Origin of the sequence: Salinimicrobium maris (assembly GCF_049680855.1) — a bacterium.
In the GTDB taxonomy this organism is placed as follows: domain Bacteria; phylum Bacteroidota; class Bacteroidia; order Flavobacteriales; family Flavobacteriaceae; genus Salinimicrobium.
This window is the reverse complement of the sequence record NZ_JBMPGS010000006.1, coordinates 57672-115342: the sequence shown is the minus strand read 5'-3', so window position 1 is coordinate 115342 and position 57671 is coordinate 57672. Positions and strand designations below refer to the sequence as shown.

The window sequence follows — 57671 nt, the reverse complement described above, 5'->3', positions numbered from 1 at the left end:
CACAAATTTCAGAAGAAAAAAGGAGTGCTTTTGCCGAAATTCAGGTGGAAAATTATCCTTTTACTGCTTTTCAGCTTATTTATAATGACAATTTTGCTCATATCCACGGAATTTTAGAGAAGAATGAGCGCAAAATGAGTGCTGCCGGGATACAGCAAAGTGCGAGCATTGCTTTAGATTCAGAAATAGCAATTCCTGCTTCGTTTATTACAAATCACCGCAGCAAAGGGATGGATATCGCTGTACAGGATGAAGACAACCAGCTTTACTTCATTTCAGAAACCGGAAATATCTATTGGAAAAAGCCTTTAGAAGCAAGGATTCTTGGAAAGGTGCAGCAGGTGGATATTTTAAAAAACGGGAGAATTCAGTTAGCTTTTGCCACTCCAAATAAGCTTAATGTAATTGATCGTGAAGGAAATGACGTAGCGCCTTTTCCGCTGGAATTTGATGATGAGATCACACAGCCACTGGCCATTTTCGATTATGAGAACAATCGAAAATACCGATTTGTAGTAGTGCAGGAGAACGAGGTTTTCATGTACGACAATAAAGGAAACCGCGTAAAAGGCTTCGGATTTGACGCCGCAAAAAACAGGATCAACCTCCCGCCAAAGCACATTAGGATTGGAAAGAAGGATTATATTGTCATTTCTGAAGCCTCAGGAAACCTCAACATCCTAGACAGAAGAGGAAATACGCGGGTGACAGTAAAGGAAGAACTTGAGCCTTCAGGAAATGACTGGTTTGAATACAATAATGACTTCATCTCCACAAACCGGGAAGGAAATTTGATCAGGATTAGCCAGAATGGAAGTGTGACTAGAGAAAAATTAAATCTCACTGAAAACCATTCCCTGGACGCAACAGCCAAAAGCCTCGTAACGCTTTCAGACAATCTATTAAACATTAAAGGCAAGGAGGTAGAGCTGGATTTTGGGCTATATACTCGTCCGCAGATCTTTTACATCAACAATAAGTTATTTTTCAGTGTAACCGATACTCAATCGCACCGCATCTTTTTGTTTGACAGCAATGCTGAACTCCTTCCCGGTTTTCCGGTTTATGGAAATTCAGGTATTGATCTAAATGACATTGATGAAGATAACAACCTGGAGTTTGTAGTAGAAGGTGAGGAAAACAACTTGCTGCTTTACGAAATAAAACAGTGAAATTTACTGAAGCTGAGCTTCAAAAAGGGCAGAAAAATGCTTCTTTATTTTTTCCCTGACCTCTTCCATAGAAACTTCAGTAACTCCGAGTTCCACGTTTAATGAAGTCACCGCTTTGCCTTTGATTCCGCAGGGAATTATGTTATCGAAATAGCCAAGATCTGCATTCACATTAAGCGCAAACCCGTGCATGGTTACCCAGCGACTGGCGCGAACGCCCATCGCACAAATCTTGCGGGCAAAAGGAGTACCCACATCCAGCCATACTCCGGTTTCCCCGGGACTTCTTTCGGCTTTAACGCGATACTCAGCCAGGGTAAGGATCATCACCTCTTCCAGCAATCGCAGGTATTTATGGATATCTGTAAAGAAATTTTCAAGGTCCAGGATGGGATAGCCCACAATTTGCCCGGGCCCGTGATAGGTAATATCTCCACCCCTGTTGATCTTATAAAACGACGCCTGCTTTTCTTTCAGTTGTTCCTCGTTGATCAATAAATTTTCTCTGTCACCGCTCTTTCCAAGCGTATACACATGAGGATGCTCCACAAACAACAAATGATTACTGGTGGATTCTGAAAGATTTTGGCGACGGTTCTTTATTTTTTGATCCAGGATCTCTTTAAAAAGCCCTTCCTGGTAATCCCAGGTTTCTTTATAATCTTTTCGACCGAGTTCCTCTAATTTTACAACTTTGTTCAAGTGGAAATATCTTTAATGATTCAGCTTCATTTAATTCTTGCAGCAGTTTCTTGCCAAATAGATCATTTTTCAGACTTATTCAGAATGATCAATGCGGCCAGCACACCGGGAATCCAGCCCAAAAGGGTTAATATCAACACGATCACAATAGAACCGCAACCTTTATCCAACACTGCTAAAGGCGGAAATAAAATCGATAAAATTACTCTCCAGATGCTCATACTGAATACAAAGATAGAATTTATTGGCCACAAAAAAGCAACCCCGTTCCCCCGAAAAAACAATTGATTGGTTGCTGTATTGTCTGTATCTTTGCAAGTTCAATTATCAAAATAATATCATGTCGTTATCTGAACAGGAAGTTATTCGCAGAGAAAAACTCAAATCCTTAAGAAATCTCAATATTGATCCCTATCCGGCGGCACTTTTTCCGGTAGATCACACTACTTCAGAAATAAAGTCCAAATTTGAAGAAGATAAAAAGGTAGTAATTGCCGGAAGGCTTATGTCCAGAAGGATTCAGGGAAAAGCATCTTTTGCAGAGATCCAGGATTCAAGCGGGAAAATTCAGGTATATTTTAACCGGGATGAGATCTGCCCCGGCGAAGACAAAAGCAAATACAACGACGTTTATAAAAAATTACTCGACATAGGTGATTTTATTGGTATTGAAGGAGAATTATTCAAAACCAAAGTGGGTGAAATGACCGTAATGGTAAAAGATTACACGCTCCTGAGTAAATCTTTAAAACCACTACCGCTTCCAAAAACCGATAAAGAAGGAAGAACTTATGATGAGTTCAATGATCCTGAACACAGATACAGACAGCGTTATGCCGATCTTGTAGTGAACCCTAAAGTGAAGGAAATATTTGTAAAGCGCACCAAGCTTTTCAATGCGATGCGAAATTTCTTCAATGACAAAGGATATTTTGAGGTGGAAACTCCCATTTTACAATCTATTCCCGGTGGTGCAGCTGCGAGACCGTTTATCACGCACCACAACGCGCTTGATATACCATTGTACCTGAGAATTGCGAACGAGCTGTATTTAAAAAGGCTCATCGTTGGCGGATTTGATGGCGTGTATGAGTTCTCCAAAAACTTCAGAAATGAAGGAATGGATCGGACGCATAATCCAGAATTTACAGCAATGGAAATCTATGTTTCCTATAAGGATTACAACTGGATGATGGAATTTACCGAAAACCTTCTGGAGCATTGCGCAATCGCCGTAAATGGCACTACAGAAGCAACTTTTGGAAAGCACAACGTGAATTTTAAAGCTCCTTATGCTCGCGTGACCATGACCGATGCTATCAAGAAATTCACAGGATTTGACATTACAGGAAAATCTGAAAAGGAATTGTATGAAGCAGCCAAGGGAATGGGAATTGAGGTAGACGACACTATGGGGAAAGGAAAACTCATTGATGAGATTTTTGGGGAGAAATGCGAAGGCAATTTTATTCAGCCGACGTTTATTACAGATTATCCGAAAGAAATGAGTCCGCTTTGTAAAGAACACCGCGACAATCCTGAGCTTACCGAGCGTTTTGAGCTGATGGTCTGCGGAAAAGAGATCGCAAACGCATATTCCGAATTAAATGACCCTATCGACCAGCGGGAGCGTTTTGAAGAGCAGCTTAAACTTTCTGAAAAAGGGGATGATGAGGCAATGTTTATCGACAATGACTTTTTAAGAGCGCTGGAATATGGAATGCCTCCAACATCTGGACTTGGAATTGGAATGGACCGTTTGATCATGTTCCTTACCAACAAACAATCCATACAGGAAGTGCTTTTCTTTCCTCAAATGAAACCTGAAAAGAAAGCAGCAACTCCAAAACCTGAAGATTTTCTTAAAATTGGGGTTCCGCAGGAATGGGTAGATACCGTAATGCATGAATTCCCTACTGTTTCTAAGCTTCGGGAAAACAAAGCAACCCAGGTTCACCAAAAACTGAACGGTCTGCGCAAGAAGAACAAATTACCCATTGCTGCCTTGCAGCTGGAGGAAGTGGAAAAGTGGTTCTAAAATACCATTTTTGAGACTATAGATTAGAGGTTGTTTTAAAAGCAGTAAAATCGTCGTTCTGAATTTATTTCAGGTTGACGTAAAAAAGACTTTTAAAACAACCTCTTCTTAATTTATCCCAGAACAAAACTGTGATAAGTGGTATTCTTACATTTACCAATGATCTTGTTGCTGCAAAAACTTGTTTTGAAGTAAAACTCGAATTGCTATTAAAGCATTTACAGACCTCCTATTTTTCGGCAGGTAAGAACCAATTTCGTTTAATACACATTTGGCTGGTGAAAGTTTATTCGCCATTCCCAGCAAACTTTCTTCTTTTATTCAGATTTTCTTCCGATAAAAATTACAGCAGAAATAACTTCCCCAGTATTCAAAAATCATATAAAATTAGTGCTTCCCAAGGCTCCAATATGCAGAGGAATAAATCAATTTTACTAATGCCGCCCCATTTTTAGCTTTAAAAATTTTTATCTTAGATAAATGTCGGGAGCATTACCTCATCACCCATCCACATTTATCTCCTACCTACGGGTGGGAAAACTGCTATATTTATCGCTTGGCATATTCCTGTTCCAATCCTGGTTTTACTGGGACATGTTTTCAACTGCAATCAATGGCAACTCTCTGGTCAAAGTGATATTCTGGTTTTACTGCTTTTTGTTCTCCTTTGTACATATCTTTCTGGTCATAATGGACAGTTGGTCTCGATACCAAAATTACAAACGGATTAAAGATCAATTTTTCCTGCACGGTTTCTCTCCACATCTTGCCCAGCACTTCATTGGTTCAAAATGTCAACGTAGAGCAGTGTGCATCGCTGGAAGGGAATTAGGAATTGAAGCGGAGGTTAAGAATTTTTATCGTTCTAAAGGAGTAAAATCTTACCATTTTATACCCTACCCGCTCTTGAGGAATCCGCTGTTCCTCTTTCATCCGCGATTTTGGTCTCGTACTTTTCTAGAAAAGTATTACGAATCAAAGTTTGATCTTAAAAGTTTAACAGCAGAAGACACCATCCTTTGTAAGGAATCTCATTATAAGGGTTTTGTACTGGAGAAAATGAATAAAATTTAACCCTTTTTTAAACCTTTTGCATTCTCTGTAGTCAAACAAGCGCAAATGCAACTCCCTTTTATTTAACAGCTTCACATTAGGCACGTGAAATTTGTTTTTTTAAATTGGGCTTTTTTTAACTCAAACTATTACTTAATGAACAACCGTTTATTGCATCGGCTGGGTGTTGTTTTCCTGGCATTTTCAATATCGAGCTGTGCTGTTTTTCAGTCAGACAAATCAAAAACAACGGCCGACTCCGGTCAAAAACCTTCTAAAGACAAGAATGGTATTAAAGATTACAACAAAGTAATCACCAAAGAGGCCAAGACAGACAAAGGTTTATTTACTGTCCACCAGGTAGATGAAGACTACTACTACGAAATTCCCGACAGCCTTTTCAACCGTGAAATGCTTATGGTTACCAGGATAGCACAAACTGCCTCAGGAATAGGTTTTGGCGGCGGAAAACAAAATGAACAGGTACTAAGATGGGAAAAAAAGAACAATGATGTTCTTCTTCGCGTCGTTTCACATGATGTGTACGCTGCAGATTCTCTACCTATTCATGAAGCAGTGGTAAATTCAAATTTTGAACCCATTCTGTTCTCTTTTGACATTGAAGCTTTTCACAAAGATTCTTTGAACAACTCCACTGTAATTAAGGTAACTGATTTATTTCAAAAAGATGTTCAGGCCTTAGGTTTCCCAGAGAGGAGTAGAAAAAACTATAAGATAAGTCGGCTTGATGACAGCAGGTCTTATATCGATACCATTAGAAGTTACCCAAGAAACATAGAGGTGCGTCACGTAAAAACTTACAACGCCGGAGAGCCGCCATCAAATTCAAGTACAGCTTCAGTATCTGTAAAGATGAGCAACTCTATGATTCTTCTTCCAAAGGTACCTATGGAAAGAAGGTATTTTGACGAGCGTGTAGGTTGGTTTACAACAGGGCAAACAGATTATGGTCTTGATGCCCAAAAAAGCGAAACTGTAAGATACCTTGACCGCTGGAGACTTGAAGTGAAGGAAGAGGACATTGAAAAGTTCAAGCAGGGCGTACTGGTAGAGCCAAAAGAGCCTATTGTATATTATATAGACCGTGCTACTCCTAAGAAATGGATTCCATATATCAAAGAAGGAATTGAAGACTGGCAGGTTGCTTTTGAGGCGGCAGGTTTTAAAAATGCCATTATTGCCAAAGATGCTCCTACAGTTGAAGAAGATCCAGACTGGAGCCCCGAAGATGTACGTTATTCTGTGGTACGTTACCTGGCTTCCCCAATTCCAAACGCCAATGGCCCACACGTGAGCGATCCGCGATCTGGAGAAATTTTGGAATCAGATATTAACTGGTACCATAATGTTATGACTTTATTGAGAAACTGGTTCTTTGTACAAACTGCGGCTATTAATGAAGATGCTCGCGGCGTAGAATTTAAAGACGAGATCATGGGGCGCCTAATCAGGTTCGTTTCTTCTCACGAAGTGGGGCACACCCTGGGACTCCCTCACAACATGGGAAGCAGTGTAGCCTACTCTGTAGAATCTTTGAGAGATCCTGACTTTACAGCGAAAAATGGTACTGCGCCATCTATCATGGACTACGCAAGATTTAACTACATCGCACAACCTGAAGATGGAGATGTGGCATTAATGCCAAACATTGGGCCATATGATAAATATGCAATTCAATGGGGTTATAAACCTATCCTGGACAAAACAGGTAAGGAAGAAAAGGAAATCCTTGACGAGTGGATTCTTGAAAAAGCAGGAGATCCTGTTTACAGATTTGGTGCACAACAAAGCGGGGTAATTGACCCTACTTCTCAAACCGAAGACCTTGGAGATGATGCTGTACTTGCTAGCCAGTATGGAATAAAGAATCTTAAAAGAATAGTTCCAAACCTCATCGAATGGACAGCCGAAAAAGGGAAAGATTATGACGATCTTGAAACCATGTATGAGCAGGTGCTTGGCCAATACAACCGTTACCTGGGCCACGTCACTGCTAATATTGGCGGTGTGATTAAAGAGACTAAAACATACGACCAGGAAGGCGCTGTATATTCACACGTCACTGCAGATAAACAGAAGAAAGCAATGAACTTCCTTCAGGATGAGTTGTTCTCAACGCCCGAGTGGCTTATTGACCAGGAGATCTTCAACAAGATCGAATTTGATGGAAATGTGGAACGAATCAGAAATACTCAGGAAAGAACCTTGAACAATATTCTTGACTTCGGAAGAATGGGAAGATTGATCGAAAACCGTCAGATCAACGGAAGAGAAGCCTATTCACTTCTTGATATGATGACCGATCTTAGAACCGGAATCTGGAGTGAATTAAGAAGAGGAAACGAGATCGATACGTATCGCCGAAACCTGCAAAGGGCATATATTAACCGTATGGAGTATCTTATGACCGAAGAACAATCTCAACTCCCTGCAAGATACCGTTCATGGAGTACCAGAACAAACGTAGATGTGGAGCAAAGTGATATTCGTCCAGTTGTAAGAGGAGAACTGCAGAAATTACAAAGAGATCTTCGAAATTCCATTGGAAGAAGCCGTGATACAATGACCAGATATCATCTTCAGGATGCACTGGCACGTGTTAACCTCATCCTTGACCCCAATAGCTAGAAAGTAGCTTAAAAAGTTGATTTTTAAACTGCCCAAAAATGACATTTTCGGGCAGTTTTTTTATGTGCATTGCTCAAATACAGAATTTTACAACATTTCATTTTCAGATTTTTTAGGAAAATCTACAGGTTTTCATGAATTTTTCTGATACGATTAACATTGGCGTTAAACTAGCGGTAAAGTTGAGTGCTCTTCCTATTAAAAAATTGACCGGTGCAATTTTTTTCAGCACATTCGCTACGATTAAGAACTAAAAAATTGCATTATGAAAGAAGTATTTAAAAACATTAGGAACTATCCCTTATTTCTGGGAATGCTATTTCTTGCTTTCAGCTTAAACAGCTGTGGTGATGATGATGACGGCTTAATTGATGAGGATGATGAGACAGGATTTATCACTGCTGAAGATCAAACGATCTCCGGAAACACAATTGTAGTACAAAGTGTTACTGTAGGCCAGGACAGCTGGCTTGTAGCGGTACACGCCAACGAAGGAAACAGTGATAACTTTATCACAGACCCTGTTATGATCGAAGAAGGAACCGAAACAAACATTAGCCTTATGCTCAACGAAGATGCAAATCTTGAGGGCGATGATGACGGAGATGAAATCACTTTAAAACTTTATGCCGAAGATGATGACGGTGTCTCTGGAGAATGGGATATCGAAGACGAGCCCGTGATGAACGAAAACGGAGGTCTGGCAACAATAACCATTACTGTAATGATGGAGCCGGGTAACGCCGGAAGCTTCAGCGACTTTGATACCAATGCAGACGGTTCGTTAGACGCAGATGAATTTGCCAATACCTATGCAAATGACTTTGTAGGATGGGACACCGATGCAGACGGCTCTCTAAACGATGAGGAATTCTTTAACACCACATTTGGTAATACAGACGTAGATGATGATGATGCCATAAGTGAGGAAGAATGGAATGCAGGTTATACCGGAATGTACAGTAGTTATGTAAATGAAGATGATTTTGGCACCTGGGACGCAGATACTGATGGTGTATTAAACAGTGATGAATGGTATCAGGGTTTTGGTGCAACAGATGTATACACCACCTATGACGCCGATGCCAATAGCGCAGTGACCGAAGATGAATAGAACACCGGATTGTATGTAGACTGGGACACCAATGACGACAACATGATAGACGAAAATGAATACAACGTCTATAGTCCTTATACCGCAGGCTGGTAGAAACCAAATATTAAATCAAGATCAAGATCAAAATCCGGAGTGAAACACTCCGGATTTTTTTTATTCAATTTTTGCAGATCTTAGTCTGAGGGCATTCACGATCACAGATACCGAGCTAAAGCTCATGGCAAGAGCCGCGATCATTGGAGACAGCAGGATTCCGAAGAAAGGATAAAGCACTCCGGCGGCAATGGGAACTCCCAGCGTATTGTAAACCAATGCAAAAAACAGGTTCTGTTTTATATTTGTCATTACCTTTTTGCTCAGGTTCCTTGCTTTTACAACGCCCCATAAATCTCCTTTTACAAGCGTGATTTCTGCACTTTCTATAGCCACGTCTGTTCCCGTTCCCATGGCGATACCAACATTAGATTTTGCAAGCGCAGGTGCATCGTTGATCCCGTCACCGGCCATGGCAACCTTCTTACCTTGCTCCTGAAGTCTCTCTACCTCTTCCATTTTGTCCTGCGGAAGCATTCCCGCCTTAAATCCTGAAAGCCCCAGGTCTGCAGCTACTGCCTTGGCAGTTGTTTCATTGTCACCGGTAAGCATTACTACCTCCATCCCATCATCTACTAATTTCTTGATAGCCTGTCGACTCGTTTTCTTTACTGGATCTGTAATTGTAATATATCCGGCTACTTTTTTATCAATCGCCACATAAGACACCGTTTTTCCCTGCTCCTGCTCTTGCTTTACCCTCCTTTGAAGTTCCGAAGCGATTTGGGCGTCTATTTCTTCCATAAGCTTTTCATTGCCTATAGACACTTCTCTTTCTGCAGAAATTCCCGTCACTCCTTTTCCTGTAACAGAATTAAAACCGGAAGCCTCCTCAAAAATGACATTTTTGGAACGCGCATAATTCACTGTAGCTTCTGCCAGCGGATGCTCGCTCTGCGCATTAACCGAAGCCACATTTTTTAGAATTTCCTCTTCTGAAAATTCACCTGTAGCCACTACTTTGTCCACAGAAGGCTTTCCTTCCGTAATGGTTCCTGTTTTATCGACAATAAGCGTATCGATCTTGTTCATTTGTTCTAGCGCCTGCGCATTCTTAATTAAAACGCCATTTTGAGCACCTTTTCCCACGCCTACCATGACAGACATAGGAGTAGCGAGTCCAAGAGCACAGGGACAGGCGATGATCAAAACTGCAATGGCATTGATGAGCGCATAACTCCAGCTGGATGCGTCTTCAGGAAATGCGCCTTCAGGCACAAGAAAAGCCCACACGATAAAAGTGATAATCGAAATAATTACCACCACCGGCACAAAATACCCCGAAATTTTATCAGCTAACTTCTGAATGGGCGCCTGCGAACGGCTGGCATCATTTACCATTTTAATTATTTGCGCCAGCAAAGTCTCGTCGCCTACTTTTTCGGCCTTCATGGTAAAGCTGCGGTTGCCATTGATAGTTCCTGAGGTGACCACATCTCCTTCAGTTTTCTCTACCGGCACCGGCTCGCCCGTAATCATGGATTCATCAATGTTGGTCTGCCCCTGTTCAATACTTCCATCTACCGGAATCTTATCCCCGGGCTTCACCCGCAAAATATCACCCACCTGGATCATATCTGCATCAATCTCCTCCTCTTTTCCATTTACTACTCGAATGGCTTTGTTGGGGGCGAGTTTCAGCAACTCTTTAATTGCAGAATTTGTGCGGCTGTGGGCTCTTGCTTCCAGCAACTGCCCAAGCAATACCAGCGTAAGTATCACTGTGGCGGCTTCGAAATAAACATATACTGTCCCTGCAGGGCTTTTAAACTGCTCTGGAAAAAGATCTGGGAAAAGCATTCCGAAGACACTGAAAAGCCAGGCCACTCCGGCTCCTATCCCAATTAAAGTAAACATGTTCAGATTCCAGGAAACTATAGATTTCCAGGCTCTTTCAAAGAACATCCAGGTGGCATAAAACACTACCGGAAGAGAAAGCCCCAGCTGCACCCAATTCCAGGCTCTTAACTCCATGATCTCAAAAAGGGGATTTTTGGAGATCATTTCAGACATGGCAATGATAAATATGGGCAGCGTAAATGCGACGGCTATTTTGAACTTTTTGAGCAGCTGCTTATATGTTTTCTGTTCCGAGGAAAGATCGGGTTCTATTCGCACCAGATCCATTCCGCAAATTGGGCAGCTTCCCGGCTCGTCTTCAACCACCTCAGAGTGCATTGGGCAGGTGTATTGAGGTTTTTCGGCCTTTAAATTTACTTCCTCCACGAGGTCCATTCCGCAAACCGGGCAATCACCTGCTTTATCATAGGCTTTATCACCTTCGCAGTGCATTGGGCAGTAAAAAGTTCCTGTTCCCCTGCCTTTTGACTGTTTTGACTTGCTGGGGGCTTCTTTTGCCTGTCCCGGCAGATAAATTCCATACGTTCCCCCGTCTATCTCCAACACCTTCTGGAAAGTCTCTAAAGGAATATGCCGGTGCATTTCAATGACCGCTTCGGCCTTTTCCAGATCCACCCGCACGTCTTTCACTCCGTTCACTTTTTGAAGGCTTTCCTCCACATGTGCCCGGCAGCCATTGCAGGTCATGCCGGTGACCTCGTATTTATGGCTCATCAATTCATCGGTTCCATGAGCTGCCCGGGGCATGGAAATATGATAGTTGCCGCCGTCCTGTTGTAAGGCCGTTTCAAAAACATCTACCGGTATGTGCCGCTCCATCTCAATTTTGGCCTCACCACTTTCAAGAGCTACCGAAACATTTTTCACCCCGTCCACCTGCTGCAGTGTATTTTCCACATGGCTGCGGCAGCCGTTACAAGTCATTCCGGTGATCTTATATTTGTGCATCATGAATTCAGCTTCTTCTGAATTAATTTCAGAAGTTGCTTCAGAAATGTCATTTTTGGAACCTTTTTCAGCTGACTTTTCTTCGGAAGTACCCGGAGCAAGAATGTGATAATTGCCGCCTCCCTTCTGCAGCGCAGTTTCCAGAACATCCCAGGGGATATGCCGCTGCATTTCAATTTCGGCCTCGGCTTTATCAAGATTTACATTCACATTTGAAACGCCTTCAACTTCCTGCAGCGTCTTTTCAACATGGCTGCGGCAGCCGCTACATGTCATTCCTGAAATTTTATAGCTATGTTTCATTACTTCAACTTTTATCGACAAATTTCAAAAAAAGAACAGCAGCACTGTTGCATAATTATGGAAGCTTTTGGCAGGATTCAGACTTCATCCAGGGGTTTTCTCTTCTTTTCCTTTAACTGCTTAAAATGTGTAGGCGAAAGCCCGGTCACTTTTTTAAACTGCCTGCTAAGGTGGGAAACACTGCTGTAATTGAGTTGATGAGCGATTTCACTTAACGAATACTCGTCGTACACCAGCAATTCCTTGACGCGCTCAATCTTTTGCGCTATGAAATATTGCTCTATTGTAATACCCTGCACTTCTGAAAACAACTTGCTGAGATAGGAATAATCATGATTTAATTTCCCCGAAATGTACTCGGAAAAGGTCATTTTTGGATATACTTCGTCGTAGTAGATCAGTTCAACAATAATGGTTTTTATCTTTTGAATCCACCGGCTTTTTTTATCATTAATAAGTTCAAATCCCAGTGCTTCAAAAATGGCATTTAACTCCTGCCTTTGTTCGTCATTGATTTCTTCGGCGATCTCCACTTCTCCCAGTTCCACAGAAGTTTGATGCAGGCCTTGTTCTTCAATCGCAGTTCTTACCGCAGTAATACAGCGATTACAAACCATGTTCTTCACATACAGTTTCACCTCATCTCAGGTTTATTCATCCTATTTATCTTCTGTATCTTCTTCCTGCCGCTCTTCCTTCGTATTCTTCAGAAATAATTTTTCACCAAAGAAGGTGACAATGATAAGCCCTGCGGAAACGAGAATAATAGTGAGGTTCATTTGAATTTTCACCCATACAAAACCTGCCAGTACCACAGCATCCAAAACAATAGCCGAAATGACAATTACAGGATTCGCATCTACTTTTTCCTTCATATGCCGTAAAACGCCCACATGAATGATCATATCCATAATAAGATAAAATATAGCACCCATCGCTGCGATCCCGGAAAGGTCAAAAAGAACGGTAAGCAGGATGGAAAGTACCACGATATAAACCAGCATGTGCTGCTGCACATTTCCCGGCATCTTAAAATGCGAATGCGGAATTAATTTCATATTGGTAAGCATGGCCGTCATCCTGGATACTGCAAAAATACTGAAGATCACCCCGGAAATAGTGGCAATAATTGCGATACCTACCGTAAACCAAAGTCCGAAGTTTCCAAAAAGCGGGCTGGCAGCTTCGGCTAAGGAATAATCTTTAGCTTCAATAATTTCGGGAATGGAAAGGTTGGCACCAACTCCCACGGCAGTCAAAAAATACACAACCCCACAAATGAGCAGAGAAAAAATAATTGCCCGACCCACATTTTTATGCGGTTTTTCAATTTCACCCCCGCTGTTGGTGATAGTTGTAAAGCCTTTGTACGCAAGAATGGACAAGGCCAGTGAAGCCAGGTATTTTGTAAAGTCATTCTCGGGAGCAGCAGAAGGTAAAGCCGAACCCATCTGGAAATCGGCAGCATAAATTGCACCCCCGGCAAAGATGAGAATTCCTATGATTTTAATTGCTGCCGTGGCCATTGCGGTTCTTCCTATCACTTCGTTCCCGAGAATATTTACAACAAAAGCAGCTACGAGCAGTCCTACTCCCAATACGGGTACCCAAAAAGAATTTTCCCCCACGTCAAAAAGCTGAAGCGTGTAAGTACCGAAAGTGCGCGCCACAAGACTTTCATTCAGGACCATCGAGAAAGCCATGAGTAAGGCAGCAAAAGCAGTAATTGTTCCTTTCCCATAGGCTTTTTGAAGGAACATGGCGATTCCCCCGGCCGAAGGATAGGCATGTGCCATTTTAATGTAAGAGTAAGCGCTAAAACCGGAAATCACTCCTCCCAGGATGAAGGAGAGCACGAAATACTCTCCTGCCAGTTCGGCTACCTGCCCCATTAATGCGAACACTGCCGCTCCTATCATCACCCCCGTTCCCATTGCTATGGCACTCGTAAGGGATAAGCTGTTCTTTTTATAGTCAGTCATTGTTCAGGATTAGAATGAAAAAAAAGAAAACCCAGACCAGCCGGGTTTTCAATTGTTTCCATTTGAATATCTATTATGCCAAAAATTTATCACATGCTTCCACACACTCTTTACAAGCTTTCGCGCAGTCCTGACAGTGCTGGTTATCATGCTGGCTACACTCATCCCCACACTTGCGGCAAATTTCCTTACAAAATTCTACAAGTCCTCTAATATCGTCTTTAGCAATGTCTACAGCCAAAGCTTGCGCAGTTGCAATACATGTGGAAGCACAAACCTTGTCGAGCCTAATACACGGCACCATCTTTTTTACATCATCTTCGTCAAGGCAGGCATCTGCACAATGAGAACATGCTGCTGCACAATCGTAAAACTTCCTTATTAATTCCTGATTTTTCATAATAAATTCTTTTTTTAGTTAATTCAGTATGAAATTACCACATAATTAGAAGAACGAATTTCTTTATTACAGATAAAAATATTGAAATTTTGTTTAAAGCGTATTTATTCCCACCCGGCTTTTCACCTGCTTCTTTTGATAAGCTAATGGTGTGAAGCCTGTTTCCTTTTTAAATTTAGAACAAAAATAACTTACACTTTTGTAGCCAATTTTTGTTGCTATCTCATTTATGTTCAATTCCCCATACTCCAGCAACTCCTTGGCGCGCTCAATTTTTAAATCACTGCGGAATTTTTCTACACTTATTCCTTCAGCTTTTTTGAACAAGCTGCTTAAAAAGCTATAATCGTGAAGCAATTTTTCCGCCAGGACTTCAGAAATATTTTTTTCCTGATCGAGATCCGACTCATACACCTCTTCTATAATGAGAGACTTTATTTTGTTGACCAACTGAAGGTTCCTGTCATCAATGACTACAAAACCGACTTTGCTGAATTCATTCTTTAGATCCTGAAGCTCTTCTTCGTCCAGCTGCCTTCCCAGAACCGCTTCTCCAAGTGCGATCCTCTCCCACGGAATTTCCAGGCGACCCATAATTTCTGTAACTGTTATCTTACATCTATCACAGACCATGTTTTTGATTTGAAGAACATTCTTTTCCATAATTCAGCTTCGTCAAACAAAATTTCCCGGAGCCCAGCCCCGGGAAATCTAATTTATAATTATTGAATAGTTTCTCTTACACTTCCGCATTTCAACATTTTGTCTCCATAATAAGGATTACGAATCTCCTCGGAAGAAGAAAGCCAGTAACCGCCCTGTCCTTCAAACGCCATAGGGCAATACTGCTTATAGATCTCACCAGATTCCAGTTGGCCAGCGATCATTTCCTCAACTCCCGCTGAGAGATCTGAAAATGCGGTTCTTTGTGCATTTAACTCGTCGGCCTGTGCTATTTGCTGAGCAGCATTCAGCACCTCATCATTTGCTTCGGAATTCTGTAAAGTCTCCACCAGCATTTCGGCACCATTGGCCGCTTCAGAAGAATTACTGTTCACCAGGGCAGACTTGACGTGCATATAATGTTCATACACGTTTGCTATCGTTTCGTCCGGAAATTGAGGATTGCCACTCTGTGCACCGTCGTCCAGGTTTTCACCTTCCGCAGCATGCATTTCATGGTCATCTCCCATCTTACGGCTGTCGTTTTGCATTGGAATTACAGTTTCCTCTCCTTTCTTGTTTTCTCCGCAGGAATTTAGACTTAAAATACCTGCTACTCCTAAAATAAGCAATTTTGAATGTCTCATGTTGATCTTGATTAACTTTAATTAATTATTAATAATTATTTTATTTCTCTAATAATCTCGCCACAGGTGACCATGGCCTCTCCAAAATAGGGATTTCTTATCTCCCGTGACAGGCTCAGCCAATCTGCTCCTTTGTTTGTGTTTGCCATAGGGCAGTTCATTACAAAGATATTGGTTTCCAGCACATCCATACTGGAAACTAAGGTGATCATATTTTCTGAAAGCACTCTAAAATGTTCCCGCTGATTCTCTAAAATGTCATTTTGAACGATCGCCTCCAGCATTTTAGTAATTCGGTTTACGTGTTGGCCTTCCAATTCTCCAAGTCCGCTAAGAGAAATATTGCTTATTTTCTCAAGCATTTCTGAAGCCTTTTCTCGTGCAGCACCTGCTTCAGAACGAACAAAGGCATCCTTCAGCTCAAAATAAGAAGAAAGAATCGCTTCGAATTCCTCCTGAAAACCTGCCGGAATTTCCATTTTCATTGGTACTGGATTTTTAGCTTGCGTAGATTCCTGGTTCATCATAGATCGCTTCCCCTGCAGCTGAGCAGCCGCATCTACCGTAAAAGTACCGTTTACCACAATTTCTTCTCCTGCAGAAAGTCCGTTTACCACTTCAAAACTATTGCCCATAGGTTTTCCAAGTCTCACTTCTCTCATTTCAAAAGTGGGAGTTTCGGCATTGGTCTTGACGTAGACGAGCGAACGCTCCCCCGTCCACATAACCGCACTTTTGGGAACAACTACTACCTCTTCAGAATTTTCAGCCACGCTTGTACCTTCTAATATCCCGCGGACAAACATTCCCGGCTTCAAAATGGCATTTTCATTCTCCAGTTCGGTTCTTACCTCAACCGTACGCCGAGAAGTATTGAGAACAGGATCTACGAAAGAAACTCTGGCCTCAAACTCCATGTTAGGAAAAGCATTCGTGGTGATCAAAATTTCCTGCCCTTCCTCTACTCCGCTAACCTGGTTTTCATAAGCATTAAAGACCGCCCAAACACTCCCCAGATTTGCTATTCTGAAAAGTGGTTGTCCCTGAGAAACGTAATCTCCTTCCTGAACAAGTTTTTCGGTTACCGTTCCGCTGACATTAGCATAAACAGGAAAATTCTCTATCACTTCTCCCGAACTTTCAATGGTTTTGATTTGATTATCAGACAGCTTCCATAATTTCAGTTTATTTCTTACCGCATTGTACAATCCCGGCTGATTCTCCTTTAATCTTGCGGCCGTTAGTAATTCCTGCTGTGCGGCAACAAGTTCGGGAGAATAAACGGTAGCCAGTAACTGCCCTCGTCTGACTTCTTCCCCTGCAAAATTCACATTTAGATCTTCTATTCGACCTGCAAAGTGCGCCACCTGCACGGCCACATCTTCTTCATTAATTTCTATCTGGCCAGAAAGATTAAGCTTATCCCCGGCCTGATTGCCGCCACCCACCGTAGTGGTTTGGATATTTGCCAGCGCAATGGCATTTTCGGTCATGGTGAATTCCCCGGCACTCAAACCATCCACGGCTGCCGCTGCGGGAATGAGTTCCATTCCGCAAATTGGGCAATCTCCCGGCCGCGGCTGCATGATTTGCGGGTGCATGGAACAGGTCCACATGGTTTTTTCTTCGTGATCATGTTCCGAAGTCATTTCAGCAGCCCTAGAAACGGCTCCTTCCGAATCATTGAAAATCCAGTAGCCAAGTAACAGTCCTCCTGCCAGCAGCCCTATGTATATTAATACTTTTTTCATCTTCTTCTTTTTTATTCATTTGCCGAAAAACCATCAGCTTTTTACTAACTAATTTGTCAGGTAATTTATCACCGCCGATTCCTGGTAAAAGTTCTTCACGGCTTCTATTAATCCCGTCTGAAATTGCAGCTGAAGCTCCTGCACATCAAGCACGTCATCAAAATCTACCGTTCCTGTTTCGTAGCTGCGCAGCAGGATTTCTTCGGCATCTTTTGCCTGCTCCAAATTTTGAAGAAATGTCTCGGCAGTGATCCTGACAGCGCTGCGGCTACTTACTGCTTCGGCCAGGAGCGTGCTCAATTTGTCCTGCCGGTTAGTGCGTTGTGCATTTATTTCCTTTTGCCTCAATTCGTTCTGCCTTGTTACCGATTTGTACTTCGTATTAAAAATTGGAATGGAAACCGATAGCATGGGCATCAGGATATCTTTTCCGTTATCAAGCATCGTCATATCACTGCGCTCGGCAACAGGAATATAATCAATTCCAAAACCCAGTTTAGGAAGTGCTTCCTTTTGATTCAGAAGTTCTGCTTCGGTGACCGATTGGTACAGTTCCTCAAATTTAAGAAGCTCAGGATGCACCTGATTCACATTGAACTCTTCTGAAAGTTCTTGCGACGGAATAGCAAGCGAATCCACAAGCACGATTTCCATGTTTGCAGGACGGTTTAAAAGGTTATTGAACTTTACTTTTTCAGCCTTAAATTCCTGCTCCAAAGTCAGCAGCTGCTGCATGAGATCATTTTGTCTCATTTGCAGCCGAAGCACATCTACTGCCGAAGCGCTACCCACTTCTACAGAATTGAGCGCCAATTCGTGATAGGTTTCCAACAGATCCACATTTTCCCTAACCACCTCCTGCCTGGCTTGCAAAGCGTAAAGCCGGTAATAGGTTTGCGCAACCGATAATTTCAGCTTTCTTTTCGCCATGGCGATCTCCACATATTCGGCATCTGCCAGCGATTTAGAATAATTTTCTCTCGCAGTGATTGTATTAAACCAGGGAATCATTTGCCGTACCGAAAAACGTGCTTTTTGAGGCCCGGTGCGGGTTTCAGGTTCACTTACAAAATAACCGGCACTAAATTCGGTATCGGGCAGGGAAGCGGCTTCATTTATCTTTTCTGTAGCAATGTCATAGCGCAATCCCAGCGCCTGGATTTCGGGATTGTTTTCTTCTGCTTCCAACAGGTAATAATCCAGCTGCTGACTCATTCCTGTAAATCCGGAAAAGCACAAGATTGCAGCAAAGATGATGCATTTCTGCATTCCCAAAAAGCCGTCTTTTTTTGTCATTTTTGGAGCTTCTGTCATTTTTTTATTCTTCAATTTGTTCCTGTTTTCCCAATTGCGCTTCTTTTCTCCAGCTAAACAAGACGGGAACCACAAACAGCGTAATGAGCGCGATCAGCATTCCGCCGAAACTGGGGATGGCCATTGGGATTATAATGTCACTTCCACGTCCTGTAGAAGTTAATATTGGCAAAAGTGCCAGGATGGTCGTTGCCGTGGTCATAAGACAGGGGCGAATCCTTTTTTCCCCGGCTTCGACTACCGCTGCCCTCACCTGCTCTTTGGTTTTTGTCACATTATTGTTGTAGGTCTGCGTAAGATAAGTAGCCATTACCACACCATCATCGGTTGCAATTCCGAAGAGGGCAATGAATCCTACCCATACGGCAACGCTTAGGTTTATGGGGTGCATCTGGAAAAGATCCCGCAGGTTTTCACCAAAGACACTGAAGTTTAAAAACCAGCTTTCCCCATACAGCCAAATAAGCATAAAACCTCCTGCAAAGGCTACGGCAATCCCGGTAAACACCATTAAAGAAGTTGAAACCGATTTGAACTGAAAATAAAGGATCAAGAATATAATGATCAAGGAAAGCGGCACTACTACAGACAAGGTTTTTTCTGCCCGTAATTGATTTTCATAAGTTCCGGTGAATTTATAGCTAAGCCCTGCAGGTACCGTTAGTTCGCCCGCAGCAATTTTTTCTTTAATAAGTTCCTGTGCATTCTCAACAACATTCACTTCAGCGTATCCATCCATTTTATCAAAGAGCACATAACCTACAAGAAAAGTATCTTCACTCTTGATCACCTGCGGCCCCTGCTCATACCTAATTTCTACCAGCTCGGTCAGCGGCACCGGGTTACCACCTTCCACAGGCACATAAATATCTTTAATATCTTCAGGGCTTCCGCGAAGATCTCTTGGATATCGCACTCTCATTGCATAACGCTCCCTTCCTTCCACGGTTTGCGAGATCGCCATTCCTCCAACAGCCACTTCGAGCACTCCCTGTACATCATCAATGGAAATTCCGTATCTCGCAAGGCGCTCCCTTTTAATGTCGATCAACAGATATGGTTTCCCGACAATCCTGTCAGCAAAAACCGCCTCATCTTTTACGCCTTCCACTTCCTTGAGGATTTCTTCCAGTTTTAGTCCGAAAGCTTCTATTTGCTTAAGGTCACCACCTCTCACTTTTATTCCCATAGGTGCGCGCATCCCGGTTTGCAGCATCACGAGGCGAGTTTCGATAGGCTGAAGTTTTGGTGCCGAAGTCACTCCCGGTAATCTTGTCGCTTCCACAATTTCATTCCAGATATCATCTGGAGACTGTATATTGGGGCGCCAGTTCCTGAAATATTCCCCGTCTTCATCGGGAGTTAATTGCGCTCTATCTATCTTCAGCGGATTCTGAACCAGGTTTTCTGCTGAGATGTTGGTTTCATCTATTTCAGAATTTGGATTTAACAGGAGCTTCCCATTGGCAAGAATAAAATACCCGTCTTCGTTCATCCTGAAGCGCTGTGGCTCGCCAGCTTCATTCTTCATGTATTCAGATTTATACTGAATGATATTTTCATACATGGAAAGGGGTGCGGGATCCAGCGCAGATTCTGCACGACCGGCTTTTCCTACCACTGTTTGCACTTCTGGGATTGCAGCAACTGCCATATCAAGCTGCTGTAAAACCCGTTTGTTTTCCTCCACTCCGGCGTGCGGCATTGAGGTAGGCATCAGGAGAAAAGAACCTTCGTTAAGGGAAGGCATAAATTCCTCTCCGGTATTTCGCATAATTAAGAAACCTGCGATAACAATGGCTGTTGGCAGCGACAGGAATGCTATTTTATTCCGCAGCGCCCATTTGAGAATTGATGTATAATACTTTTGAAAAATGGCAAAACCTCCCAGTAATCCAAAGGCAATAATTCCTACAAACAGGAAGTTCATTAAAACGCTTCGGTCAAATCCTAATGGTCGCCAGTACTCCGCTAAAAGCAGCACGATCGCAAAAGCAGAAACAATAATATTGATCAAATTTGCCCTTTTTGGAGCTATACGTTTTTGAAGAAGCAGCATACCCGTCACCCCAAAAGCCAGAAGAATAACACCCGTAAAGTACCCAAACACTACTGCTGTTAGTCCGAGGAGAATAAGAATTGCATTAACGGTATAACCCACACTTGCACTCGCAGTTTTTTTCTTGAAAAAAGTGGCGGCAAAGGGCGGGATAAGAAACAAAGCGACCACCAGAGAAGCCACCAGCGCCATTGTTTTTGTAAAAGCCAGCGGCCGGAATAGCTTTCCTTCAGCACCAATCATTGTAAAAACGGGAATAAAGCTGATAATAGTTGTAAGTACAGCTGTTAAGATAGCTCCCGAAACTTCAGAAGTAGCATTATAAACTACCGTATTTATGGGCAACTTCTTTCCATTCGCATCCAGTCTTAGCTCATCCAGGTGTCTAAGAATATTTTCAGATAAAATAACGCCTACATCTACCATGGTACCAATGGCAATTGCAATACCCGAAAGCGCCACTATGTTCGCGGGCACATCAAACATTTTCATTGAAATAAAGACCATAAGCACCGCCACCGGCAATAAACCGGAAATAAGTACAGATGCTCTAAGGTTAAACACCATCACAATGATCACCAGGACAGTAATAAGGATTTCCATGCTGAGGGCTTCGTTGAGCGTCCCCAGTGTTTCCTCTATAAGTTCGGTGCGGTCGTAAAATGGCACAATTGTTACCTGAGACGTACGTCCATCTGACAGCTGTTTGGAAGGTAAACTTTCACTGATTTCTTCTATTTGATCTTTTACGTTGTTGATGACCTCCAAGGGATTCGCCCCGTATCTTGCAACTACGACTCCGCCCACGACCTCAGCACCTTCTTTGTCCAGGATGCCACGTCTCTGGGCCGGTCCCAGAGAAACATTTGCAATATCTTTAACTCGCAAGGAGGTAAAATCTTCGGAAGTAACCACTGCGTTTTCTATATCTTCCACAGACTTCACATAACCCAGGCCTCGCACTAAATATTCGGCGCGATTGATCTCGAGCGTTTGTGCACCTATGTCGCGGTTGCTTTCCTTCACGGCCGTCACCACCTCCTGCAGGCTTACGTCATACTGCCGCATGAGTTCTGGATTTACATCTATTTGATATTCCTGAACATAACCGCCTATAGAACTCACTTCTGAAACTCCGCTGGCGCCCGAAAGGGCATATTTCACATAATAATCCTGAATGCTGCGCAGTTCATGAAGATCCCAGCCACCTGTGACATTTCCTTCACTGTCACGACCTTCCAGCGTATACCAGAAGATTTGCCCCAAGCCAGTGGCATCTGGACCCAGCGCCGGATTCACACCTTCGGGTAATAAGTTTGGTGGAAGAGAATTCAGTTTTTCCAGAATTCGGCTGCGGCTCCAGTAGAATTCCACATCCTCCTCAAAAATGATATATATACTGGAAAATCCAAACATGCTCGAACTTCGGATGGTTTTCACCCCGGGAATTCCAAGCAAAGAAGTAGTGAGAGGGTAGGTGATCTGGTCTTCGATGTCCTGGGGAGAACGTCCCGGCCAGTTAGTGAAAACGATCTGCTGGTTTTCACCAATATCAGGAATCGCGTCTACCGCAACAGGACTGGAAGGTAAAAATCCGGTGTCCCAGTTAAAGGGTGCCGTAACAATTCCCCAGCCCACGAAAAGGACGAGGAAAATTACTGCTACCAGCTTGTTTTCTATAAGAAATTTAATGCCTTTATTCAGCATTTCAATAAGTATTAAGTGAATAGAAAAAAGATTGGCCTAAGCCAATAGCCACATAATGCTCCAAAAAGGGCATTTCGGCTTTAGTTTCTAAAACTTAAATATCAAATAAGGAAAGTCTGGTCAAGCAATTGTATATCGCTCACCAGCAAAGGCGGAGTATAATGTTTAAAAGGAATAACCTGTTCGGGTAACCCCTGGAAAAGATCGACAAAGCTATAAGCAAAACTTGTAATGAACAGTTGCTGGTCTACATCCAGCTGATCAAAGCTTCGTTTAAGCTCGTTCTGCCCTTCTACAGAAATTTTTTGCTCGTTACAGCAGTTATCCTCGGTGATGCCATCTTCAGTAGAAGTATGCATTTCCATTCCGCAGGTTTCAGCTTCAGAAAAAATAGCGGTATCTACCAGGAAACTACCGCAGAAATGTTTTTCCACAGTAAAGGACATGGTAGAGAACAGCACCAAAAATGCCATTACAAGAGACCCTGATTTCTGAAAAACTTTTTTCATCAAGTGCAAAAATACAGAAAAAATCTAATATGAGATTTATTTACTTCCGCGACGGTCTTTTAAGCGCTGATAATAAAATGCCGGAAGCAACAAAAGCAGTAAAATGGGCTGCACCAGAAATCTTCGTACATAAAAAACCGCCAGATAATCATTTTCTTCTACCCGTTCCATAAGGAAAATAAACAACGGGAAAAGCACGATAAAAAGGAGCGTGTATAGTAAAGCCGCAAATTTTACAGATGATTTCTTTTCAAAGACAACATAAATCACCGCCAAAGAAATAAGCGTATTAGCAACAAACCTCAGCGCCACATTTGCATACCAGTGTCCCCGAAAAAGCTCCGGGTTTTCGCTTATACAGCCCTGAAAGAAATACATGAAAGGATCATAAAATAGTACTTCTTCAAACAATCTTACCAGCACCAGCAAAAGTACCAGCACTGCTACAATCCCAAATTTTGCCACTACTCTCATTGCCTCATTTGTTTAGAATAGATCCTTATCCAAAGCAACCAAAGAATGAAAACGGTACCGTAAATGATCAAGGGGAAGATCACCTCGTGAAAAAAATGCCCATATCGCGGAATTTCGTAAATCCCTACAGAAAGAACGGCAATACGAACCAGGTTAATCGCATAAATGAGTACAGCTCCTGAAAAAAGGTAAATTAGCGTGCTTTTTACTTTTCCGAAGAAGGCCAGCATAAAAGAAATGAAGAGGATAATGATACTAATGGAATTGCACCCTTCTATGATCCTGGCAACGAAGCGGCCGTTAATTCTAAGATCCATTGAAGGGAAACCCATTGCTGGATTGATAACCACATCATACCCCATACTGGAAATCAATGCCTGGCTTTGACGTGCCACCAGGTGTGTGACATAATCCGGGTAATAAATTTCGGAACTGAATGAACTAAGATACCAGCTATAAACTGAAGACAAAATCACATAGGTTCCTAAAAAAATTAAGATGAACTTGAGTACTGTACGATATTTCCTGAGGAGCTGAAGCAAACGAAAATAATGATTTGAAGCAAAAGTATTGAAAATAAGAAGCCAACCATCGCGATATTTTTAAATACTTTTGTACTAAAATTAGAAAATATGTCATTTGAGAATTTAAAACCGCTTGTGGAAGAAATCCTTAAGCAGGAAAATGCTTCTGTAGACGATCGTCTAACGCAGGTTTGCGAAAATCTAAGAACTGAAATTCCCTATTATAACTGGGTTGGATTTTATTTTAAGAATGGTGACAAAAATGAGCTGAAACTTCGCTCTTTTGCAGGAGAACCTACAGATCATACCATTATTCCCTTCGGAAGAGGTATTTGCGGACAGGTAGCGGTATCAAACAAAAATTTCGTGGTGCCAGATGTAAAAGCGCAGGACAATTATATTGCGTGCAGCATTGATGTTAAAGCCGAAATAGTAGTACCGCTCTTTAAATACGGCGAAAATATTGGTCAAATTGATATTGATTCCCACACACCAGATCCCTTTACTTTGGAAGATGAGCTGTTCCTGGAATTTGTAAACCAAAAAGTAGCTGAAATTCTTTAGAAAATACCATTTGGAAAGCTGAACAAACCAAAATAAATCCTCTGGAAAATGTCATTTTTCAAAGGATTTATTTTTAATTTTTAATTCGCCATCTTATTCTTTCTTAAGCACATGGGTCCCGCCTCCCTGGAGTATTGTTAACTGCTCTTCTTCAGGGGAAAAATGCAATTTAAGTCCGGCGGGAATAAACTGGAATTTATCCTGTTCATACGCCTCCATAGGAAAAGATTGTTGCCCGGTTCCCCGGCCCATTAACACTCCATCTTCCACAAAAACCTCCAACTTAAGCGGAAAACCTTCAGCGCTATAGGTTCCTGTGTATTTTTGCAATTCTTCCTCAGGAATTTCCATTTTAGGTTCAAAAGCGGGAACAGCATATTCTTTTCCGTAGTAAATGCTCAATACGCCCAGAACGATATCGTTAGTAGGGAATTCTCCCGCATTTGAGATATAAGTCACGGCAAGATCGCTATCTCGCTCATAAACGGCCATGGAGGAAAAGCCATCGATGCCGCCGGTATGGCCATAAAGAGTTTTTTCATCGTAAGGATAGGAGAACAAGCCCATCCCGTAGCCGTTGTTGAGCGTCTTCATTTGCTCGAGCGTTTCAGGCTCTATTACTTTCCCGTTGAAAAGGGCGGTAAAGAAGATGTTTAGATCATACGGAGTTGAGACAATTCCTCCTGCACCCTTCGGAATGCTAAGATCTGTCTCAGTTGCCGGGATCCATTCTCCTTTTTTGGTATAGGAAAACGCCTCTTGGTTTTCAGAATTTATTTTTCCGCCATAATAGGTATTTTTTAATCCCAGCGGTTGTACGATGCGGTTCTGTAAAATGTTGTCAAAAATGTCATTTTCGACATCTTCCGCAATAAAACTCAGCAGCACATAATTGGTGTTTGAATATTCATTTTTCTCCCGCGGACTAAAGGCGGTTCCATTTTCCGTAAAGATCTCCAGCAGCTGTTCCTTTGTTTTGGGTTCCTCCAAATACTCCAGATATTCAGGCGAACTGGTGAAATTATACAAACCGCTTTGATGCCTCAAAAGATCCTCGATAGTGATTTCTGCTGCATTTGGAACATTTGGGTAGAATTCTGAAAGTTTCGTGTTAAGCCGTAGTTTTTCTTCCTCCACGAGTTGCATAATGATGGTAGCTGTAAAGGTTTTAGAAATAGAACCTATCCTGAATTTCGTGCTGCTCTCATTCCTTAGATTATTCTCGAGATCACTAAAACCAATGGAATTCTGATAAACTTCTTCTCCTTTACTAAAAATGGAAACACTTCCCATTCCTTTTTGATTCTCCCCAATGGCAGAAAAAAGGCTGTCGAGCTTTGCTTTATCAAATTCCTGAGCTGTTAAGCTGAAGGCGACGAAAAGAAAGCCGCAAAAAATGATCTTTTCCATAACGTGATCCTTATTTCTTGATGAATAACTTAAATTTCTAAAATGCTTGTTTCTCCAAAAAAAATTTCTTCGGAAGATTTACATTCCCGTTCTAATGGCTTCTACAGGATCTAATTTTGAGGCGGAAATGGCAGGAATAATCCCAGAGATTAAACCTATCACTGCCGAAACCGCTGTCCCAATGAACATATTCCAGGGCGACAATACAAACTGGAAATCTCCCGTAAACTGGGAAACCACCGTCGCAATTATCCACACCATAAACAATCCAATGAGTCCGCCGATGATCGCCAGGATAATGGCTTCAAACAGGAATTGGAACAGGATGAATTTGTTTTTGGCTCCTAATGATTTCTGGATCCCGATGAGGTTTGTTCGCTCTTTTACACTTACAAACATAATATTTGCAATCCCGAAGCCTCCAACCAACAGGGAAAAACCACTAATGATCAAGCCAATAAAATTCAGCTGTCCAGTGATATTATCAATAAAGTCTGCAAATCCCTGGAGCTGGTTGACGAAGAAATTATTTATATCACCGGGCTTCAATCCTCTAAAATTCCGAAGTTGCTGTGTTAACATCGCCATAAATTCTGCGTTGTCTACATCTTCCTCAGGTTTTACAATAATTTGAGGAAAGGAAGAACGATTATTACTGCCGTAAATGCGTCGTACCACATTTACCGGCAGGAAAATATTTGTATCATGACTACCTCCAAACATGCTGCCGCCCTGTTTTTCAAGCACACCAATGACATTAAATTTGCGCCCGTACAATCTTACTTTCTTTCCCAAAGGATCCCTTCCTTCAAAAAGATTATCGGCAACGTCATAACCCAGAACGATCACCGGCGCACCGCTTACCGCTTCAGCTTCGTTATAAAACCTGCCTTCTTCCAGTTGCAAGGCTTCGATGTTGTAGTATTCATGGCTCACCGCTGCAATTCCAACATTACTTGCAGTACGCCCCTCATAGGTAATAGATTCTGAAGGAACATTGAGAGAAAAAGATGCCGCTTCCATATCTGGCATATTCCTGCTTAAATATTCATATTCTTCATAGGAAACATCGGGAAACTGTTCTCTTTTCCACTGCGGAATTTCTGAGGGACCAAAAGAAAAACGCATAATGATCATCGTGCTATTGTCTAAAGCACTTAAACTGCCTTTAATTTCCTTTTCCAGAGAATCTACCGCTGCAAGAACAGCGATAATAGAAAAGATACCAATAGTCACCCCAAGAAGTGACAAAATGGTTCTTAATTTATTGTTTTTAAGAGCATTTATCGCAAAATAAAAGCTCTCTTTTAGGACCCTTAAATATATCAACATAATGAAGCAATGCTATATTTCTCAATCATTTATCTGTAAGACGTATTCTCACTCTATTCGTTACAAAATTAAATTACAAATAAAAGCAATAGCCTTTATTATTTATGGCTGAAATAATTACTTTTGCAACCTTAACAAAACCAACACAATGAGCACCTCAAAATCAGCTAAATCTGCCTTAATTTCTGTTTTTAACAAGGAAGGTTTGGCCCCCATCGTTAAGAAACTGGATGAGCTGGGAATCACCATTTATTCTACCGGCGGAACTGAAAAATTCATCAAAGAACTGGGAATTGATGTAATTCCAGTTGAAGATGTTACATCCTACCCCTCCATCCTTGGCGGAAGAGTAAAAACCCTTCACCCAAAAGTGTTTGGAGGAATCCTGAACAGACAAAATAATGAAGGAGACGCTGCCGAACTGAATGAATATGAAATTCCACAGATTGACATTGTCATCGTTGATTTATACCCGTTTGAAAAAACAGTAGCATCAGGTGCTTCAGAAGAAGATATTATTGAAAAAATAGATATTGGAGGTATTTCTTTAATAAGAGCTGCCGCCAAGAATTTTCAGGATGTAATTTGTGTTTCTTCGGTAGAAGATTATTCAGAATTTCTAGAAGTAATTTCCGAAGGAAAAGGCGAAACCACTCTTTCTGAAAGAAAAAGGTTTGCAGCAAAGGCATTTAGTGTCTCCTCCCATTACGACACTGCCATTTTCAACTACTTCAATCAAAATGAAGAAGAGCTGGCATATAAACAAAGCATCACGCAAGGTAAGGAATTGCGATATGGTGAGAATCCCCATCAAAAAGGGCATTTCTTCGGTGATTTTGAGGGAATGTTTGATAAAATCCACGGCAAGGAATTATCTTACAACAACCTCCTGGATGTAGATGCGGCTGTGAATTTAATGAATGAATTCAAGGGAGAAGCACCCACTTTTGCCATTTTGAAGCACAATAACGCCTGCGGACTTGCACAAAGAGAGACGCTTGCCCAGGCCTATGCAGATGCTTTGGCGGGAGATCCTGTTTCGGCTTTTGGAGGGATCCTTATAAGCAACACCGAAATAGATAAAGCTACTGCAGAACAGATTCACGAACTTTTTTGCGAGGTGGTGATTGCTCCTTCCTATGCTGAAGATGCATTGGAAATTCTAAAAGGGAAAAAAAACAGGATTATTTTAATCCAGAAGGATACCGAACTTCCTAAGAAACAGGTAAGAACCTGCCTCAACGGGGTACTGATTCAGGATAAAGATTTAAAAACAGATACTGAACAAGATTTAACGCAGGCAACTGACAATAAACCAAGCTCACAAGAGTTATTGGACCTGTTGTTTGCTTCCAAAATTTGCAAGCATACCAAATCAAACACGATCGTTCTCGTAAAAGACAAGCAGCTTTGTGCCAGCGGAACAGGACAAACCTCGCGAGTAGACGCTTTAAATCAAAGTATAGTGAAAGCAAAAGCTTTTAATTTTGATCTTAAGGGAGCGGTAATGGCCAGCGATGCATTTTTCCCTTTCCCCGATTGTGTGGAAATTGCCGGAAATGCAGGAATTACTGCTGTTATTCAGCCGGGGGGCTCGATAAAAGACCAGTTAAGCATTGACTATTGCAATGCTAACAATATTGCAATGGTGATGACTGGAACAAGACATTTTAAACATTAATTTTACTACATTTACCAACTTCACACCAATTAACTTACTATGGGATTTTTTGACTTTCTCACTGAAGAAATAGCTATAGATTTGGGTACTGCAAACACCCTTATCATCCACAATGACAAAGTCGTGGTTGACAGTCCTTCTATTGTAGCCAGGCATCGCACCACAGGCAAAATCATTGCCGTTGGAAAGGAAGCAGCAATGATGCAGGGAAAAACGCACGAGAACATCAAAACAATACGCCCGTTAAAAGATGGAGTTATAGCAGATTTTGATGCCAGTGAGAAAATGCTCACCATGTTCATCAAGGAAATCCCGGCATTGAAAAAGAAAATGTTCACTCCTGCCCTTCGCATGGTGATTTGCATTCCTTCGGGCATTACAGAAGTGGAGATGCGTGCGGTAAAAGAAAGTGCAGAACGCGTTAACGGTAAAGAAGTTTATCTTATCCACGAACCTATGGCCGCGGCAATAGGAATTGGAGTCGATATCATGCAACCCAAAGGAAACATGATCGTGGATATAGGTGGTGGAACAACCGAAATTGCAGTAATTGCACTTGGTGGGATTGTGTGTGACAAATCCATCAAAATAGCGGGAGATGTTTTTACCAATGATATAGTATATTATATGCGTACCCAGCACAACCTTTATGTAGGGGAGCGAACTGCGGAAAAAATTAAAATTCAAATTGGTGCAGCTACCGAAGATCTTGAAGTACCGCCAGATGAAATGAGCGTTCAGGGGAGAGACCTTTTAACGGGAAAACCAAAACAGGTAAATATCTCCTACCGGGAAATAGCAAAAGCGCTTGATAAATCTATTCTAAGAATTGAGGACGCGGTAATGGAAACCCTCTCTCAAACTCCGCCGGAACTAGCCGCAGATATTTACAATACCGGTATTTATCTCGCCGGTGGTGGATCTATGCTTCGCGGACTAGACAAAAGGCTTTCCCAAAAGACTGACCTCCCGGTTTACATTGCAGAAGATCCTTTACGTGCTGTAGTGCGTGGAACAGGAATTACCCTTAAGACCCTCAACAGGTACAAAGGGGTATTGATAAAGTAGGTAAAAGTATATGCAGCAAATATTTAATTTTCTTATTCGCAATAAGAATACGATACTTTTCTTATTGCTGCTACTTTTTTCGTTGTTTCTAACCATACAGTCACATTCTTACCAAAAGAGCAAGTTTATTAGTTCTGCAAACTTCCTTACCGGCGGAATTTACAGCTGGACAAGTAATATTAATTCCTATTTTAACCTGGAGGAATATAACCAACGATTGCTTGAAGAGAACCAGCAATTGAGAGAGCATATGGCAAATATGGTAGACACGGTAGAACTTCAAAAACCTCAGGATTCCCTCTTCAAGAACAATTACACCTTTAGAACTGCCAGGGTTATCAATAACAATTTTGCAAAAATTGATAATTATCTTACCATAAACAAAGGTAAAAAAGCAGGTATTGCAAAAGATATGGGAGTGGTCACTAGCAGGGGGATTGTAGGTATAGTAGAGAATGTATCGGCTAATTACGCCACGGTGATCTCTATCTTGAATTCAAATTCAAAAATTAATGCACAACTCCAGGATACAAATCACTTTGGTTCGCTGGTTTGGGATGGAGAAGATCCCAATGTAGTTCAGCTTATCGATGTTCCGGAAATAGCTCCTGTAACCGAAGGTGATACCATCATAACCGGGGGACGTTCTCTCATATTCCCGCAAGGTGTTCCTATAGGTACCATTGAAAATTTTTCAATGGCCCCAAACCAAAGTTATTACGACATTAATGTTCGTCTTTTTAATGACATGACTAACATTGGTTATGTGTACATCATTAACAATAACGACAAAGAAGAGATACAGGAACTGGAAAATTTAACGAACAATGAATAATGTCGTCATTTCAAACACGCTGCGGTTCATTTTTCTAATCCTCCTACAGGTATTACTGCTAAACAACATCAACTTTTTAGGATATGTTAATCCTTATCTGTATATTCTGTTTATAATCCTTTTTCCTTTTAACGGAAGCCAGACTTTATTACTTCTTCTCAGCTTTCTACTGGGCCTGGGAGTTGATCTTTTTGAAGATAGCGGCGGTATAAACGCGGCTGCCTGTCTTGTGGTAGCTTACATTCGGCCGGCCGTATTGAGGTTTTCTTTTGGAGTTAGTTATGATTACCAGACAATAAAGTTTTCAAGTACTCCGTTGGGCTCAAGGATATCTTATGTTGCTTTCATAGTTTTCATACATCATCTGGTATTGTTTTTACTGGAAATCTTCAGTTTTGCACATTTGTTGTTGCTATTTAAGAAAACATTGTATTCAGGCATTTTTACGATGTTACTCGTATTTTTAAGCCTGGCATTATTCAGCAGGAAACCGAAATGAGGAAAATTTTACTTTTTATTGTTATCATTACCACCGGCCTGGTCTTCATTGGTCGCGTGTTTTATCTCCAGATCCTTGACACCTCTTTTGCAGGACGTTCAGAAAATAATGCTGTAAAAGTAGTTTACGACTATCCCCAGCGGGGATTTATTTTTGATAGAAATGGAGAACTTCTTGTTTCAAATCAACCCTCTTACGATGTGATGGTGATTCCGCGGAATGTGAAGCCGTTTGACACTACCGAATTCTGCAATATTCTAAATATCACTCCTGAAAATCTTATCAAAAGGCTAGACAAAGCCAAGATCTATTCACCTAGATTGCCATCTGTAGTAGTACCGCAGTTAACCAAAGGAGAATACGCATATTTACAGGAGAAAATGAGAAAATATGAAGGCTTTTATATTCAGAAGCGTTCTCTTCGGGATTATCACACCACCAGCGGATCTAATGTCCTTGGCTACATTGCTGAAGTGAATCAACGCAAGGTCAACCAGGATCCATATTACATTTCCGGAGATTTAATTGGAAACCAAGGAATCGAAGGATATTACGAAGAATTGCTGCGTGGGGTAAAAGGAGTGAAATATATCCAAAAAGACCGTTTTAACAAGGATATTGGGCCATATAAAGGAGGAATGTACGATACGCTTCCAAAAAAAGGCCAAGACCTGACCATCACCATTGATGCAAAACTTCAGGAATACGGTGAGCTCCTCATGGAAAACAAACGCGGCGGAATTGTAGCTATTGAACCAGCCACAGGAGAGATCCTGGCCCTGGTCACTGCTCCCAATTACGACCCTGCGAAGCTTGTAGGCCGGCAGCGTTCAAAGAATTATACAGAACTATACTATGATTCCATAGCAAAACCATTGTATGACCGCGGACTTTTGGCCCAATATCCGCCGGGATCTCCCTTTAAGACCATTAATGCGCTAATTGCACTTCAGGAAGGAGTGGTAGATACAGATGACCGCTTTCACTGCAACCACGGATACTTTTATGGCCGCGGAAGAAGGCTTGGCTGTCATGCACACAGAAGCCCGCTGGATATGATCCCCGGAATCGCACAGTCCTGTAATGCCTATTTTGCAAACGTTTATAGAAGGATCATTGAAAAATATCCTACTCCACAGGAAGGAATGGATGTTTGGGCCAACCACCTAAAAAGCTTCGGTCTTGGGGATTACCTGGGTTCTGACCTTCCCATTGGCCAACCCGGAAAGATCCCTTCATCAGAATACTACAACAAAATATACAACTATCCTACGTATAACTGGTATTCCACCGCAACTATTTCAAATGCGATTGGCCAGGGTGAGATATTAACGACACCTATCCAGCTGGCAAATATGACGGCGGCCATAGCCAATAAAGGATGGTTTTATACTCCGCATATTCTTAAGGAAGTTGATGGAACACCCATTAAACAGCAAGAATACACCCAAAAAAATATTACTACGATAGATCCCAAACATTTTGAACCCGTCATAGAAGGAATGCATGAGGTGTACAAAAGCGGAACGGCTGCAGCCCTGCGAATTCCCGGGATCGAAATAGGCGGAAAAACAGGTACGGCCGAAAACTATGTGAGAATCGACGGAAAACGCATGCAGCTTACAGACCACTCTATTTTTGTGGCTTTTGCACCCGTTGAAAATCCGAAGATCGCTCTTGCTGTTTTTGTTGAAAATGGCTATTGGGGTGGTCGCTATGCCGGAAGGATCGCCGGATTAATGATTGAAAAGTATCTAAAAGGGGAAATTACCCGTACAGATATGGAAGACTGGATCCTTTCCCACAGCCTTGAAGAAGAATATGCCAAACCTTACAGCGGCGAACCCTTTAAAATCAACCAGTAAAGAATGTCGAAATCTATTTCCAATTTTGACTGGATCTCTATTGTTTTATATCTTTTACTCGTAGCCATTGGATGGATCAACATTTATTCCGCTTCCCTTTCAGACGTTTCCGCGGCTTATTTTGATCTAAACCAAATCTATGGAAAACAGTTGCTCTGGATTATCCTGAGTGTTTTTCTTATCATCCTGCTGCTCTCTATAGAAGCCAAGTTCTATGAACGGTTTGCAAGTGTATTTTATATCATTTCCCTCATTTCCATCATCGGACTTTTTTTCTTCGGAAAAACCATCAACGGGGCAACTTCCTGGTATGCTATTGGAGGCTTCACCCTGCAGCCTGCAGAGTTTGCCAAAGTCGCGACGGCCCTCGCCCTGGCCAAATACATAAGCGATATTCAAACAGATATCCGGAATTTGAGCGGACAATTTAAAGCCTTTATCATCATCATCCTGCCCGCGCTTATCATCCTGCCGCAACCAGATGCCGGTAGTGCACTGGTATACTCGGCTTTTTTTTTCCCGCTTTACAGGGAAGGGCTTTCCGGAGTTTACCTGGTGGTGGGTATCACAGCCATCATTGTTTTCGTGATGACGCTGCTTTTCGGTCCTATCTGGATTTCGGTAGGAATCGTACTAGTGGCAGCTTTGTCATTTATTCTTCGGAAAAAGAAAAAGCCCGGAGTAGTCGCCTATCTAGCAATTATTATTACGGCGATCACCTTGTCCTTCTCGGTAGATTACATTTTTCAGAACATTTTTGAGCAAAGACATCGCGACAGGTTCAATATTGTTCTTGGAAAGGAAGTTGACAGCCGCGGAATTGGCTATAACACCAATCAAAGTGAAATTGCCATTGGCAGCGGCAGCTGGTTTGGAAAAGGCTGGACGCAGGGAACCCAAACGAAAGGAAATTTTGTGCCCGAGCAGCATACAGATTATATTTTTAGTACCGTGGGTGAAGAATGGGGGTTTATTGGGAGCAGCGTGGTCGTGCTCTTATTTGTATTCTTAATGATACGCCTTATTTATCTCGCCGAGCGTCAAAAATCGCAATTTAACCGCGTTTATGGCTACAGTGTGGTGGGCATTCTCTTCATACATTTCTTCGTGAACATAGGAATGGTGATAGGAATATTGCCCACGGTGGGAATCCCACTGCCATTTTTTAGCTATGGAGGATCTGGCTTATGGGGATTCACTATTCTGCTCTTTATTTTCATTAAACTTGACGGGGAGCGAATGTCCTTCTGGTAAGGAGAAAATCAGCTTTGAAACATTCTCTTAACTTTGATTTGCTTCGGAAGAAATCATCTAAAAATGTCATTTTTGGAACTCCTCCATTTATTACTGAGCTTTTTCCCACCAGTTCGAAATCTTTGCATAACCACCAACAAAGACTTTTCTTCAAAGAAGATCGCTTAAATAGCTCATTTTTGACACTTATGACGATGGAAAATCCAAATTTTCCAAACCATTTAGGCGAAATAAGTATTTGGCAAAATGAAAAAGCATTCTACCAGCAAAAATTTTCAGAATTATCTTTTAAAAAGCTACTTCAGCTGAAAACATACGGCCAAAATGCCCTTTTTGACACTCCAGAATATACCTCTTCTATCGGATACAAAAAAATCCCCCTATGTTGCCATAAGGGGATTTTCTATTGATTTTCCTTCACAAATTAGTCCCTGATTTCGGCTAATTTGGAATTCTGAATGTTGTTCATTTTCATATCTTCCAGCACGTGGATGGCCTCTTCCATGTACACATCGCCAGCAAGGGTTTCGTGCCATCTTTCCCTTTTCTCCGCAAGAACAGTATCTGTAGAGAACATTTTCATTTCATAAGGCAGGGATTTATAGGTAAGATTTGACTTGTAATCTGAAATCCTATCAAACTGTTTTGCCTGTTCTTCATCCTGCTCTAACTCCGTTTTATATTTCTCAAAATTAAGTGGAAAAGATTTTTCATCTCTTTGATCACGAATCCATTTTGCATTTTCATCTATGAGCTTTAATTGCTCATTTTTCGCCATTCTCGCTTTACTGCTCTTAATGGTTTCCTCGAATCCTACATAATCGTTCCATACTTCATAATCTGCAGGAGCGATCTGGTCCCATGGAAGTGGGTTTTCCTGATCTTTTTCTCCAATATCTATATAGCTGTACCTGTCTGGAACAACCACATCACTTTTAACCCCTTCCAACTGTGTAGAACCACCGTTCACTCTGTAAAACTTCTGGGTGGTCAATTTTAAAGCTCCAAGGTCACCAAAATCACTGTTTCTAATCCATCGGTTAAGATCGATAACATTCTGCACCGTCCCTTTTCCGTAAGTTTGCTTACTTCCAATTACAATCGCTCTCTTGTAATCCTGCATAGCTGCAGCTAAAATTTCCGAAGCAGATGCAGAAAGTTCATTTACCAGTATTACTAAAGGCCCGTCCCAAAGAATAGAAGGATCTGTATCCTTAAGCACTTCCTGGCCATCCATTTTACTTCTCACCTGTACCACAGGGCCTTCTTTAATAAATAATCCTGCAATATCAACCACAGTTTTTAAAGAACCTCCACCATTATTTCTAAGATCAAGTACAAGACCTTCCATATCCTGTTCCTTAAGTCTTATGATCTCCTGTTTTACATCACTGGCCGCATTTCTTGCGGAATAGTCTCCCATGTCAAAGTAAAACTTCGGAAGGTTGATCACCCCATAAGTTCTTCCCTCTTTCTCCACAATTGAAGATTTTGCATAGGTTTCTTCCAATTCAACCACATCACGAACAATGTCGATATCTTCTACCGTTCCATCTACTTTTCTAACTGTTAGGGTTACTTTCGTTCCTTTTGGACCTTTGATAAGACCAACTGCGTCATCAAGTCTCATTCCTGCAACGCTTACCGGCTCTTTTTCATCCTCCTGCTTAACTTTAATGATCTCATCACCTACTTCAATTTCATCACCTCTCCAGGCTGGTCCACCAGAAATTATTTCAATGATCTTTATGTTGTCGCTTTTCTTCTGAAGACGCGCTCCAATACCCTCAAGTTTACCAGACATTGCCATATCAAAACGGTCTTTATCTGTAGGGGCGAAATAAAAGGTATGCGGGTCAAACCTCTCTACAATTGCATTCACATATACGCTAAACCAGTCTTTTCGTTGCAAATCATCATTGAAATCATAATACTCTTCTAATGAAGTCCTGGTAATTTCCCTGGCTTCAGCCTCTAACTCTGCGTTAGACTTCTTCTCTGCTTCGGGATTTTCTTCCAGTCCTCTTTTTTGCTCCTTGATCTTATCGTAATAAGTTCCCAGTGCAGCAAGTTTAAGCTGTTTTTTCCAACGCTCCTTCATTTCTTCTTTGGACGCTACATAAGGTCTGTTATCATAATCTGCTTCAAGCACTTCGTCCTCTGTGAAATCAAATGGCGTTGCCAGCACTTCTTTATATATTTCCTTTGACTCTGCCATTCGCTGCTGAAAACGCTTGTAGGTAAGATCAAAGAAACTAATATCCTTATTCTTGATTTGATCATCAATTTGATCTTCATATGCCTGGAATTCTTCAATATCACTGGCGTAGAAATACCTTTTCATAGGGTCCAGTTCCTCCAGGTAATTAGAATATACTTCTTTTGAGAAAGAATCATTTATATCCTTAGAATCATAATGACCGTTTTCCAAAACATAAGTGATAAGCTCAACAAGGGTCTTATCTTTATCGGGATCGTTAAATGTTTTTGTGGTAAAACTACAGGAGGCTACTGCAAACAATAGCACTAGCACTAATATTTTAAAATTCCTCTTCATTAGATTGAATATTTTCATGATTAAGTTCACCTTTTATACACTAAAAACTATGCCAAGGCTTCAAGGCTAATAATTTTTTTGTTAAACTACGAATTTAATGTTTCCTCAGGAAATTAATTTAATTTAGCAGTCATAAAAACACTTCTATGTCTAAAAACAAACCGCTAATCCTGGTCACAAATGATGATGGTATCACCGCCCCCGGTATAAGAGCCTTAATTGAAGTTATGAAACAACTGGGAGATGTAGTAGTAGTAGCGCCAGACAGTCCTCAAAGCGGAATGGGACATGCAATTACCATAAGCAACACCTTATTTTGCGACCCTGTAAAAGTCAAAGAAAATACGAAGCATAAAGAATATAGCTGCTCTGGTACTCCTGCCGATTGCGTAAAAATAGCCACCCAGGAGATATTGCGTAGAAAGCCGGACCTGTGCGTAAGCGGAATTAACCACGGCTCCAATTCTTCGATCAACGTCATTTATTCGGGTACGATGAGCGCCGCTGTGGAAGCGGGTGTGGAAGGAATTCCCGCTATAGGGTTTTCTCTTCTGGATTATTCCCTCACCGCAGATTTTGAACCCACAAAAAAATTTGTAAAGACAATTACCCGAAATGTTCTTAAGAACGGATTACCAAAAGGTGTTGTCCTAAACGTGAACCTGCCCAAGCTCAAGGAATCTGAAATTAAAGGAATTAAGATCTGCAGGCAGGCAAGCGCACACTGGGAAGAACAATTTGATAAACGAACCAACCCGCAGGGGCGGGATTATTACTGGCTCTCAGGAAAATTTATCAATGAAGACGAAGGACAGGATAGCGACGAATATGCTCTTTCCCAGGGATATGTTTCTGTAGTACCTGTACAATTTGACCTCACGGCTCATCATGTGATACGCGATCTAAATACCTGGAAACTGAATGATTAAAAAAGACATTTTTCTCGGCTTTTTGATTGGCCTTTCTGCAAATTGCATCGGCATATTACTTTATATTCTGTTGTTTTCCGGACTTGGAATTGCCGAAGCTATTGTGGAGGCCCGAAAAGAAGAATTCCTGGGAACACTCATAGCGGCAGGTGCAATCCTCAATTTTATACCATTTTTCTTTTTCCTGAAAAGAGAAAAAATCTACCGGGCACGTGGTGTACTAATGGCATCCATTTTTGCCGCATTGGCCATTGCAGTCTTAAAAATCCTATAAAAATGAAGTATTATATCATTGCCGGAGAAGCTTCAGGTGATTTGCATGCAGCCAATCTAATGCGGGCAATAAAGCAAGAAGATCCTGAAGCCGAGTTTAGATTTTGGGGAGGAGATCTTATGCAAAAGGCAGGAGGAACCACGGTTAAACATTATCGCGATCTCGCGTTTATGGGCTTTGCCGAAGTGCTCCTGAACCTAAGAACCATTCTCAGCAATATTTCATTCTGCAAAAAAGACATCACCGCATGGCAACCAGACGTTTTAATTTTTGTGGATTATCCCGGCTTTAACCTTAGAATTGCTAAATGGGCGCGAAAAGAGGGTTTTAAAACTCATTTTTACATCTCACCGCAAATCTGGGCCTGGAAAGAAAATCGCATCAAAGAGATTCGTCGTGACATTGATGAAATGTATGTCATTCTTCCTTTTGAAAAAGAATTTTACGAAGAAAAACATCAGTTTGATGTACATTTTGTAGGGCATCCGCTTATTGACGCCATAGCAAACAGGCCGCAGGTAGATATCTCAGAATTTAAATCGCGGCACCAACTTGATGAGCGGCCGGTAATTGCTCTCCTTCCGGGAAGCCGCAAACAGGAAATCTCAAAAATGCTAAAAACGATGTTGAGTATAACCGGTGATTTTGAAGAATACCAGTTTGTAATCGCGGGAGCACCAAGTCAGGATCCAGAATTCTATGCGCCTTATATTAAAAAGAAAAACGTACACCTGGTGATGAACCAGACTTATGACGTACTTAGCCTTGCCACCGCAGCTTTGGTGACCTCGGGAACCGCAACTTTGGAGACAGCGCTTTTCAAGGTGCCCGAAGTAGTTTGTTACAAAGGCAGCTTTATTTCATACGAGATTGCCAAACGCATTATCAAACTTGATTATATTTCGCTGGTGAACCTGGTAATGGATCGCGAAGTGGTAAAAGAACTTATTCAGAAGGATTTTAATAAAAAGAACCTGAAAATTGAGCTCAAAAAGATCCTTTCTGAAGAGAATCGCACAAAAATGTTTGAAGATTATCACGACCTGGAGTTAAAACTAGGCGGTACAGGCGCCAGTAAGAAAACAGCAGCATTAATTGTAAAAAGCATCTCCTCAACTTCCAAAAATGACATTTAAAAGAGTATTTCCCGTTCTGCTTTTGTTACTTTTCATGGCTTCCTGCGGAAGTTCCAGAAAAAGCATTCGTACGGAAAATTCCACGAAAAATCCTTCGGAGGATGTGATGCTGCGCGTAAGCGAAACTGCCCAGACTTATGTGGGGACAAAATATCAATACGGCGGAACCACTAAACAAGGAATGGATTGCTCCGGACTCATTTACACTGCTTTTCTGGAAGAAAACATCTCTTTTCCCCGCACTTCAGGTGACATGGCGAGGCTTGGAAAGAAGATTCCGTTGCGGCAGGTGCATATTGGAGACCTTCTTTTCTTCAAAACAAACAAGAAGAAGAGATCTGTAAACCATGTAGGGCTTGTAGTAGATACCACAGCGAATGAAGTATTCTTTATTCATTCCACCACTTCGCGTGGCGTTATTATTTCTTCTTTGGACCAAAATTACTGGAAAGATAGTTTCGCCATGGCCCGGCGTGTAAAATAGCAGTATATTAGGTAATCATTTGACTATGAATTACCTGAACACACCTTTAATAAGAATATGCATCTTTTTTGTTGGAGGAATCCTGGCGGGCTTCTTCCTTAAACTACCACTTGCTTTACTTTTTGGCTTTTTTGCATGTATTTTCCTGCTGTTTCTGTTCTCGTATCAGTTTTCAAAAAGGCTATTTTCACGCCAAATTTATTTTGGGATAGCTACCTTTCTCTTATTCTTCTTCACCGGAATTCTCACCACTCAGCTCCATCTTCCTAAAAATCAGCCCAAGCATTATACCCATAAGATTTCTTCGGAAAATGCTGCAAAAACCTCATTTTTGACTGTCACTGTAACCGAAGAATTAAAGCCCGATCTATACAACCAGAAATTCATCGCAAGCGTAAAAAAGCTGGGAGAAGACCTCGTTCACGGAAAGATCCTCATCTCCATCCAAAAAGATTCTTTAAAAGCACCTTTTTCGGTGGATGATGTACTTGTTATACATGCCGCTGTTGAACCTATAAAACCACCTTTAAATCCGCACCAGTTCAACTATAAGAGCTTCATGGAGAACCGCGGAGTACTTGCACAAGTATTTTTGAAGAAAGAAGATTTCGTAAAGTTAAATCTTAAAAGTAAAAGTCTGTATGGAATCACCGCCGCCTGGCGTTCCAACATCACCACGAAACTCCGGCAAAACAACCTGAAAGGAGATGAGCTCGGCGTGGTGCAGGCATTGCTATTGGGCCAAAAACAGGATATTTCACAAGAAACCTATAACAACTATGCAGCTGCAGGAGTGATCCACATTCTGGCAGTATCTGGCCTGCATGTGGGGATCATTCTCTTTCTCCTGCATTGGTTGTTTTCACCACTCGAAAGGTCAAAAAGAGGAAGATTTCTAAAAACAATACTCATAATCGTTCTTTTATGGCTTTTTGCATTACTCGCAGGATTATCACCTTCGGTAATAAGAGCGGTCACCATGTTTTCTTTCGTGGCCATAGGCTTACAACTAAAGCGGCGCACCAGCGTTTTGAACACCTTGTTCCTGTCAATGATGCTGCTTCTGCTTGTGCGGCCGCAATTCATCTTTGAAGTAGGATTTCAACTTAGTTACCTAGCGGTCTTTGCCATCGTCTTACTGCAGCCTCCACTTTACGGCATGTGGAATCCAAAGTACAGACTTATAAAATACTTCTGGGGATTACTAACCGTCACGATCGCGGCACAGGCTGGTGTGCTGCCGCTAAGCTTATTCTATTTTCACCAGTTCCCCGGACTTTTCTTTATTTCAAATCTCGTCATTCTGCCCTTTATGGGTTTTATCCTGGCTTATGGCATCGTGGTCATATTTCTTAGTTTAATAGGTTTTCTTCCAGCCTTTATAGTAGATTTTTATGGCATTGCCATACAGCTGTTAAATGATTTTGTGGGATTTATGGCACTACAGGAACGTTTTCTTTTTCGGGATATTCATTTTTCAGGGATACAGGCACTGGCTTTGTACGCTCTAATAATGATACTTTTTCTTCTTCTGAAGAAAATCAGCTACCGCAGAATTATGTTGGCACTCACAGGAATTATTTTTCTTCAGCTGGTTTATTATTTCGAAAAGCACGAAGCTTCTTCCGAAGAAATTGTCGTGTTCCACAAAAGCCGAAGCAGCATGGTCGGCTTAAAAGATGCTCAAAAGCTCACTTTAGCGACTAATTTTTTTGAGGAAGCCAAAGAGCCTACACTTCTAAAAAATTACAGCGTGGGCGAAAACATTTCTACTATAGAAATTAAAGAGATGCAAAACTTCTATAAAGCAGGAAGCAAACTGCTCATGGTAATAGACAGTGCAGGGATCTATAAAACTGATATTCCCAATCCGGAACTGCTACTTCTAACAAATTCTCCAAAAATAAATTTAGATAGAGTACTGCATGAATTAGACCCTGAAATTATTATTGCCGATGGCAGTAATTATAAGTATTATGTGGAGCGCTGGCAGGAAACCTGTAAAAAGAGAAGTATTCCTTTTCACTACACCGCGACAGATGGTACCTTCAAAATAGCATTTTAGAGACTACTTTTTAAAAGTCGCCTGGAAGGCCTCCTGGTACTTTTTCCATTCTTCGTTTGAGGTGATCTCTTTGTAATCATCTTCTGCAAACAACTTCAAAAATACCTCCAGCTGCCCGGGAGTCCTGTAACCCGGTGTTACGTTCAAAAGATTACCCTTTTCATCGAAAAATGCCAGGGAAGGATAGCCGGTAATCTTCATGGCCGTCGCAAAAGTATGCTGGCTATTTCGACCCTTCCTTTTTGGATCGAAATTAGGATTTTTAAATGTGTGTTCTTTGTAGCTAATGGTCTCGGTTCCTTCAGCATTGAATTTTACGGCATAATAATTTTCATTAACATATTCGGCCACATCTTTATTGGAAAAGGTGTTCTTATCGAGCATTTTACAAGGGCCACACCAGGTGGTGTAGGCATCCATAAATATCTTTTTAGGCTCTTTTTTCTGAGCTTCCAAAGCTTCATTCATGCTCATCCAGTTAATTTTCTGCGCCTGGACTCCGCCACTCATGAATATTAACGAAACAATAAAAAATATTTTGTGCATAGCAATTCTTTCCATCTTTTTTCCAAAAACCAATTAAAACCGTTCGAGGGTAAAACGCCAATTGAAGAGAATTATTTTTACGTGACAAATAAGTCTTTATCTCTTCAACCTAAATATAAAATTGCGCCTTCAAATTTTAAATAAAAAGGTCTGCCCTAAATTGACAGACCTTTTATATATACTAATGTATTTAGTTATCTAATTCCATGCATTTTCTTCACCAGCAACTTGCTCATCAGCAGCATTACTATTCCTGCACCAATTGGAACCAGGGTGAAAATTAGAAAGAAAGTTGCCATGGAATATGTCTCACTTATATAGTCGATGTAACTTCCTGTCCAGCCCCCTAATAGGTTGGCAACGAAATTTGCCATGAACCATATACCAAACATTAATCCTACAAGACGTGTGGGTGAAAGTTTACTCACGTATGAAAGTCCTACCGGCGAAACGCATAATTCTCCAAGCGTGTGCAACAAATAAGCTAGAACCAGCCAGATCATACTCACTGAAGCAGCTTCGGCACCTGCAGGTATTCCGGATGCTCCATAAGCCAACGCAGCAAAACCAATACCCAATAGAATTAATCCAATCGCAAATTTCACAGGTCCGGATGGATTGTATTTACTTTCCCATATCTTGGAAAATAGTGGTGCAAATAAAATAATGAATAGGGAGTTTAGAACGGAGAACCAAGAAGCCGGCACTTCGGTTGCTTCTGCCTGAAACTCTCTGTACAACATCCAAATTACAATCGCCCAGATAACGACAAAACTCAAGCCCAGGAAAAAATTCGAAAGTGCATAAAATTTATAAATCTGCTTGAATAGAAGCAATAATACCCACGTAATTACTAACATTGGTATTACTGTAATAACTGTGTTAATTATTTTAAATATGAGTGCACTGTCTCCTGCAACCACCCTGTCTGTATAATCTGCCGCAAAAATAGTCATAGAACCTCCAGCCTGTTCGAAAGCCCACCAAAAAAAGATGGTGAAAAAAGCGAAGACTCCAATTACAAATAGGCGGTCCTTTTGAGCGGCTGGAGATATTGCCTCAGGTTCATTAACATTATCATCTTGCAGTATCTTTCCACTCTCCTCCTGAGCCTCTCCTTTTAAAGTTCTAGAGTCAACATACTTATCCATTTCCTTCGGACTAATTCCAATTTTTCCGAAAAGTTTTTGCGCAAAATAGAATTGCAACATACCCAAGAACATGAAAATTCCTGCCAATCCAAATCCATAATGCCAGCCTATTTTTTCCCCAATGTAACCGCATAAAAGAATTCCTAAGAAAGCACCCGCATTTATACCCATGTAAAAAATGGTATAACCTGCATCCTTTTCTTTATCGTTGCTTTTGTAAAGCTGTCCTACAATTGAAGAAATATTGGGTTTAAAGAGACCATTCCCAATGATCAACAAAGCCAGTCCTAAATAGAAAAATACATCTGTAAAACCTTCTAAGGCCATTGATCCATGTCCTAAAGTCATAAGAAGAGCTCCCCATACCACGGCATTACGGTAACCTAGAAGTTTATCAGCTATAAGCCCCCCTAGAATAGGAGTTACATATACTAATCCTGTATACCATCCATATAACAATAAGGCATCCTCTCGCGGCCATCCCCATCCTTCATTCATTATTGAAGCAGTAAGAAAGAGCACAAGAAGTGCGCGCATTCCATAGTAGGAAAAACGTTCCCACATTTCTGTAAAGAAAAGAACGAACAGTCCTGAAGGATGTCCTAAGACCGTTCTTTGATTATATTCAGAACCTCCAAATTTGAATTCCATTTAATCTGTTTTAGAATTGATATTTTATAAGTTTTCTTTAATAAAGTTGGTCATGAGGGTATACAGGTGCAAACGTGTATTGCCGCCGTAGATTCCATGATTCCTGTCTGGATAGATCGCCCAGTCAAACTGCTTGTTTGCCTGCACGAGTGCTTCTATCATTCGCATGCTGTTTTGTACATGAACGTTGTCATCACCGGTACCGTGTACCAGCAGGTAATCGCCCTTTAATTTCTCCACATGATTAATTGGAGAATTCTCATCATATCCTGAGGGATTCTCCTGCGGAGTAGTCATATATCTTTCGGTGTAGATGGAATCATAGAATCTCCAGCTGGTCACAGGCGCAACAGCAATAGCCATTTTAAAGGTATCGTTGCCTTTCAGGATCGCGTTGGATGACATAAATCCTCCATAGCTCCATCCCCAGATGCCCATTCTTTCTGAATCAATATAATCCCGCGCTCCCAATTGTTGAGCAGCCGCGATGATATCTTCTACTTCGTATTTTCCTAATTCCTTTTGGGTTACTTTCTTGAAATCTGCTCCTTTAAATCCGGTTCCTCTTGGATCTACTGCTACTACAATGTAGCCCTCATTCGCCAAAAGCTGGTACCAATAGTCATTCGTATTAAAGAAGGTGTTGGAAACGGATTGTGAGCCAGGACCGGAATATTGAAACATGAACAGCGGATACTCTTTATTCTCATCAAAATCTGACGGACGAATCATCCACATGTTCAAGTCATTCCCATTTACATTGATGGTAGAAAATTCTTTTGGTGAAAAACCGTATTCTTTAATCTGTTCTGCCAAAGCAGCGTTATCCTTTATTTTCCTTACCAGTTTTCCGTTTTTGGCCTGGTGTAGCGTATACATTCCGGGCATGGTGGCGCTGGAAAAAGAATTAATAAAATAAGTGAAATCTGCACTAAAATCTGCACGGTTGTTTCCGGTTTTTTCCGTTAAACGTTTCTTCCCTTTTCCATTTGTTCTAATGGAATAAACATCTCTGTTGATACTTCCGTTCTCTGTGCTCTGGAAAAAGATCCTTTTTGAACCACGATCATATCCGTAGTAATCGGTCACTTCCCAGTTCCCTTCGGTTACCTGATTTTTCAGGTCTCCATCTTCATCATAAAGATAAATATGGTTCCATCCATCTTTTTCACTGGTCCAGATAAAGCTGTTATCCTCCAAAAAAGTCAAATTATCGGTAACATCTACGTAAGCTTCATCTACTTCGTTCAAAACCACCTGCGCCTGCCGCGTTTCAGCATTTACAAAAATAAGGTTCAGGTTATTTGGGTGCCTGTTTAAGGTTTGCACACTTAGAATGTCCTCATCATTCGTCCATTCTAATCTTGGGATGTATTCATACTCCGGAAGCTGAATTTCACTCGTTTCTTCGGAAGCAAGATCGTAAAGATGTAAGGAAACTTCTGAATTTGCTTCTCCGGCTTTAGGATATTTAAACCTGTTTTGGGTTTGATAAAGGTCCTGCCCGTACATATCCATAGAAAACTCCGGAACTTCAGATTCATCAAACTTCAAAAATGCTATTTTTTCCCCTGTTTTATTCCAGCCGAAAGTTCGCACAATAGAAAATTCCTCCTCATAAACCCAGTCAGAAACTCCGTTGATAATACTATTTTTGAGACCGTCTTTTGTGATTTGCTGTACATTTCCCGAAGAAAGGTCTTTCACATAAATATTATTTTCATAAACATACGCCACCCGGTTGTTATCTGGAGAAAGCGTAGGCTCCTGAATCCTGTCTTCGCTGATCTTTTGAATACTGCCAGAGTCAACATCATAGATATAAAAAATTCCGCGGGTAGAACGACGGAAAATGGATTCTACCTCGGTAGCTAAAATGATCTTTTTCTCATTTTCACTAAAAGTAAAGTCACTGAAATTGTCCACCTCATTTAGATTGGCGCTATTCACCAAAGTTCCGGTTTTTTCACCAGTTCGATAAGAATATACATCAATGCTGGAAGTACCATTACTGCGGTCATAATTCAGCACCACATATTCTTTCCCATTTTTGAGGGATTGAAGCGACTGAAGCCTTTCCTGCCGGAAGGTTCCGTTCCAAATTTCTTCTAATGTTATGTCTTTTGTTTGTGCAGAAACAGCTGCACTCAGGGTAAGTAAAAAGGCAAAAAGCCTGTAAGCTATCTTCATCGTATTGTGAGAATATTTTTTGATTGCCAAGTTTACTAAAAATTCGGCTAAATTAGGCCACAGCACGTGTTAAATCACAACAAGATGTTAATACAATTCTCCCTTTTCAAGACGCTTATTTACTGCAGGAACCCTATTCTTCTGCAGGATTTCGAAATTTCTCAAATTTTCGCCAGTAAAATGAGTAATTGTATCTTTGCAGCTCCAAACTTACTAGCATGATCGAACCTATTTCAGGATTTTCAAAACTTCAGAAGCAAGAAAAAATATCCTGGCTGGCCCAAACTTACCTGAAGGATTCCCCGGAAGCTTCAAACATTCTTGAACAATACTGGAACCCGAAGAAGGAGCTACAGCAGCTCCACGAAGAATTCACCGAAAACACCATTTCCAACTATTATCTACCCTTTGGGATCGCCCCAAATTTTCTTATTAATGAAAAGCGATATGCCATTCCCATGGCCATAGAAGAAAGTTCTGTGATCGCGGCGGCCAGTAAAGCCGCAAAATTTTGGGGTGAAAACGGCGGATTCCAGGCGAAGGTGATCAATACCCAAAAAATTGGTCAGGTGCATTTCATGTTTGAAGGCAATCCTGAAAAACTTCAGCGCTTCTTCGACCAGGTGAAAAGTACACTTTTATCATCGGTTTCCCATCTCACCAAAAACATGGAAAAACGTGGCGGCGGAGTTCTGGACATAGAATTAAAAGACAAATCGGCGGCACTGGAAAACTATTTTCAGCTTCATTGCACCTTTGAGACCAAAGATTCAATGGGCGCGAATTTCATTAACACCTGCCTTGAAAAATTTGCAGAAACCCTGAAAAGTGAAGCCGAAAAATACACCGAATTCACTCCTGAAGAAAAGGACCTGGAAATCGTGATGAGCATTCTCTCTAATTATGTTCCTGAATGTATTGTAAGGGCTGAAGTTTCGTGTCCTGTAGAGAACCTGGACAGCCCCGAAATGAGCGGAATCGCTTTTGCTGAAAAATTTGTGCAGGCTGTAAAGATCGCCGAAATCGAAAAATATCGTGCGGTAACTCACAACAAGGGGATTATGAATGGTATTGATGCCGTTGTTTTGGCCACTGGTAACGATTTTAGAGCCATTGAAGCCGGCATTCACGCCTACGCTTCCAAAGACGGAAATTACACCAGCCTTACACATGCAAGTGTTGAAAATGGCATTTTCAGGTTCTGGATGGAAATTCCGCTGGCGCTGGGAACGGTGGGCGGACTTACAAGTTTGCATCCGCTTTCCAAAGTTGCACTGGAAATTCTTCAGAAACCATCGGCACAGGATCTTATGAAGATTGTGGCAGTCGCAGGCCTTGCTCAGAATTATGCTGCGGTTAAATCTTTAATCACCACAGGAATTCAGCAGGGGCACATGAAGATGCACCTTATGAACATCCTGAATCAAATGAATGCTAGCGGAGAGGAAAAAGCTGCTTTGGCAGCTCATTTTAAAACCAATACAGTGACCCATCGGGCTGTGGAAGAAGCGCTGCAAAACCTAAGGAATTCATGAAAGAATTTTACAGCAACGGCAAATTATTACTTTCCGGGGAATTTGTAGTGCTTGACGGAGCGACGGCACTCGCGGTTCCTACAAAATTCGGCCAATCGCTACAGGTAGAAAAGTTAAAAGAGCCTTTACTCCACTGGAAAAGCATAAACCACGAGGGTCAAACATGGTTTAAAGCGAGCTACAGCCTCAAAAACGGTATTTTAGAAACAACTTCTGAAAATGAGATCAAAGAGGTTCAAAAAAGACTTCTCAACATTTTGACACAAGCGGCTCAGCTGAATCCAGATGTACTTTCAGGCTCCGGATTTAAAGTTACTGCAAAACTGGATTTTCCGCAGGAATGGGGACTTGGATCGTCTTCTACACTTGTAAATAATATTGCCAACTGGTTTGAAATTGATGCTTTTGAATTACTTTCAAAAACATTTGGCGGAAGTGGCTATGACATCGCCAGCGCTCAAAATGACACTCCTGTGACTTATTCTCTCACCCCTAATGGAAGAACGATTTTCACGGCAGATTTTGATCCCGCTTTTGCAGATGAATTGTTCTTTGTGCACCTAAACCGTAAACAGAACAGTCGTGAATCTATTCGACACTACAAAAATCAGTCAAAAGGGAAATTGAAGGAAGCGGTTGATAAGATCTCCGGCCTCACGCACCAGTTGATTTCCGCGGAAACGATCACGGAATACGAACTTCTGCTTGAAATCCATGAAACGGTGATCTCACAGGTGATAGATACGCCAAAAATAAAAACTCAGCTATTCCGGGATTACCCGCGCACCATTAAAAGCCTTGGCGGCTGGGGAGGCGATTTTATTCTCGCCACCGGCAAGGAAAAAGAAAAGGACTATTTCAGAAACAAGGGCTACAACACCATTTTAGACTACCGGGAAATGGTTTTATAAGCACATTTAGAAGTTAGCTGGAAACACCATTTTTGAAACCCGGGAATCCGAAGAAAGCATAAAAAAGTCCGTTCTGATGAGAACGGACTTTATATTTTAAGGCTAGGCTATTTTCTATTAAAAGAATTTTGACCTGTTATCTTCAATCTCTGCAGTTTCCTTAAGAGCATCCAGTACTTCCTGAGTAACGTTAGCTCTTCTTTCAGTAGTTTCACGTACAGCAAAAGACCTGTAAGAATCCATTGGTGCAGCTAAATTCTTCCGAAGAACTTCAATTACATATACTCCGCGGTTTCCTGCCAGCGGCTGACTGGTTTGCCCTTCCTCAAGTCCAAAAGCAGCACCAACTATTTTTGGTTCGTTTCCTGCCCCTGGTAAGGTTGGGTTTTCAAGATTTACAGAATTTGCAGTGTTCACTTCTACTCCCTGGCTTTGAGCAATAGCGCTTAAGGATTCCCCGCTTATTCTTTCTTTAATGATTTCAGCTTTCTTTTCCTTTTGCAGGATTGGAAGAACAGTAGCAGAAGCACTTTCTACGCTTTTAAGTCCTTTTTTGTTCTTAGCTGTAAGCTGAGCTACTACATAACCACCGCTCACATCAAATCTTCTAATATCTCCTACTTCCGCATCCTCTTCAAAAGCCCATTGTACAATTCTTCTTTGCTGTCCAACTCCCGGAATATTTTCATCAAGAGCACCTATTTCCTGGACAGGACGTACGTTTTTATCATTCTCCTTGGCAATCTCCTCAAAATCACCTTCCCCGGCTGCTATTTCAAATTTGGTAACTTCAGCAAAAAGATCATTTAAAGATTTTTCGGATGGTTCAACCGCACGACTAATAGTAGCAAGTTTTACTGCAGGCTGCTCATTGGTTTGCTCTTCGATATGGATCACGTGGTAACCAAACTGGGTTTCCACCACTCCAATTTCACCAGCATTATTTTGAAAAACGAAATCATTAAAAGCAGGAACCATAGTATTTGGTGTAAACCAACCAAGATCTCCAGCCTCCTCTTTATTAGAAGTATCTGCAGAATACTGCGCTGCAAGTTCAGCAAATTGCTCCTGATTTCCTCTTACCACAGAAGCGATGCTGTCTGCAAGCGCTTCAGCTTCACTTTTAGTTCTTGCTATCCCCTGGCCTACAGGTGATCCCTGGTATGCGACTAAAATATGCTTTGCTTTGGCAGAATCGGGAATTTGTACGCGTTCCATCATCCTTGAAACTTTCCAGGTATTGTTTTCTTTATACGGCCCGAATGTTTCTCCTTCTTCAAGGTTAAACAATTCCTCTGCATGTTCAGATGAAAGCTGATCTCGAAAAAGGTATCTTCCAATATAATTTATATCTGAATTTTGATTTACAAAAGCTTCCACATCTTCAACATTTCCAAATCCGGGAACTGTTTCAGTAGTTTCTGTTGCAGGATTGTATTGCTCATTATCTTCAAGCAAAGCTGCGATTTCTTCCTTCACTTCGGCATCATCTTCCACAGAAGCCGACTCCGCAAAATATACGTATCGAATGTTTCTTGAAGCTTCAGACTGAAAACGTTGTGGATGGGCTTCCATATAAGCTTTAATTTCGCTCTTGGATACTTCTACCTCAGCATCTGGGACGCTGGAATATGGAATTTGAACAAAACTTAAATCTACATTGTCGTTGCTTCTTCTGTACACCTGCTCTCCTTCGGTCAAAGTAGCCGAAAGGCCAGCTCTCACCATGTTGAAATAAATATCTTCACGGGCAGCTTTTCCAACAGAATTTTCGAAATCAAGCCATTGCTGATATGCTGCAGGGGAAGTAGCTTTTAATGTCGCCACATACTCTCTTAGCCTGTTCTCATCAAACATCCCGGCTTCATTGGTAAAATTTGGATTTGTTGCAAGTTCCTGGCGCATCATTCTTTTTAATTGAGCTTCCTCAATTCGAATTCCAAGTTCTTCAAACTGCTCTTCCAATACTGCCTGGCGCACATTCAAATCCCAAACCATGTTTACCGCCTGCATACTCGAAGCATTTGGACCAAGATTACGTTGATATGCCTCTACCTGGCGCGCAAATTGTTCTCGCTCAATATCTTCACCGTTGATAGTAGCAATGGTATTTTGCGACTTCTGGGAAACCATTCCTCCGTTTCGTATTACATCGGCCAAAACAAAAGAGAAGAGTGCCAATGCAATAATAATGATAAGGAAAACCGAACGCTGCCTTATTTTATTTAATACTGCCATTTTTTAATGTATTATTTCTAGAATATAGGGGGCGAAAATAATGTTTTTACGCATATTAAAAAATTTAAAATCCGCAAATGTTAGCAAAATCTAAATTTTAATCCTGCGGTCTTATTTTCATCTCCACCAGCTCAATTTTGGTGTTTGAAACTTCTTTAATTAGAAAAGTAAAGTTATCTATTTCAACGACCCCATCCTGTTGGGGGATTTCTTCGGTATGATTGACGATATAGCCTCCCAGGGTTTCGTAGTTCTCTCCCACAGGAAGATCCAGCTTATAGGTTTCATTTAGATAATCAACCTCAAGTCTTGCCGAAAAAAGAAAACGATCGTCTTCCAGCTTTTCCTCAATCAAAACCACGGGATCATGTTCATCCTCGATCTCCCCAAAAAGCTCTTCCACTATGTCCTCTACAGTCATCATCCCGCTCGTACCACCGTATTCATCGATCACCACAGCAATGCTTTTTCTTTTTTTGATGAGGATATTTAAAACATCCTTTACCAGCATTGTTTCAGGTACGAAAACAACTGGAAGCAGGATGGATTTAATCGTAACAGGTTTTTTAAAAAGTTCAAAAGAGTGAATATAACCAATGATGTCATCTATGGTTTCCTTGTAAATCAAAATTTTTGACAGGCCGGTTTCAGTGAAAGTTTTCACCAGGTCCTTTGGCTCCTGGGTGATATCTACAGCAACGATCTCGGTACGAGGGATCATTACTTCGCGTGATTTAACTTCTGAAAACTCCAGTGCATTTTGAAAAATCTGGATCTCCGAATCTATTTCCTGATCTTCCTCCATTCGCTCCATTTGTTCGCTAATGTAGTTCCCAAGCTCTACTTTAGAAAATGCCAGCTGAACTTCGTCCCCCTGGGTTTTAAAAAAGCTTTTCAAAACCAGATCTGATATCCAAATTACAAAAGAAGAAATGAGTCCGAAAAGCACATAGAAGAGATACGCGGGTACAGCAAAAAATCTTAAAAGTGAATTGGCATAGATCTGAAAGAAGACTTTGGGTAGAAATTCCGCAGTAAACAGAATAATAAGTGTGGAAATAATGGTTTGGGTAAGAAGGCTGAATTCTATTACAATGTACCTCCAGAATTCACTATTCAACTCCATGGAACTTAACCAGGTCATGAGTAAATCCCCCATAAAAAAACCATATACCACCAGTGCAATGTTATTACCTACCAGCATAGTGGCAATAAACTTTGAGGGTTTTTTGGTTAGACGAGTAAGAACCTTTGCAAGAAGATCATTCTGCTTTTTCTCAATTTCAATATGAATTTTGTTGGAAGAAACGTATGCAATTTCCATCCCCGAGAAAAAAGCAGAAAGAATAAGGGAGCAAATGATTATAATTATCTCATAAGTCATCCCAGCTATTTATTGCGGTTATTGTATTTCTTCCTGAAATGCCTCCGAAAGAGAAACATGAAGATAGCTATTACACTTAGGAAGATAAAAACATAAGCTCTGCTACGCTCCGAATCCCATATTCTCACTGTTTCATAAAGAAAAAATACCGCAACAGCGAGGTATGCGATTTCAAAAAATTTAGAGAATTTCATCATTCCTTTTCTTCTTTAACTATCTGAACCCCCACATTAGAGCGGGAACGAAAATTACTGAATTCCTGATTGCTATCAAAGCCCATACCTTCATTTAAGGCCCCGTTGTTGAATTTTATGGTATTGGGTAGATCTGTAAACACCCAATTTAGATTCTGATCCCAATACAACTGCTGAGCTGTCAAAACAGTGCTGTCACTGGTGACTATCACCACATTTCCCTGCAAATCGATCAAGCCCGTATCTTCGTAGATCACTCCGAAATCTGCAGTTATAGTATTTTTTTCCTCATTTTCATCATAAAAAACCACCTCCAGGCCATCCGGAAACTCCTGATAAGGAAATTCTTTATTAGTAAAATCCCTGAGCTTTTCACTTTTTAAGGTGGCCACTACTTTTCCGGAATCTGTATACTTTAAATTAATACCCCTGCCCACTGCCTGAGGAGCATCTTCGGGCACCTCCATATCCCGTACGCCCTGCAAATTGCCATCACATGAAAAAAGCATTGCCACAACTACTGCTGTGACAATGCTTTTTGAAAATATATTCCCGTATGTAATCTTCATCTTACAAGTTAGGTACTCGAATGCTTTCCCCTATCCAACATCCAATGCTTATGGTTTTTCCCTGCATATCCTGCTGGAATATATCTGCTCTCTGTGGCGCCCTACCTCTATAAGCAGCAGCAGTTTGGTTTGCATTACTACTAATGGAAGGATCCACACGCCCTGCTCTGGCAGCATAATCTGCAGCCAACCAGTACACTGCTCTTTTCTCAAAAGGATTGCTTCCACAATTATTAGCACTTTGAGCATACATGTTAGCTATCTGTAAGTAAGCACGCCCCATTGACGGTCTTGCCTGAAGTGCCTGATTGTAAAAAGATCTAGCCTGAGAAAATTGCCCTTTATCCTTGTAATTATTCGCTATCTTCATGTAAACCCTTGCCTTATCTGAAGCATTGGTTTCCAACTCAGCAGATTGTTGATAATAATCCAGAGCTTTTGAAGCATTTCCATCGGCTTCAGCCAATTGCCCAAGATAAAGGGCAGATTTAGCAGATGGCTCCTGCTCATGCAAAGCCTCAACCAACTGGAAGAACAATGGATCATCTGTACAATCCTTACCTGAAAGTCTTCCTGCAGCTCTTCTTAACCAATCTACATCACTTTTATTTTGTTCGAAGTCTTTGCTGTACAACGGAATTAAATTCTCACAATCTGCACGTTGACCAAGCTTCGCATTCACACTACCTTTTACCTGATTATAAGCATTCAGGTTGGTTTCATAAGCGCTGATTCGTTTTTCTTCCTTAGAAGTCAAATCTTCACCCGCATCCTGCTTCTCAATAAGATTTGCAAGACCCTGAGCCATTTTGTTTTCTTCTTCTTCAATCTTAGCCGATACCTCATCGTATAAGTTGAATACATCCTGAAGATCTTTTTGTCCTGCATCCTGTAAATCTACTAACAAAGAGAAATAGGTGTATAAAGCCCTTGCACTTGTGAAGCTTTCTTTATCCTGTTCCCAGGCTGCATCAAAAGCTTCAAATTGCTCTTGTTTACCTCCAATTTTATTATCGTACATTGCCTGTGCAATGTCTATTTTCACTTCTGCTTCATCGGTCTTGGCTGGAAAATGTTCAAGACGCTCTCTATATAGATTTATTAAATCCTGAGCTATTGCTTGCTTTTCACCTTCCGCAGCATTATTTAACCGATCCTTTAGAATTCTTTCCCCATATTGGTAAGTCACAACGCTATAAGTAGGGCATTCTTCCCTTAATTGTTGAATTCGGGGAAATGCCGCTTCATAATTCTTCGCCTTCGCATCTGTATAAGCTAGCGAAGCGTTCCTGGCACAATCCTGATTGGCCTGCGCATTTACAAAACCTGAGCTGAATAAAACCCCCGAAAGAAATAATATTAATTTAGTTTTCATAGTTTCAGTTTTAGTTCTAATTAGTTATAGTTATTCAAATTTTCGTTGGATAAACCATTTGTCATTTAAAGAGAGGCTTATCATAACTTTAAAGAAGTCTTCTTTTATCAAGCCTGCATTCGTGGTACCGCGTTGTCCATACTCGAATCCCAGGTTTGCATTAGAGAATAACCTTCCTGCAGGTAGTCCTACTCCAAAAGATATGCCAAACTCATCAATAGACTCTCCCTGAAGATTCAAACCTGTTTCCTCCATTCTCACCCCTCCTCGAAAAACAATTCGGCTAAAGTAACTGGTAAGGGAATTATAATTCGGAATATAGAACCCTCCAAGCCTATATGTAGATGCACTGCTATAAGTCGCCCCTTCCGTAGCAAAAGACCTATTATTATAATCACTTGCACCCCTATTTACATACTCGGCCCCTAAGAACCATTTTCTCGGTTGCCCAATACCTGCTCCCACAGAATATTCTGACGGTAACGTAATATCAGTATCAGCCATTTCCACATTCAGAACATCGGTAACAATTTCATCTCCCGCACTCGTAAAGGTAATTGTTGCAAATTCCCTACTGTTACGAGAATCTATTTCTCTTTCGGGAGTATAATAAGCAGAGGTCTTTAATTCAAGACGATCATTTAACATTCTTTCATAATTAAGCCCCAGGTTGAAGGTAAGACCACTAAGCTGAGAACTATTATATTCCCTTGAACCGTATTGCAAACCTTCTCTAACAAAGATATTTCTATTTTCAAGGGTTCCAAAATTATAATCTGCCTTAGCCCCCAGGCTTAAATTATCTGTCACCTGAAACCCGGCACTAAGAAAAACCCGGTTAACTCCGCCATTTCCAGAGTACCGGCCGGCAGTTCCTTCGTCTTCATTAATAGATATAAGGTTATAACCTACAGAAGAATAAGGAATCAACCCAAATCCGAATCCGAATTTTCCGGCAGGAATTCCAATAGCAAGATAATCTAAAGTAGTAACGGTAGAACTTTCTTCCAGTCCATTACTTTGTAATTTCATTAAAGAATGACTTCCTGCAACCGTGTATGTTGTCAATCTTAATTTACTATAAGCTGCAGGATTACGAAGATTGACGTGAATACTGTCTGAGTATATGCTAAGACCACCCATAGACTGGTTTTCTACGGTACCTTTAAAAGTGTTCAACCCAATTCCGTAGAAAGAATAAGGCGAGGAAGTTCCTTCCTGAGCAGTCGTAATCACTGTAAATAAAATGGTTACGATTATAATTAATCGTTTTGTCATTGAGTGTTATTAAATTCAAGAATATAATTAAGTCCCTCCAACAGAAAATTGGAGTTGGCAAATATGCCATTTTTTAATCTTTTAGACAAAAATTGGGCGTCTCCACCTGTAAAAATAATTTCGAGATTTTTGAAACGTTCAGAATAATTTAAAATAGAACCTTCAATTTCACAGCACAGCCCATGCACCACTCCACTATTTATAGAGCCGGCGGTACTTTGACCGATTAACTCAACTTCATTCGTTGGAATTAATTCGGGTAAGTTAGCAGTAAAAGTGTGAAGCGCTTTAAATCTCATATTCAAACCAGGTGAAATGGCACCCCCCAGGTATTCATTTTTGTCATTTTTAAAATCATATGTGATGCAGGTACCTGCATCAATTACCAAAACGTTTGAATTTTTAAAATATTTCGCTGCTGCTGCCACAAGAGCTTTTCTATCGTTGCCCAAACTCTTTGGTGTAGCGTATTTATTCAGAAAAGGCAGCGGAGTTTCAAGATTCAATTCAATGAACTTCTCATCCTTCTGAAGAAAATCAGGAGTTAGAAATTTGCTTCCTGAAACGCTTGAAAGGATCTTACGGTCAATTTTTGGGTGCTGCTGAAAAATTTTTTGAATTTCTTCTTCAAAATTCTCTTTTGAGACAACTTTTTTCTCCAGGAGTTCACTACCCTGAAAAACAGCAAGTTTCATAAAAGAATTGCCAACATCTATAACGAGATTCATATCTTTTTCTTTCAGAAAGCTAAATTACAAAAGCATTTTTTCAAAAAATGTTTTGTGGGTTAATAAAAATGAATTTATATTTGCACCCGCTTACCACAACAAGGTAAGCTTGCTTTAAGCACTGGTGCCTTAGCTCAGTTGGTAGAGCAAAGGACTGAAAATCCTTGTGTCCCNTAATAAAAATGAATTTATATTTGCACCCGCTTACCACAACAAGGTAAGCTTGCTTTAAGCACTGGTGCCTTAGCTCAGTTGGTAGAGCAAAGGACTGAAAATCCTTGTGTCCCTGGTTCGATTCCTGGAGGCACCACCACAAAGCCCGAAACCCCTTTTGTTCGCAAAAGGGGTTTTTTTGTTATAATTTTTTTTTAGCTATAAGAATGCATTCTCTCTATATTATCTACAGTAAAACTTTAGATCAATTCTACGTTGGCGAAACCCATGAAATAGAGGGAAGAATCCGGAAGCACAAAATGCACCATTACAAGGAGCATTTACAAAGAGCGCTCAGGATTGGGAAGTCAAACTGATAAAACATTTAAAGAATAAAGAAGAAGCTTTTTATCTTGAACAATTTATAAAGCGCATGAAAAGCAAAAAATTTATTCAAAAGATGATAGACAATCCTGAAACATTGGAAGATATACTCAAAAAGAAATAAGAAGTTGCCCTGGTTCCCCCGAGGCTTCGGGGCTGGAAGCACCACCACAAAGCCCGAAACCCCTTTTGTTCGCAAAAGGGGTTTTTTTGTTATAATTTTTTTTAAATAGAGGGAAGGATCCAGAAGCACAATATGCGCCAAGACAAAGGAGCATTAACAAAGAGCGTCCAGGACTGGGAAGGCAAACTGATAAAACATTTAAAGAATAAAGAAGAAGCTTTTTATCTTGAACGATTTATAAAGCGCATGAAAAGTAAAAAAATTTATTCTTAGAAACTGATATTCTTTGCCTCCATGATTCACGGAATCAATTGACCACAAGTTCGGCGAGCATTGGGAAAT

The 57671-nt window shown here is 41.1% G+C and carries 48 protein-coding genes and 1 tRNA gene (2 of these 49 cut by a window edge); 21 read left to right on the top strand and 28 right to left on the bottom strand.

Annotated elements, in window-relative coordinates:
* Positions 1-1172: the 3' end of a hypothetical protein gene (locus ACOV1Q_RS15250; RefSeq protein WP_424495257.1), read on the top strand. 1294 nt of this gene lie to the left of the window's left edge; the window shows 1172 of its 2466 coding nt (coding positions 1295-2466); the start codon falls outside the window, past its left edge; the stop codon is at positions 1170-1172.
* 3 nt (positions 1173-1175) lie between these two features.
* Here the strand turns inward: ACOV1Q_RS15250 and lipB are convergent, their stop codons facing one another.
* Together lipB and ACOV1Q_RS15240 are read right to left on the bottom strand one after the other, a co-directional pair.
* Positions 1176-1874 carry a lipoyl(octanoyl) transferase LipB gene (lipB, locus tag ACOV1Q_RS15245; RefSeq protein ID WP_424495256.1) on the bottom strand — a complete coding sequence of 233 codons (699 nt, stop codon included), beginning with the start codon at positions 1872-1874 and terminating at the stop codon, positions 1176-1178.
* 62 nt (positions 1875-1936) lie between these two features.
* Positions 1937-2095 carry a YqaE/Pmp3 family membrane protein gene (locus tag ACOV1Q_RS15240; protein WP_424495255.1) on the bottom strand — a complete coding sequence of 53 codons (159 nt, stop codon included), beginning with the start codon at positions 2093-2095 and terminating at the stop codon, positions 1937-1939.
* A gap of 119 nt (positions 2096-2214) precedes the next feature.
* On the opposite strand from ACOV1Q_RS15240, the gene lysS reads away from it, so the two are divergent.
* Complete coding sequence (gene lysS, locus ACOV1Q_RS15235; RefSeq protein WP_424495254.1) at positions 2215-3912, top strand: lysine--tRNA ligase; 1698 nt, start codon at positions 2215-2217, stop codon at positions 3910-3912.
* A 600-nt stretch (positions 3913-4512) separates the two neighbouring features.
* Here lysS and ACOV1Q_RS15230 read toward each other — a convergent pair.
* A complete protein-coding gene (locus ACOV1Q_RS15230) occupies positions 4513-4677 on the bottom strand; it encodes a hypothetical protein (protein ID WP_424495253.1) in 165 nt (54 codons plus the stop codon).
* Positions 4678-5121: 444 nt separating this feature from the next.
* On the opposite strand from ACOV1Q_RS15230, the gene ACOV1Q_RS15225 reads away from it, so the two are divergent.
* Both ACOV1Q_RS15225 and ACOV1Q_RS15220 read left to right on the top strand, forming a co-directional pair.
* On the top strand, positions 5122-7614 hold the full coding sequence (locus ACOV1Q_RS15225; protein ID WP_424495252.1) for a zinc-dependent metalloprotease: 2493 nt from the start codon (positions 5122-5124) through the stop codon (positions 7612-7614).
* A gap of 265 nt (positions 7615-7879) precedes the next feature.
* The gene (locus tag ACOV1Q_RS15220; RefSeq protein WP_424495251.1) at positions 7880-8728 is read left to right on the top strand and encodes a DUF7282 domain-containing protein; all 849 of its coding nucleotides are present in this window, start codon (positions 7880-7882) and stop codon (positions 8726-8728) included.
* A gap of 156 nt (positions 8729-8884) precedes the next feature.
* Here the strand turns inward: ACOV1Q_RS15220 and ACOV1Q_RS15215 are convergent, their stop codons facing one another.
* From ACOV1Q_RS15215 to xrtF, 12 genes are all read right to left on the bottom strand, one after another.
* Positions 8885-11935 carry a heavy metal translocating P-type ATPase gene (locus tag ACOV1Q_RS15215; RefSeq protein WP_424495250.1) on the bottom strand — a complete coding sequence of 1017 codons (3051 nt, stop codon included), beginning with the start codon at positions 11933-11935 and terminating at the stop codon, positions 8885-8887.
* Between the two features lie 77 nt (positions 11936-12012).
* Positions 12013-12552 carry a helix-turn-helix domain-containing protein gene (locus ACOV1Q_RS15210; protein WP_424495270.1) on the bottom strand — a complete coding sequence of 180 codons (540 nt, stop codon included), beginning with the start codon at positions 12550-12552 and terminating at the stop codon, positions 12013-12015.
* Between the two features lie 42 nt (positions 12553-12594).
* A complete protein-coding gene (locus ACOV1Q_RS15205; RefSeq protein ID WP_424495249.1) occupies positions 12595-13917 on the bottom strand; it encodes an APC family permease in 1323 nt (440 codons plus the stop codon).
* A gap of 73 nt (positions 13918-13990) precedes the next feature.
* Entirely contained in the window at positions 13991-14317 is a 327-nt protein-coding gene (locus ACOV1Q_RS15200; RefSeq protein WP_424495248.1) for a four-helix bundle copper-binding protein, read from the bottom strand.
* A gap of 93 nt (positions 14318-14410) precedes the next feature.
* Positions 14411-14980: a helix-turn-helix transcriptional regulator gene (locus tag ACOV1Q_RS15195; RefSeq protein ID WP_424495247.1), complete on the bottom strand. Its 570-nt coding sequence runs from the start codon at positions 14978-14980 to the stop codon at positions 14411-14413.
* A gap of 59 nt (positions 14981-15039) precedes the next feature.
* Positions 15040-15627 carry a DUF3347 domain-containing protein gene (locus ACOV1Q_RS15190; RefSeq protein ID WP_424495246.1) on the bottom strand — a complete coding sequence of 196 codons (588 nt, stop codon included), beginning with the start codon at positions 15625-15627 and terminating at the stop codon, positions 15040-15042.
* 35 nt (positions 15628-15662) lie between these two features.
* The gene (locus tag ACOV1Q_RS15185; protein ID WP_424495245.1) at positions 15663-17378 is read right to left on the bottom strand and encodes an efflux RND transporter periplasmic adaptor subunit; all 1716 of its coding nucleotides are present in this window, start codon (positions 17376-17378) and stop codon (positions 15663-15665) included.
* Positions 17379-17426: 48 nt separating this feature from the next.
* Positions 17427-18647, bottom strand: coding sequence for a TolC family protein (locus tag ACOV1Q_RS15180; protein WP_424495269.1), 1221 nt, complete (start codon positions 18645-18647; stop codon positions 17427-17429).
* Between the two features lie 49 nt (positions 18648-18696).
* Positions 18697-22458, bottom strand: coding sequence for an efflux RND transporter permease subunit (locus ACOV1Q_RS15175; RefSeq protein ID WP_424495244.1), 3762 nt, complete (start codon positions 22456-22458; stop codon positions 18697-18699).
* Between the two features lie 101 nt (positions 22459-22559).
* Positions 22560-22967 carry an HYC_CC_PP family protein gene (locus ACOV1Q_RS15170; RefSeq protein ID WP_424495243.1) on the bottom strand — a complete coding sequence of 136 codons (408 nt, stop codon included), beginning with the start codon at positions 22965-22967 and terminating at the stop codon, positions 22560-22562.
* A 36-nt stretch (positions 22968-23003) separates the two neighbouring features.
* Positions 23004-23441, bottom strand: a complete 438-nt coding sequence (locus ACOV1Q_RS15165; RefSeq protein WP_424495242.1) for an exosortase F system-associated membrane protein — start codon at positions 23439-23441, stop codon at positions 23004-23006.
* On the bottom strand, positions 23438-23983 hold the full coding sequence (gene xrtF / locus ACOV1Q_RS15160; RefSeq protein WP_424495241.1) for an exosortase family protein XrtF: 546 nt from the start codon (positions 23981-23983) through the stop codon (positions 23438-23440). Before xrtF ends, ACOV1Q_RS15165 begins: the two co-directional genes overlap by 4 nt.
* Positions 23984-24073: 90 nt before the next feature.
* On the opposite strand from xrtF, the gene ACOV1Q_RS15155 reads away from it, so the two are divergent.
* A complete protein-coding gene (locus tag ACOV1Q_RS15155; protein WP_424495240.1) occupies positions 24074-24529 on the top strand; it encodes a GAF domain-containing protein in 456 nt (151 codons plus the stop codon).
* 93 nt (positions 24530-24622) lie between these two features.
* Here the strand turns inward: ACOV1Q_RS15155 and ACOV1Q_RS15150 are convergent, their stop codons facing one another.
* A complete protein-coding gene (locus ACOV1Q_RS15150) occupies positions 24623-25939 on the bottom strand; it encodes a serine hydrolase domain-containing protein (protein ID WP_424495239.1) in 1317 nt (438 codons plus the stop codon).
* A gap of 78 nt (positions 25940-26017) precedes the next feature.
* The gene (locus tag ACOV1Q_RS15145) at positions 26018-27271 is read right to left on the bottom strand and encodes an ABC transporter permease (protein WP_424495238.1); all 1254 of its coding nucleotides are present in this window, start codon (positions 27269-27271) and stop codon (positions 26018-26020) included.
* Between the two features lie 148 nt (positions 27272-27419).
* Here ACOV1Q_RS15145 and purH point away from each other — a divergent pair, with 148 nt between their 5' ends.
* From purH to ACOV1Q_RS15110, 7 genes are all read left to right on the top strand, one after another.
* A complete protein-coding gene (gene purH, locus ACOV1Q_RS15140) occupies positions 27420-28952 on the top strand; it encodes a bifunctional phosphoribosylaminoimidazolecarboxamide formyltransferase/IMP cyclohydrolase (RefSeq protein WP_424495237.1) in 1533 nt (510 codons plus the stop codon).
* A 39-nt stretch (positions 28953-28991) separates the two neighbouring features.
* Positions 28992-30020, top strand: a complete 1029-nt coding sequence (locus ACOV1Q_RS15135) for a rod shape-determining protein (protein WP_424495236.1) — start codon at positions 28992-28994, stop codon at positions 30018-30020.
* Positions 30021-30030: 10 nt separating this feature from the next.
* Complete coding sequence (gene mreC, locus ACOV1Q_RS15130; protein ID WP_424495235.1) at positions 30031-30855, top strand: rod shape-determining protein MreC; 825 nt, start codon at positions 30031-30033, stop codon at positions 30853-30855.
* Positions 30848-31354, top strand: a complete 507-nt coding sequence (locus tag ACOV1Q_RS15125) for a rod shape-determining protein MreD (RefSeq protein WP_424495234.1) — start codon at positions 30848-30850, stop codon at positions 31352-31354. Before mreC ends, ACOV1Q_RS15125 begins: the two co-directional genes overlap by 8 nt.
* Positions 31351-33219 (top strand): penicillin-binding protein 2, encoded by a 1869-nt coding sequence (gene mrdA, locus ACOV1Q_RS15120; protein WP_424495233.1) that lies wholly within the window; start codon positions 31351-31353, stop codon positions 33217-33219. Before ACOV1Q_RS15125 ends, mrdA begins: the two co-directional genes overlap by 4 nt.
* Before the next feature lie 3 nt (positions 33220-33222).
* Positions 33223-34473 carry a rod shape-determining protein RodA gene (rodA, locus tag ACOV1Q_RS15115; protein ID WP_424495232.1) on the top strand — a complete coding sequence of 417 codons (1251 nt, stop codon included), beginning with the start codon at positions 33223-33225 and terminating at the stop codon, positions 34471-34473.
* A gap of 194 nt (positions 34474-34667) precedes the next feature.
* Positions 34668-34883: a hypothetical protein gene (locus tag ACOV1Q_RS15110; RefSeq protein ID WP_424495231.1), complete on the top strand. Its 216-nt coding sequence runs from the start codon at positions 34668-34670 to the stop codon at positions 34881-34883.
* A 14-nt stretch (positions 34884-34897) separates the two neighbouring features.
* On the opposite strand, the gene ACOV1Q_RS15105 is transcribed toward ACOV1Q_RS15110, so the two are convergent.
* Positions 34898-37030, bottom strand: coding sequence for a carboxy terminal-processing peptidase (locus tag ACOV1Q_RS15105; RefSeq protein WP_424495230.1), 2133 nt, complete (start codon positions 37028-37030; stop codon positions 34898-34900).
* Between the two features lie 146 nt (positions 37031-37176).
* Here ACOV1Q_RS15105 and surE point away from each other — a divergent pair, with 146 nt between their 5' ends.
* Genes surE through ACOV1Q_RS15080 form a run of 5 tightly spaced genes read left to right on the top strand, consistent with a single transcriptional unit; the run spans position 37177 to position 41918 of the window.
* Positions 37177-37959 carry a 5'/3'-nucleotidase SurE gene (gene surE / locus ACOV1Q_RS15100; RefSeq protein ID WP_424495229.1) on the top strand — a complete coding sequence of 261 codons (783 nt, stop codon included), beginning with the start codon at positions 37177-37179 and terminating at the stop codon, positions 37957-37959.
* Positions 37952-38233, top strand: coding sequence for a hypothetical protein (locus ACOV1Q_RS15095; RefSeq protein WP_424495228.1), 282 nt, complete (start codon positions 37952-37954; stop codon positions 38231-38233). The genes surE and ACOV1Q_RS15095 overlap by 8 nt, the downstream gene beginning before the upstream one ends.
* 2 nt (positions 38234-38235) lie before the next feature.
* Positions 38236-39369, top strand: coding sequence for a lipid-A-disaccharide synthase (gene lpxB / locus ACOV1Q_RS15090; protein WP_424495227.1), 1134 nt, complete (start codon positions 38236-38238; stop codon positions 39367-39369).
* Positions 39359-39853 carry a C40 family peptidase gene (locus ACOV1Q_RS15085; RefSeq protein WP_424495226.1) on the top strand — a complete coding sequence of 165 codons (495 nt, stop codon included), beginning with the start codon at positions 39359-39361 and terminating at the stop codon, positions 39851-39853. The genes lpxB and ACOV1Q_RS15085 overlap by 11 nt, the downstream gene beginning before the upstream one ends.
* 25 nt (positions 39854-39878) lie before the next feature.
* Positions 39879-41918, top strand: a complete 2040-nt coding sequence (locus ACOV1Q_RS15080) for a ComEC/Rec2 family competence protein (RefSeq protein WP_424495225.1) — start codon at positions 39879-39881, stop codon at positions 41916-41918.
* A 3-nt stretch (positions 41919-41921) separates the two neighbouring features.
* Here ACOV1Q_RS15080 and ACOV1Q_RS15075 read toward each other — a convergent pair whose 3' ends face one another.
* The 3 genes from ACOV1Q_RS15075 to ACOV1Q_RS15065 form a co-directional block, all read right to left on the bottom strand.
* The gene (locus tag ACOV1Q_RS15075; protein ID WP_424495224.1) at positions 41922-42464 is read right to left on the bottom strand and encodes a thioredoxin family protein; all 543 of its coding nucleotides are present in this window, start codon (positions 42462-42464) and stop codon (positions 41922-41924) included.
* Positions 42465-42658: 194 nt separating this feature from the next.
* Entirely contained in the window at positions 42659-44266 is a 1608-nt protein-coding gene (locus tag ACOV1Q_RS15070; protein WP_424495223.1) for a peptide MFS transporter, read from the bottom strand.
* Positions 44267-44290: 24 nt separating this feature from the next.
* Complete coding sequence (locus tag ACOV1Q_RS15065) at positions 44291-46456, bottom strand: S9 family peptidase (protein ID WP_424495222.1); 2166 nt, start codon at positions 46454-46456, stop codon at positions 44291-44293.
* A gap of 218 nt (positions 46457-46674) precedes the next feature.
* On the opposite strand from ACOV1Q_RS15065, the gene ACOV1Q_RS15060 reads away from it, so the two are divergent.
* Positions 46675-47991, top strand: a complete 1317-nt coding sequence (locus tag ACOV1Q_RS15060) for a hydroxymethylglutaryl-CoA reductase, degradative (RefSeq protein WP_424495221.1) — start codon at positions 46675-46677, stop codon at positions 47989-47991.
* Positions 47988-48902 (top strand): GYDIA family GHMP kinase, encoded by a 915-nt coding sequence (locus ACOV1Q_RS15055; protein ID WP_424495220.1) that lies wholly within the window; start codon positions 47988-47990, stop codon positions 48900-48902. The genes ACOV1Q_RS15060 and ACOV1Q_RS15055 overlap by 4 nt, the downstream gene beginning before the upstream one ends.
* A 117-nt stretch (positions 48903-49019) precedes the next feature.
* On the opposite strand, the gene ACOV1Q_RS15050 is transcribed toward ACOV1Q_RS15055, so the two are convergent.
* The 6 genes from ACOV1Q_RS15050 to ACOV1Q_RS15025 form a co-directional block, all read right to left on the bottom strand.
* A complete protein-coding gene (locus ACOV1Q_RS15050) occupies positions 49020-51140 on the bottom strand; it encodes a peptidylprolyl isomerase (protein WP_424495219.1) in 2121 nt (706 codons plus the stop codon).
* Between the two features lie 97 nt (positions 51141-51237).
* A complete protein-coding gene (locus ACOV1Q_RS15045) occupies positions 51238-52524 on the bottom strand; it encodes a hemolysin family protein (RefSeq protein WP_424495218.1) in 1287 nt (428 codons plus the stop codon).
* 193 nt (positions 52525-52717) lie between these two features.
* Entirely contained in the window at positions 52718-53287 is a 570-nt protein-coding gene (gene lptC, locus ACOV1Q_RS15040) for an LPS export ABC transporter periplasmic protein LptC (RefSeq protein WP_424495217.1), read from the bottom strand.
* A gap of 1 nt (position 53288) precedes the next feature.
* Positions 53289-54662, bottom strand: coding sequence for a tetratricopeptide repeat protein (locus tag ACOV1Q_RS15035; RefSeq protein WP_424495216.1), 1374 nt, complete (start codon positions 54660-54662; stop codon positions 53289-53291).
* A 30-nt stretch (positions 54663-54692) separates the two neighbouring features.
* Positions 54693-55940, bottom strand: a complete 1248-nt coding sequence (gene bamG / locus ACOV1Q_RS15030) for a BamG family beta-barrel-assembly machinery protein (RefSeq protein WP_424495215.1) — start codon at positions 55938-55940, stop codon at positions 54693-54695.
* Positions 55937-56668 carry a type III pantothenate kinase gene (locus tag ACOV1Q_RS15025; RefSeq protein ID WP_424495214.1) on the bottom strand — a complete coding sequence of 244 codons (732 nt, stop codon included), beginning with the start codon at positions 56666-56668 and terminating at the stop codon, positions 55937-55939. The genes bamG and ACOV1Q_RS15025 overlap by 4 nt, the downstream gene beginning before the upstream one ends.
* A 237-nt stretch (positions 56669-56905) precedes the next feature.
* On the opposite strand from ACOV1Q_RS15025, the gene ACOV1Q_RS15020 reads away from it, so the two are divergent.
* Together ACOV1Q_RS15020 and ACOV1Q_RS15015 are read left to right on the top strand one after the other, a co-directional pair.
* Positions 56906-56981, top strand: a tRNA-Phe gene (locus ACOV1Q_RS15020).
* A gap of 67 nt (positions 56982-57048) precedes the next feature.
* A complete protein-coding gene (locus ACOV1Q_RS15015) occupies positions 57049-57198 on the top strand; it encodes a GIY-YIG nuclease family protein (protein WP_424495213.1) in 150 nt (49 codons plus the stop codon).
* A gap of 438 nt (positions 57199-57636) precedes the next feature.
* On the opposite strand, the gene ACOV1Q_RS15010 is transcribed toward ACOV1Q_RS15015, so the two are convergent.
* Positions 57637-57671, bottom strand: partial view of an endonuclease/exonuclease/phosphatase family protein gene (locus ACOV1Q_RS15010; protein ID WP_424495212.1) — the final stretch only. 964 nt of this gene lie beyond the right edge of the window; 35 of the gene's 999 nt are visible here — the last part of the coding sequence; the start codon falls outside the window, past its right edge; it ends in the stop codon at positions 57637-57639.

Coding starts and splice junctions, on each gene's coding strand:
- rodA (WP_424495232.1), top strand. CDS start 33,223: ATGTCGAAATCTATTTCCAATTTTGACTGGATCTCTATTGTTTTATAT.
- ACOV1Q_RS15205 (WP_424495249.1), bottom strand. CDS start 13,917: ATGACTGACTATAAAAAGAACAGCTTATCCCTTACGAGTGCCATAGCA.
- ACOV1Q_RS15070 (WP_424495223.1), bottom strand. CDS start 44,266: ATGGAATTCAAATTTGGAGGTTCTGAATATAATCAAAGAACGGTCTTA.
- ACOV1Q_RS15135 (WP_424495236.1), top strand. CDS start 28,992: ATGGGATTTTTTGACTTTCTCACTGAAGAAATAGCTATAGATTTGGGT.
- ACOV1Q_RS15065 (WP_424495222.1), bottom strand. CDS start 46,456: ATGAAGATAGCTTACAGGCTTTTTGCCTTTTTACTTACCCTGAGTGCA.
- ACOV1Q_RS15195 (WP_424495247.1), bottom strand. CDS start 14,980: ATGGAAAAGAATGTTCTTCAAATCAAAAACATGGTCTGTGATAGATGT.
- ACOV1Q_RS15155 (WP_424495240.1), top strand. CDS start 24,074: ATGTCATTTGAGAATTTAAAACCGCTTGTGGAAGAAATCCTTAAGCAG.
- ACOV1Q_RS15165 (WP_424495242.1), bottom strand. CDS start 23,441: ATGAGAGTAGTGGCAAAATTTGGGATTGTAGCAGTGCTGGTACTTTTG.
- ACOV1Q_RS15240 (WP_424495255.1), bottom strand. CDS start 2,095: ATGAGCATCTGGAGAGTAATTTTATCGATTTTATTTCCGCCTTTAGCA.
- ACOV1Q_RS15170 (WP_424495243.1), bottom strand. CDS start 22,967: ATGAAAAAAGTTTTTCAGAAATCAGGGTCTCTTGTAATGGCATTTTTG.
- ACOV1Q_RS15025 (WP_424495214.1), bottom strand. CDS start 56,668: ATGAATCTCGTTATAGATGTTGGCAATTCTTTTATGAAACTTGCTGTT.
- ACOV1Q_RS15200 (WP_424495248.1), bottom strand. CDS start 14,317: ATGAAAAATCAGGAATTAATAAGGAAGTTTTACGATTGTGCAGCAGCA.
- ACOV1Q_RS15015 (WP_424495213.1), top strand. CDS start 57,049: ATGCATTCTCTCTATATTATCTACAGTAAAACTTTAGATCAATTCTAC.
- ACOV1Q_RS15075 (WP_424495224.1), bottom strand. CDS start 42,464: ATGCACAAAATATTTTTTATTGTTTCGTTAATATTCATGAGTGGCGGA.
- ACOV1Q_RS15035 (WP_424495216.1), bottom strand. CDS start 54,662: ATGAAAACTAAATTAATATTATTTCTTTCGGGGGTTTTATTCAGCTCA.
- ACOV1Q_RS15185 (WP_424495245.1), bottom strand. CDS start 17,378: ATGAAAAAAGTATTAATATACATAGGGCTGCTGGCAGGAGGACTGTTA.
- ACOV1Q_RS15230 (WP_424495253.1), bottom strand. CDS start 4,677: ATGTGGAGAGAAACCGTGCAGGAAAAATTGATCTTTAATCCGTTTGTA.
- ACOV1Q_RS15105 (WP_424495230.1), bottom strand. CDS start 37,030: ATGAAGAGGAATTTTAAAATATTAGTGCTAGTGCTATTGTTTGCAGTA.
- ACOV1Q_RS15125 (WP_424495234.1), top strand. CDS start 30,848: ATGAATAATGTCGTCATTTCAAACACGCTGCGGTTCATTTTTCTAATC.
- ACOV1Q_RS15220 (WP_424495251.1), top strand. CDS start 7,880: ATGAAAGAAGTATTTAAAAACATTAGGAACTATCCCTTATTTCTGGGA.
- ACOV1Q_RS15085 (WP_424495226.1), top strand. CDS start 39,359: ATGACATTTAAAAGAGTATTTCCCGTTCTGCTTTTGTTACTTTTCATG.
- ACOV1Q_RS15060 (WP_424495221.1), top strand. CDS start 46,675: ATGATCGAACCTATTTCAGGATTTTCAAAACTTCAGAAGCAAGAAAAA.
- ACOV1Q_RS15180 (WP_424495269.1), bottom strand. CDS start 18,647: ATGCAGAAATGCATCATCTTTGCTGCAATCTTGTGCTTTTCCGGATTT.
- bamG (WP_424495215.1), bottom strand. CDS start 55,940: ATGACAAAACGATTAATTATAATCGTAACCATTTTATTTACAGTGATT.
- surE (WP_424495229.1), top strand. CDS start 37,177: ATGTCTAAAAACAAACCGCTAATCCTGGTCACAAATGATGATGGTATC.
- ACOV1Q_RS15095 (WP_424495228.1), top strand. CDS start 37,952: ATGATTAAAAAAGACATTTTTCTCGGCTTTTTGATTGGCCTTTCTGCA.
- ACOV1Q_RS15150 (WP_424495239.1), bottom strand. CDS start 25,939: ATGGAAAAGATCATTTTTTGCGGCTTTCTTTTCGTCGCCTTCAGCTTA.
- ACOV1Q_RS15110 (WP_424495231.1), top strand. CDS start 34,668: ATGGAAAATCCAAATTTTCCAAACCATTTAGGCGAAATAAGTATTTGG.
- ACOV1Q_RS15210 (WP_424495270.1), bottom strand. CDS start 12,552: ATGGTTTGTAATCGCTGTATTACTGCGGTAAGAACTGCGATTGAAGAA.
- mrdA (WP_424495233.1), top strand. CDS start 31,351: ATGAGGAAAATTTTACTTTTTATTGTTATCATTACCACCGGCCTGGTC.
- ACOV1Q_RS15225 (WP_424495252.1), top strand. CDS start 5,122: ATGAACAACCGTTTATTGCATCGGCTGGGTGTTGTTTTCCTGGCATTT.
- lpxB (WP_424495227.1), top strand. CDS start 38,236: ATGAAGTATTATATCATTGCCGGAGAAGCTTCAGGTGATTTGCATGCA.
- ACOV1Q_RS15145 (WP_424495238.1), bottom strand. CDS start 27,271: ATGTTGATATATTTAAGGGTCCTAAAAGAGAGCTTTTATTTTGCGATA.
- ACOV1Q_RS15080 (WP_424495225.1), top strand. CDS start 39,879: ATGAATTACCTGAACACACCTTTAATAAGAATATGCATCTTTTTTGTT.
- ACOV1Q_RS15175 (WP_424495244.1), bottom strand. CDS start 22,458: ATGCTGAATAAAGGCATTAAATTTCTTATAGAAAACAAGCTGGTAGCA.
- ACOV1Q_RS15050 (WP_424495219.1), bottom strand. CDS start 51,140: ATGGCAGTATTAAATAAAATAAGGCAGCGTTCGGTTTTCCTTATCATT.
- ACOV1Q_RS15190 (WP_424495246.1), bottom strand. CDS start 15,627: ATGAGACATTCAAAATTGCTTATTTTAGGAGTAGCAGGTATTTTAAGT.
- ACOV1Q_RS15045 (WP_424495218.1), bottom strand. CDS start 52,524: ATGACTTATGAGATAATTATAATCATTTGCTCCCTTATTCTTTCTGCT.
- mreC (WP_424495235.1), top strand. CDS start 30,031: ATGCAGCAAATATTTAATTTTCTTATTCGCAATAAGAATACGATACTT.
- ACOV1Q_RS15055 (WP_424495220.1), top strand. CDS start 47,988: ATGAAAGAATTTTACAGCAACGGCAAATTATTACTTTCCGGGGAATTT.
- lptC (WP_424495217.1), bottom strand. CDS start 53,287: ATGAAGATTACATACGGGAATATATTTTCAAAAAGCATTGTCACAGCA.
- ACOV1Q_RS15215 (WP_424495250.1), bottom strand. CDS start 11,935: ATGAAACATAGCTATAAAATTTCAGGAATGACATGTAGCGGCTGCCGC.
- lysS (WP_424495254.1), top strand. CDS start 2,215: ATGTCGTTATCTGAACAGGAAGTTATTCGCAGAGAAAAACTCAAATCC.
- purH (WP_424495237.1), top strand. CDS start 27,420: ATGAGCACCTCAAAATCAGCTAAATCTGCCTTAATTTCTGTTTTTAAC.